Origin of the sequence: Phytopseudomonas daroniae (assembly GCF_004327285.1) — a bacterium.
Taxonomy (GTDB): Bacteria; Pseudomonadota; Gammaproteobacteria; order Pseudomonadales; family Pseudomonadaceae; genus Aquipseudomonas; species Aquipseudomonas daroniae.
This window is the reverse complement of the sequence record NZ_QJUI01000029.1, coordinates 1-41,150: the sequence shown is the minus strand read 5'-3', so window position 1 is coordinate 41,150 and position 41,150 is coordinate 1. Positions and strand designations below refer to the sequence as shown.

General features: G+C 62.5%; 39 protein-coding genes. 24 read left to right on the top strand and 15 right to left on the bottom strand.

The window, feature by feature from the left end; genetic code table 11:
• From DNK06_RS22995 to DNK06_RS22975, 5 genes are all read left to right on the top strand, one after another.
• On the top strand, positions 1-3,142 hold a 3,142-nt coding region (locus DNK06_RS22995; RefSeq protein WP_131182286.1), incomplete at its 5' end, for a cellulose biosynthesis protein BcsC.
• Positions 3,143-3,163: 21 nt separating this feature from the next.
• Positions 3,164-3,823: an SGNH/GDSL hydrolase family protein gene (locus DNK06_RS22990; RefSeq protein ID WP_131182285.1), complete on the top strand. Its 660-nt coding sequence runs from the start codon at positions 3,164-3,166 to the stop codon at positions 3,821-3,823.
• Complete coding sequence (locus tag DNK06_RS22985; RefSeq protein ID WP_131182284.1) at positions 3,820-4,497, top strand: alginate O-acetyltransferase AlgF; 678 nt, start codon at positions 3,820-3,822, stop codon at positions 4,495-4,497. Before DNK06_RS22990 ends, DNK06_RS22985 begins: the two co-directional genes overlap by 4 nt.
• 10 nt (positions 4,498-4,507) lie before the next feature.
• On the top strand, positions 4,508-5,923 hold the full coding sequence (locus DNK06_RS22980; RefSeq protein ID WP_131182283.1) for an MBOAT family O-acyltransferase: 1,416 nt from the start codon (positions 4,508-4,510) through the stop codon (positions 5,921-5,923).
• Positions 5,924-5,935: 12 nt separating this feature from the next.
• Positions 5,936-7,087 carry an alginate O-acetyltransferase AlgX-related protein gene (locus DNK06_RS22975; protein ID WP_207390024.1) on the top strand — a complete coding sequence of 384 codons (1,152 nt, stop codon included), beginning with the start codon at positions 5,936-5,938 and terminating at the stop codon, positions 7,085-7,087.
• 13 nt (positions 7,088-7,100) lie between these two features.
• Here the strand turns inward: DNK06_RS22975 and DNK06_RS22970 are convergent, their stop codons facing one another.
• The 3 genes from DNK06_RS22970 to DNK06_RS22960 form a co-directional block, all read right to left on the bottom strand.
• A complete protein-coding gene (locus tag DNK06_RS22970; protein ID WP_131182282.1) occupies positions 7,101-8,204 on the bottom strand; it encodes an enoyl-CoA hydratase/isomerase family protein in 1,104 nt (367 codons plus the stop codon).
• 82 nt (positions 8,205-8,286) lie between these two features.
• Positions 8,287-9,105 (bottom strand): enoyl-CoA hydratase, encoded by an 819-nt coding sequence (locus DNK06_RS22965; RefSeq protein WP_131182281.1) that lies wholly within the window; start codon positions 9,103-9,105, stop codon positions 8,287-8,289.
• Positions 9,106-9,131: 26 nt separating this feature from the next.
• Complete coding sequence (locus tag DNK06_RS22960; protein ID WP_131182280.1) at positions 9,132-10,379, bottom strand: ABC transporter substrate-binding protein; 1,248 nt, start codon at positions 10,377-10,379, stop codon at positions 9,132-9,134.
• A gap of 194 nt (positions 10,380-10,573) precedes the next feature.
• Here DNK06_RS22960 and ung point away from each other — a divergent pair, with 194 nt between their 5' ends.
• On the top strand, positions 10,574-11,266 hold the full coding sequence (ung, locus tag DNK06_RS22955; RefSeq protein WP_131182279.1) for a uracil-DNA glycosylase: 693 nt from the start codon (positions 10,574-10,576) through the stop codon (positions 11,264-11,266).
• 2 nt (positions 11,267-11,268) lie between these two features.
• Here the strand turns inward: ung and DNK06_RS22950 are convergent, their stop codons facing one another.
• Positions 11,269-12,123 carry a DUF6279 family lipoprotein gene (locus DNK06_RS22950; RefSeq protein WP_131182278.1) on the bottom strand — a complete coding sequence of 285 codons (855 nt, stop codon included), beginning with the start codon at positions 12,121-12,123 and terminating at the stop codon, positions 11,269-11,271.
• A gap of 461 nt (positions 12,124-12,584) precedes the next feature.
• Here DNK06_RS22950 and DNK06_RS22945 point away from each other — a divergent pair, with 461 nt between their 5' ends.
• Both DNK06_RS22945 and DNK06_RS22940 read left to right on the top strand, forming a co-directional pair.
• Positions 12,585-12,851, top strand: a complete 267-nt coding sequence (locus DNK06_RS22945; RefSeq protein WP_131182277.1) for a DUF4212 domain-containing protein — start codon at positions 12,585-12,587, stop codon at positions 12,849-12,851.
• Between the two features lie 10 nt (positions 12,852-12,861).
• Positions 12,862-14,628, top strand: coding sequence for a sodium:solute symporter family protein (locus DNK06_RS22940; protein WP_131182276.1), 1,767 nt, complete (start codon positions 12,862-12,864; stop codon positions 14,626-14,628).
• 325 nt (positions 14,629-14,953) lie between these two features.
• Here DNK06_RS22940 and DNK06_RS22935 read toward each other — a convergent pair whose 3' ends face one another.
• From DNK06_RS22935 to DNK06_RS22915, 5 genes are all read right to left on the bottom strand, one after another.
• The gene (locus DNK06_RS22935) at positions 14,954-16,009 is read right to left on the bottom strand and encodes an AbrB family transcriptional regulator (protein ID WP_131182275.1); all 1,056 of its coding nucleotides are present in this window, start codon (positions 16,007-16,009) and stop codon (positions 14,954-14,956) included.
• Positions 16,002-17,516, bottom strand: a complete 1,515-nt coding sequence (locus DNK06_RS22930) for a tripartite tricarboxylate transporter permease (RefSeq protein WP_131182274.1) — start codon at positions 17,514-17,516, stop codon at positions 16,002-16,004. The genes DNK06_RS22935 and DNK06_RS22930 overlap by 8 nt, the downstream gene beginning before the upstream one ends.
• Before the next feature lie 3 nt (positions 17,517-17,519).
• Positions 17,520-17,975 (bottom strand): tripartite tricarboxylate transporter TctB family protein, encoded by a 456-nt coding sequence (locus tag DNK06_RS22925; protein ID WP_131182273.1) that lies wholly within the window; start codon positions 17,973-17,975, stop codon positions 17,520-17,522.
• A gap of 87 nt (positions 17,976-18,062) precedes the next feature.
• Entirely contained in the window at positions 18,063-19,043 is a 981-nt protein-coding gene (locus DNK06_RS22920) for a Bug family tripartite tricarboxylate transporter substrate binding protein (RefSeq protein ID WP_131182272.1), read from the bottom strand.
• A 45-nt stretch (positions 19,044-19,088) separates the two neighbouring features.
• Positions 19,089-20,378, bottom strand: coding sequence for an OprD family porin (locus tag DNK06_RS22915; protein ID WP_131182271.1), 1,290 nt, complete (start codon positions 20,376-20,378; stop codon positions 19,089-19,091).
• 289 nt (positions 20,379-20,667) lie between these two features.
• On the opposite strand from DNK06_RS22915, the gene DNK06_RS22910 reads away from it, so the two are divergent.
• Together DNK06_RS22910 and DNK06_RS22905 are read left to right on the top strand one after the other, a co-directional pair.
• Entirely contained in the window at positions 20,668-21,339 is a 672-nt protein-coding gene (locus DNK06_RS22910; protein WP_131182270.1) for a response regulator, read from the top strand.
• A complete protein-coding gene (locus DNK06_RS22905; protein WP_131182269.1) occupies positions 21,332-22,723 on the top strand; it encodes a sensor histidine kinase in 1,392 nt (463 codons plus the stop codon). The genes DNK06_RS22910 and DNK06_RS22905 overlap by 8 nt, the downstream gene beginning before the upstream one ends.
• An 83-nt stretch (positions 22,724-22,806) precedes the next feature.
• Here DNK06_RS22905 and DNK06_RS22900 read toward each other — a convergent pair whose 3' ends face one another.
• A complete protein-coding gene (locus DNK06_RS22900) occupies positions 22,807-23,643 on the bottom strand; it encodes an HDOD domain-containing protein (RefSeq protein WP_131182268.1) in 837 nt (278 codons plus the stop codon).
• A 47-nt stretch (positions 23,644-23,690) separates the two neighbouring features.
• Entirely contained in the window at positions 23,691-24,632 is a 942-nt protein-coding gene (gene ygfZ / locus DNK06_RS22895) for a CAF17-like 4Fe-4S cluster assembly/insertion protein YgfZ (RefSeq protein WP_131182267.1), read from the bottom strand.
• A gap of 172 nt (positions 24,633-24,804) precedes the next feature.
• Between ygfZ and DNK06_RS22890 the strand changes: the two genes are divergently transcribed.
• Positions 24,805-25,059, top strand: coding sequence for an FAD assembly factor SdhE (locus DNK06_RS22890; protein ID WP_131182266.1), 255 nt, complete (start codon positions 24,805-24,807; stop codon positions 25,057-25,059).
• Positions 25,043-25,495 carry a protein YgfX gene (locus DNK06_RS22885; RefSeq protein ID WP_131182265.1) on the top strand — a complete coding sequence of 151 codons (453 nt, stop codon included), beginning with the start codon at positions 25,043-25,045 and terminating at the stop codon, positions 25,493-25,495. The genes DNK06_RS22890 and DNK06_RS22885 overlap by 17 nt, the downstream gene beginning before the upstream one ends.
• Here the strand turns inward: DNK06_RS22885 and nadB are convergent.
• Positions 25,464-27,080 (bottom strand): L-aspartate oxidase, encoded by a 1,617-nt coding sequence (nadB, locus tag DNK06_RS22880; RefSeq protein ID WP_131182264.1) that lies wholly within the window; start codon positions 27,078-27,080, stop codon positions 25,464-25,466. The genes DNK06_RS22885 and nadB overlap by 32 nt on opposite strands.
• Before the next feature lie 537 nt (positions 27,081-27,617).
• Between nadB and rpoE the strand changes: the two genes are divergently transcribed.
• The 11 genes from rpoE to pdxJ all read left to right on the top strand — a co-directional run bounded on the left by rpoE (position 27,618) and on the right by pdxJ (position 37,807).
• Entirely contained in the window at positions 27,618-28,199 is a 582-nt protein-coding gene (rpoE, locus tag DNK06_RS22875) for an RNA polymerase sigma factor RpoE/AlgU (protein WP_013792331.1), read from the top strand.
• Between the two features lie 31 nt (positions 28,200-28,230).
• The gene (locus DNK06_RS22870; RefSeq protein WP_131182263.1) at positions 28,231-28,824 is read left to right on the top strand and encodes a sigma-E factor negative regulatory protein; all 594 of its coding nucleotides are present in this window, start codon (positions 28,231-28,233) and stop codon (positions 28,822-28,824) included.
• Between the two features lie 11 nt (positions 28,825-28,835).
• Positions 28,836-29,789 (top strand): MucB/RseB C-terminal domain-containing protein, encoded by a 954-nt coding sequence (locus tag DNK06_RS22865; RefSeq protein ID WP_131182262.1) that lies wholly within the window; start codon positions 28,836-28,838, stop codon positions 29,787-29,789.
• A 107-nt stretch (positions 29,790-29,896) separates the two neighbouring features.
• A complete protein-coding gene (locus DNK06_RS22860; protein WP_131182261.1) occupies positions 29,897-31,336 on the top strand; it encodes a DegQ family serine endoprotease in 1,440 nt (479 codons plus the stop codon).
• Between the two features lie 257 nt (positions 31,337-31,593).
• Complete coding sequence (gene lepA / locus DNK06_RS22855) at positions 31,594-33,393, top strand: translation elongation factor 4 (RefSeq protein ID WP_131182260.1); 1,800 nt, start codon at positions 31,594-31,596, stop codon at positions 33,391-33,393.
• Positions 33,394-33,398: 5 nt separating this feature from the next.
• Entirely contained in the window at positions 33,399-34,253 is an 855-nt protein-coding gene (lepB, locus tag DNK06_RS22850; protein WP_131182259.1) for a signal peptidase I, read from the top strand.
• A gap of 107 nt (positions 34,254-34,360) precedes the next feature.
• Positions 34,361-34,738 (top strand): DUF4845 domain-containing protein, encoded by a 378-nt coding sequence (locus DNK06_RS22845; protein WP_131182258.1) that lies wholly within the window; start codon positions 34,361-34,363, stop codon positions 34,736-34,738.
• Positions 34,735-35,424, top strand: coding sequence for a ribonuclease III (gene rnc, locus DNK06_RS22840; RefSeq protein ID WP_042555037.1), 690 nt, complete (start codon positions 34,735-34,737; stop codon positions 35,422-35,424). The genes DNK06_RS22845 and rnc overlap by 4 nt, the downstream gene beginning before the upstream one ends.
• A complete protein-coding gene (era, locus tag DNK06_RS22835) occupies positions 35,417-36,319 on the top strand; it encodes a GTPase Era (protein ID WP_131182257.1) in 903 nt (300 codons plus the stop codon). The genes rnc and era overlap by 8 nt, the downstream gene beginning before the upstream one ends.
• Before the next feature lie 50 nt (positions 36,320-36,369).
• Positions 36,370-37,068 (top strand): DNA repair protein RecO, encoded by a 699-nt coding sequence (gene recO, locus DNK06_RS22830; protein WP_131182256.1) that lies wholly within the window; start codon positions 36,370-36,372, stop codon positions 37,066-37,068.
• Positions 37,061-37,807 (top strand): pyridoxine 5'-phosphate synthase, encoded by a 747-nt coding sequence (gene pdxJ, locus DNK06_RS22825; RefSeq protein ID WP_131182255.1) that lies wholly within the window; start codon positions 37,061-37,063, stop codon positions 37,805-37,807. Before recO ends, pdxJ begins: the two co-directional genes overlap by 8 nt.
• Here the strand turns inward: pdxJ and DNK06_RS22820 are convergent.
• On the bottom strand, positions 37,804-38,694 hold the full coding sequence (locus DNK06_RS22820; RefSeq protein WP_131182254.1) for a LysR substrate-binding domain-containing protein: 891 nt from the start codon (positions 38,692-38,694) through the stop codon (positions 37,804-37,806). The two genes, pdxJ and DNK06_RS22820, sit on opposite strands and share 4 nt — an antisense overlap.
• Before the next feature lie 139 nt (positions 38,695-38,833).
• Here DNK06_RS22820 and DNK06_RS22815 point away from each other — a divergent pair, with 139 nt between their 5' ends.
• Positions 38,834-39,106: a hypothetical protein gene (locus DNK06_RS22815; RefSeq protein WP_131182253.1), complete on the top strand. Its 273-nt coding sequence runs from the start codon at positions 38,834-38,836 to the stop codon at positions 39,104-39,106.
• A gap of 74 nt (positions 39,107-39,180) precedes the next feature.
• On the opposite strand, the gene cmoB is transcribed toward DNK06_RS22815, so the two are convergent.
• On the bottom strand, positions 39,181-40,149 hold the full coding sequence (gene cmoB, locus DNK06_RS22810; protein WP_131182252.1) for a tRNA 5-methoxyuridine(34)/uridine 5-oxyacetic acid(34) synthase CmoB: 969 nt from the start codon (positions 40,147-40,149) through the stop codon (positions 39,181-39,183).
• Positions 40,146-40,922: a carboxy-S-adenosyl-L-methionine synthase CmoA gene (cmoA, locus tag DNK06_RS22805; RefSeq protein ID WP_165493683.1), complete on the bottom strand. Its 777-nt coding sequence runs from the start codon at positions 40,920-40,922 to the stop codon at positions 40,146-40,148. The genes cmoB and cmoA overlap by 4 nt, the downstream gene beginning before the upstream one ends.
• Positions 40,923-41,150: the final 228 nt, after the last annotated feature.

The window sequence follows — 41,150 nt, the reverse complement described above, 5'->3', positions numbered from 1 at the left end:
GAGACAGGGCCTGGCGCGCGGGCTCAAGGCCCTGGAGCAGGGCGACCGGGAAACGGCCGATCGCGAATTGTCCGCGCGGCTCAAGAACAGCCCCAACGATGCCGACGCCCTCGGCGGGCTGGGCGTGCTGCGTCAGCAGCAGAACCGTCTCGAGGATGCCGAGGTACTGCTGACCAGGGCGACCCGGCAGCAGGGCGGGGCACAATGGCAGAGCGCGCTGGACGACGTGCGCTACTGGTCGCTCCTGCAGCGGGCTCGGGCCAGCCAGGCCAAGGGCGAGCCGGGCCTGGCACGTTCCCAGATCGAGCAGGCTGTGCGCCTCAAGCCCCGGGAAACCGCCGGGCAGGCGGCGCTGGCCGACCTGCAGGCCGGGCAAGGCCAGTTCGCCGAGGCCGAAGCCGGTTACCGTCGCCTGCTGGCGCAGAGCCCGAACGACCCGGATGCGCGCCGTGGCCTGATCTCGGTATTGACCCAGGCCGGCAAGAACGACGAGGCGTTGCGCCTGATCGAGGCCCTACCCAAGGCGGAGCAGGCCGGGATCGGCGACCTCGGGCGCCTGCGCGCCGAGCAGGCGATGCAACGCGCCAGGCTGGCGGAACAGCGGGGTGACACCGTTGGCCAGCGCGCAGCCCTGGAAGAGGCGCTGCGCAATGAACCCAACAACGCCTGGACCCGCTTCGCCCTGGCCCGCCTCTATGTCGGCATGGGCTCGGTACAGGAAGCGCGCAGCCTGGTCGACAGCCTGCTGGTGTCGCAACCGGATGACCCGGACGCGCTCTATACCAGCGCCTTGCTCTCGGTCGAACTCGGCGAATGGCCGCAGGCCCAGGCGACGCTGGCGCGTATTCCCGCTGCCGCCCGCACCAGCGAAGTGAACCGGCTGGTCGGGGACGTCGATTTCCACCTGCAGTTGCAGCAGATCAACGACCTGGCGAAAAGCGGTAGCCGCCAGGACGCCCGGGTGTTCCTGGCGCGCACCGAAGCACTCGCCGAGGGCCGGCCGGAGCGCCTGTCCGTCCTGGCTTCCGCCTACGCCGATGCCGGCGACCCGGTACGCGCCACCGCCATGCTGCGCGACCTGCTGGCGCGCAGCCCGCGTCCCGAGCCCGGCCTGACCCTGCGCTATGCCGGCATCCTCCTGCAGACCGAGCAGGACGTGGAGGCCAGCGCCATCCTGCGCGACCTGCAGGGACAGCCCCTGAACCCGGCCGAGCGCAAGCAGTACGACGACCTGCTGTTCCTCTACCGGGTACGCCAGGCCGAGCACTTGCGCGAGCGTGGCGATCTGGTCGCGGCCTACGACACCCTGGCGCCGGCCCTGGCCCAGCGGCCCCAGGACGGCCAGGCCGTATCGGCCCTGGCGCGCATGTATGCGGCCAGCGGCAACCCGGGCAAGGCGCTGGAACTCTACAAGCCACTGCTGCAGCGCGAACCGGACAATGCGCAGTTGCAGATCGGCGCCGCCGACATGGCGGCCCAGGTGCGCGACGGCGCTTTCGCCGAACGCGCCCTGGAGCGCGCGCTGCGCCTGGCGCCCGGCGATCCGGACGTGCTCACCACGGCGGCGCGGATCTACCAGAACCAGGGCAAGAGCGGCAAGGCCGCCGAACTGCTGCGCAAGGTGGTCGCCCAGGAGCAGCGTCAGCAGTCGGCGGCATTCGCCGCCTCGGCGCCGGCTTCCGGCGTGGCGGACAATCCCTTTGTCGGCCTGGCGGGCCAGGGCGCTCGAAGCGCCGGCGTGGCGGCTGCCGCCATTCCGGCCCCGGTGCCGGCCCGAGCGGCGGGCCAGCCGCTGGCGAGCGCCGCCGCGGGTCAGGCCTGGGGTATTGCGGATGCGCTGAACCCGGACGTACCCGGCGGCACGCCGCAGGGCGCCCCGACCTGGCAGAGTGCCCCGGCCCCGGGCATGGCGGCCAATCCCTTCGCCGCCGAGCCGGCCGCTGCCGATCCCCGCGCCGGGATGAGCGTCGCCGCGCGGGCGCTCGACGATATTCTGCAAGAGCGCAGCGCCTATGTGGTTCAGGGCGTGAGCGTGCGCAGCAACGATAGCGAGTCGGGCCTGAGCAGGCTGACCGATATCCAGGCCCCCTTCGAGGTCAATTTCCCCGTGGGCGACAATCGCCTCGCCGTGCGCGTCACCCCGGTGAGTCTCAACGCCGGCAGTATCGGCAATGAAGCCGCCCAGCGCTTCGGCGGTGGTCCCGCCGCGTCGGCGGCCAACCCGGGCGCCTCGCCGGGCTCGCAAAAGGATTCCGGGGTCGGCCTGGCCCTGGCCTTCGAAGATCCGTCCGCAGGCCTCAAGGCCGACCTGGGCACGACACCGCAGGGCTTCCTCTACAGCACCCTGGCCGGCGGTGTCAGCCTGAAGCGGCCAGTCGCCTCGAACGGCGACCTGCACTGGAGCGCCAACATTTCGCGGCGCCCGGTCACCGACAGCCTGCTGTCCTTCGCCGGTGCCCGCGATGCGCGCACCGGTCAGAGCTGGGGCGGGGTGACCGCCAATGGTGGGCGAGCCGAGCTGAGCTACGACGACAGCGAGGCGGGCGTGTATGTCTATGGCGCCTGGCACCGGCTGCTCGGCAATCATGTCGAGTCCAACAGCCGGGGCGAGTTCGGCAGCGGCATCTACTGGTATCTGCAGAACGAGACCGACCAGCAGTTGACCGCCGGCCTGAGCATGACCGGCATCACCTACGACAAGAGCCTCGGCCACTACACCTATGGCCATGGCGGTTATTTCAGCCCGCAGACGTTCTTCGCCCTGGGCGTGCCGGTGTCCTGGTCGCAACGTTTCGACAAGCTGAGCTATCAGCTCAAGGGCTCGGTGGGCGTGCAGTTCATCGATCAGGACGAGGCCGACTACTTCCCTGGCGATGCCAGCTTGCAAGCCGCGGCATCCAGCGTGCTGGGCAGGCCCGCCACCTACGGCGGGGAGAGCAAGACCGGGCTCGGCTACAGCCTGTATGGCGCGGCCGAATACCAGTTCGGCCCCAATTTCTTCATGGGCGGGCACCTGGCCCTGGATAACGCCCAGGACTATCGCCAATGGAACAGCGGCATGTACCTGCGCTACATGTTCGAAGAAATGTCCCGGCCACAGATCATGCCGGTCAACCCCTACCGCTCACCCTATTCGAATTGACCCTAGCCAAGGAGTAGTCCCATGTCTTCCTCCGTCCTTGCCGGCCTGACCCTGCTCGTGCTTGGCGAAAGCCATATGAGCCTCGAGAACCACCTGACCGAGCCGCTGAACGCCGCGCTGGTCGCGAAAGGCGCGAGCGTGCATTCCATCGGCGCCTGCGGCGCCAGCGCGGGCGACTGGCTGGTGGCCAAGAAGCTGGATTGTGGCGCCGAGCTCAAGGGCACCGGCAAGCTGCTGATCAAGGGCCGCGAGGCCAGCACCACGCCGATCAAGCAACTGATCGCCCAGGAGAAGCCCGATGTGGTGGTGCTGATCATCGGCGACACCATGGCCTCCTACGACAAGCCGGCGTTTCCCAAGGCCTGGGCCTGGCAGAACGTGACCGGCCTGACCAAGGCGATCGGCGAGACCGGCACCCCGTGCGTCTGGGTCGGCCCGGCCTGGGGCAAGGAAGGCGGCATGTACAAGAAGAACGATGCGCGTACCCAGCTCATGTCGAACTTCCTCGCCGCCAACGTGGCGCCGTGCAGCTATATCGACTCGCTGACCCTTTCCAAGCCTGGCCAGTGGGTCACCACCGATGGCCAGCACTTCACCGTCGCCGGCTACAAGGCCTGGGGCGCGGCCATCGCCGAGGCCATGAGCAAGCTGCCGGCCGAGAGCCTGGGAGCCAAGCGATGAAGGGCGGGCTTCTGGCAGTGGGGGCGTTGGCCTGGGCCATCGCCCAGGCGGGGCATGCCGCCGGGATCCCGCTGTACCCGACCGGCCCCAGCGAGGACGCGGCCTTCCTGCGCTTCGTCAATGCCGGCGAGGGCGCGCTGGAACTGGCCGCCGCCGGTTCGGACGCGCGCCTGCGCCTGGAGGGCGACGAGCGCGTCTCGGATTTCCTGACCGTGCCCGCCGGGCGTGCGGTCAAGGGTTCCCTCAGCCGTGGCGGGCAGCGCCATGAGCTGGACGTGACCGTCGAGCCGGGCGAGTTCACCACGGTCGTGGGCCTGCCCGGCGCCGGCGCCGGCGCGGCCCTGGAGCTGGTGACCGTGCGCGAGCAGCCGGACGATTTCAACGCCCTCAAGGCTTCCCTGGCCTTCTACAGCCTGGACGCCCGTTGCGCCGACGCGGGCCTGCGGGTCGCCGGCCGTTCCGTGGAGATCTTCACGGCGGTCGCCGAGGGCACCCTGCAGCGCCGTTCGATCAACCCGGTGAACCTGTCCGTGCAACTGAGCTGCGCCGGGTCGCCGGCAGGCGAGGCGCTGGCGTTGGGCGAGCTGCGCGCGGGCGAACGATACAGCGTCTTCCTGGTGCCCTCGCCGGAAGGCCCGCGCCTGTTCCAGGCGAAGGACAGCCTGGCCAACTGACGGGAACCCCATGGTCTTCGCCTCCCTTGAGTTCCTCACGCTGTTCCTGCCCGCGTTCATGCTGGTCTATGCGTTGGCCAGGCCAGGGGCGCGCAACCACGTCCTGCTGGTCGGCAGCTGGTTCTTCTATGGCTGGCTGAGCCCGACCTTCCTGTTGCTGCACGTGCTGCTGACCGTGCTCGGCTGGCTCGGCGGCCTGCTGGTCGAGCGCACCCGCGCCGAGTCGCGCCAGCGCATCCGCCTGCTGGCCGCACTGATCACCGTCAACGTACTGGTGCTGTGCTGGTACAAGTACGCCAACATCCTCGCCGCGACCTACAACGAGCTGATCACCGCCTACGGTGCGCTGCCGCTCGAGTGGCAGAAGGTGGCGCTGCCGGCGGGGCTGTCGTTCATCGTCCTGCAGGTCATCTCCTACCTGGTGGACGTGCACCGCAAAGTGGTGCCGGTTGAGCGCAGCTTCGCCCACTTCGCCACCTACCTGGCGATGTTCGGCCACTCCATCGCCGGCCCGATCATCCGCTACGACTGGGTGCGCCAGGAGCTGCAGAAGCGCTACTTCAATTGGCTGAATTTCGCCCTCGGTTCGCGCCGCTTCATGATCGGCCTGAGCATGAAGGTGCTGGTGGCCGACAGCCTGTCGCCGCTGGTGAGCGTGGCGTTCGCCGAGGATCGGCCGTCCTTCATCGATGCCTGGATCGGCTGCCTGGCCTACTCGATGCAACTGTTCTTCGACTTCGCCGGCTACAGCGCCATGGCCATCGGCCTCGGCCTGATGCTGGGTTTCCACTTTCCGGAGAACTTCAACCGGCCGTACTGGGCACGCAACATCCAGGATTTCTGGCGGCGCTGGCACATCTCGCTGTCGAGCTGGCTGCGCGACTACCTGTACATCGGCCTGGGCGGCAATCGGCGCGGGGCCTGGAAGACCTACCGCAACCTGTTCCTGATCATGGCCATCGGTGGCCTGTGGCACGGCGGCGATAGCTGGAACTACGTGCTCTGGGGCGCCGCCCACGGGATCGCGCTGTGCATCGATCGTGCCTGGGGGCGGGCGGGGCTGCCGGACTTGCCGGCCTGGCTGGCGCACACCGTCACACTGCTGTTCGTGTTCCTGGCCTGGACGCTGTTCCGCGCGCCGGACTTCCATACGGCGCTGAACATGTATGCCGGCCAGTTCGGCCTGCATGACTTCGCCCTCGGCGATGCCCTGGCCGCGACCCTGCGCCCGGCCCACGGCATCGCCGCCGCGTTGGGCGTCGCGTGCCTGCTGCTGCCGCTGTACCAGCGGCGTGCCGAGGCGCGTTTCGCCGAGGTGTGGCTGTTCCGCGCCATCGGTGCGCTGTGGCCGGTGCTGGGTTTCCTGCTGTCGTTCGCCCTGATCGCCAGCCGGGAAACCGTGCCCTTCCTGTACTTCCAGTTCTAAGGGGCCGTCGCCATGTCGAAGCAACAAGATGCGTCCCTCGCCCCGCTACCGCCAAGCGCCATGACGATCCGCCTGAGCCCGCTGGCCGGATGCGTGATGTCGGTCTTCCTGGCGACCGGCCTGGCATTCTGCCTGTGGGCGCTGTTGGTCAGCGGCAAGGTCGAGCTGTTGCCGGAGACGCTCGGCTGGGACGATATCCGTACGGGCGAGATCACCCATCATATCGCCCGGGAACTGAGCAGCGTGCCGTTCGCCAAGCGTGCCGCCGATCTGGAGCGTGCCGCCAGTTGGCTAACCATCGGCGATACCGGCGCGCGGGTGCGTCAGGGCTGCCCCGGCTGGCTGTTCCTGGCCGACGAGCTGAAGCTGCACCCGCATGCCGAGGCGAATGCCCAGGCGCGGGCGCAGAAGGTCAAGGCCGTGCACGACTGGCTGGCCGGACGCGGCATCCGTCTGCTGGTGCTGCTGGTGCCGGACAAGAGCCGGATCGCCGAGGAGCGTCTCTGCGCGATCAGCCGTTCGGCGCAACTGGCCGAGCGGGCCAGGCAATGGCAGGCGCGCATGGGGGACGCCGGTGTGCCGATGCTGAACCTGGCCGAGGTCCTGCAGCCGCTGGGCAGCGCCGCGTTCCTGCGCACCGACACCCACTGGAGCGAGCTGGGGGCCGAGGCCGCTGCGCGCTCGGTCGCCGCCGCCATCGTCGCCAGCGGCGTGACGCCGACCCCGCACAAGGCCTGGCAGCGCAGCCAGGAGCCGGCCCGTGTCCGTCCCGGCGATCTGGTGCGCCTGGCCGGTCTGGACTGGCTGCCGGAGCGTCTGCAACCGGCGCCGGAAGCGGTTTCCGCGTCGATCTTCAGCGCCGATGAAGCGCAGGACGCGATGAGTGAGGACGATCTGTTCGGCGACAGCCAGTTGCCCAATATCGCCTTGATCGGCACCTCGTTCTCGCGCAACTCCAACTTCGTGCCCTTCCTCGAACAGGCGCTGGGCACCAGCCTCGGCAATTTCGCCAGGGATGGCGGCGAGTTTTCCGCTGCCGCCAGGGCGTATTTCGCCAGCGCGGCGTTCGGCCAGACCCCGCCACAACTGCTGGTCTGGGAAATCCCCGAGCGTGATCTGCAAACGCCGTATCAGGACGATATCGTTCTGCCCGCCGGGCCGTAGCGGTTGTTCTGGCTCACAGGTCCTGCAACGGATGTTCGCCGTCCCAGGTGGCGCTGAAGTGCGCCTCGATCACCGCCGGCGGAATGGTCGCGACATCGGGCCAGTGCCAGCGCGGCGCCTGATCCTTGTCGATCAGGCGGGCGCGCACGCCTTCGGGGAACTCCGGGTGGCGGCAGCAGTTGAGGCTCATCGCGTATTCCATGCGCAATACCTCGGCCAGGGACAGGTGACGGGCACGCTGGATCTGCTCCCAGACCAGGTGGGCGCTGAGCGGGCAGCCATTGGCCAGGGTGCTGGCGGCACGGGCGAGCAGGGCGTCCTCATCGGCCCGTAGTGCGGTCAGCGCCTGCCACGCCGCGGGCAGGTCGGCGACATCCAGCAACTCATCGATACGGGCCCGTCGCGGCAGCCACTGGGCCTCTGGCAACGCGCCGCGGGCATCCCGTTCCAGCGCCCGCAGCAGGCTGTTCAGTTGCCGCTGTGGCTGCTCCTGCCAGTTGAGCTGCTCCAGCCCCTGCAGGAGCGCCTGTTGCTGGTCGTCGCGCAGGAAGCGGTCGGCCAGGCCGAGACCCAGGGCATCGTGGGCATTGATCTGGGCCGCCGTGAGGCCGAGAAACAGGCCGAGGCGGCCGGGCAGGCGGGCGAGGAACCAGCTGCCGCCCACATCCGGGTACAGACCGATATTGATTTCCGGCATGCCCAGCCGGCTGGAGGGCGTGACGATACGTACGCCGGCGCCTTGCAGCAGGCCCATGCCGCCCCCCAGTACATGCCCGTGGCCCCAGCACAGCAGGGGTTTCGGGTAACGGTGGAGGCGGTAGTCGAGACGGTATTCGTCGGCGAAGAAGCGTCGCGCCAGTGGCGGCACTTCGCCGGGGTGTTCGCGGCACTGGCGAACCAGCTGCACCACGTCGCCACCGGCGCAGAAGGCTTTGCTGCCGTTGCCGCGCAACAGGACGCAGGCGATGCTCGGCTCGTCGGCCCACCTGCGCAACTGGGCGTCCAGGGCCTCGATCATCGGCAGACTGAGGGCGTTGAGGCTCTGCGGCGCATCCAGGCTGGCGATGGCGATACGATAACCCTGCTGGCCCGGGCGCTCTTCGAATCGTAGGTTCATGTTCATATCCATCATGGGGCGGCGCCCACGCACGCGATCCGCCTGGCCGGCGCCATCCACGTTGCGGGGCGTGGCTTCCCGGTTATTTGTTACGCCACTGGGGAGTCCGTTTTTCCAGGAAGGCGTTGACTCCCTCGCGGGTGTCGTCGGCGTCGAACAGGTCGACGAAGCGCTCGCGCTCGGCGACCAGCCAGCTATTGGGCTGGCGTTCGCGGGCACCCTGGATCAAGGGCTTGATGCTGCGCACGGCCACCGGGCTCTGCCCGGCGACTTTCGCCGCCAGCAGCAGGGCATGACCGCGTGCCTCGCCTTCGTCGACAACCTGTTCAACCAGGCCGATACGCAGCGCGGTTTCGGCGTCGACTCGCTCGCCGCAGAGGATCATGCGCTTGGCCCAGCCTTCGCCCACCAGCCAGGGGAGGTTCTGGGTGCCGCCCGCGCAGGGCAGCAGGCCGACGCTGGCTTCTGGCAGTGCCATCCGCGCCTGACGCTCGGCGATACGAATGTCGCAGGCCAGGGCGCATTCCAGGCCGCCGCCCATGGCGTAGCCATTGATCGCGGCAATCGACACACCGCGAAAGTCGCGAAGCCGTTCGAAGGCTTCGCCGAAGCGGCTGGCCATTTCCCGAGCGCGGGCCTTGTCGCCGTCGGCGAACAGTTTCAGATCCGCACCGGCGGAAAAGAACTTGCCGCCCTGGCCAGTGATCACCAGCGCATAGATATCGTCATCGCGATCCAGATGCTCGATCAGCTGTTTGAGGCCGATCAGTGATTCGCGATCCCAGGTATTGGCGGGCGGGTTGTTGATCGTCAGCAGGGCCGTGTGGCCGTGCTTTTCCACGGTTAGCTTGTGGGTCAGGTCGAAGATACCGGGTTTGTAGGGTTCGATTGCCGTACTCATGGAGCGTCCTCTGCAGTGCCTACTACTTACTGTAGCGTCAATGGTTGACCGGCGTTGCGCCGCTCGGTCTGCCAGGTGGCCAGAGCGGGTAGGCCGGTTTCGCCGTCCAGACGTTCGACGATTTCGAAGTAATCCTGCTTGAGTGGATCTTTAAGTACCTCGGCGCGGGCTTTCACTTTCACCGCGTACACCGTTTGCACATTCTGGTGATCGAAGGCACGCCATTGCTGGCGATCCTTGAGCAGCACATAGCTGTGGTTTTCCAGCGCTCGAATCAGTGCTTCGCTGTTCAGGCTGTTTGCGCGTTTGGCTGCCTCTGCCCATTGCTGGACGATGCTGTAAGCCGATGCCGCCGAACTGGACGGATACATGGAGTAGCGTTCGCTGAACGCCTTGACGAAAGCTTTGCCGCGCTCCGAGTTTTCCAACTCCGGTACGCGCCATGTCCAGGGCTCGGTGCCGACGACGCCTTCCATCAAGCCTGGACCGGCCTGTTCGACGATGCTCTGCGTGAGGTTGGGGGCGATGATCTGCATGCGTGACGTGAGGCCGAGATCCTTGGCGATACGCATCGCTCGCACCAGATCCTCTCCAAACAGCACCAGGGCCAGCACTTCGGCATTGCTGGCGGCCGCCTGGGTCAATACGGTCTGGTAGTCGGCCAGGTTGGCGCCGGGGAAGGGCACCTTGAGGGAGGGATGTTGGGCCGGATCCTGCGTATTGGTCGTCTGCCGCAGGGAGCTTTCAGTGGTGTGGCCCCAGGTGTAGTCGGATGTGATGTAGAAGTAGCGTTTGTCCGGCAACTGCTTGTTCAGATACTGACCGAGCACCTGCGCGCTCATCCATGCATTGTTGCACTCTCGGAACATATAGCGATGACCGTCTTTACCGGTGGTGTCGTTGGAGTAGGTGAGCGTGCCGAAGTAGAGTAATCCATGCTGCGCTGCCCGCTTGCTGGAGGCGATGGCCACTGCACTGGATGCGCCGCCGAAAAGCATCGCGGCCCCTTCCTTGGCCAGTTTGTCGACGTTGCGTTCGGCCTTTTCGGGACGTGACGCGTCGTCCAGACTGGACAGGCGCAGACTTCGCCCCAGTACGCCACCCTGAGCGTTCAACTCGTCGATGGCCAGCAGGGCGCCACGCATCTGCGCCAGGCCTTCCTCTTTATAGCTTCCGGTGCGCGGATAGTTGAGGCCCAGCGTGATGGGGTCGGCAGCCTGTGCATAGGCATTGACTCCGATGCACAGGGCCAGGAAGGCGAGCAGTCGTCTCATGATGCGTTCCTTGTTTTTATTATGGTCTTCGCCGCTACGTTTTACGCTGTTCTCCATTGCGCGTGTGATTCGCTTTTAGTCTAAGACATGGCGGCGAGCAATCATTTTTACATGTGTGCTTTGGCTGGCCCGCCTTGACTTGATCTGTGCGCTTCTCTAGCGTGCCGGTTCCATTGGTCTACCCGGGAGCAGGCATGTCCGCCGCAGATAAGGTCAAGCTGGAAGCCGGCTGGAAACAGGCGCTTCACGAGGAATTCGATAAGCCCTACATGAAGGCGCTGGGGGATTTCCTGCGTCAGGAGAAGGCTGCGGGCAAGGAGGTCTATCCGCCCGGCCCGCTGATTTTCAATGCCCTCAATTCCACGCCCCTGGATCAGGTCAAGGTGGTGATCATCGGCCAGGATCCCTACCACGGCCCCGGCCAGGCGCACGGCCTGTGCTTCTCGGTACAGCCAGGGGTGGCGACGCCACCATCGCTGGTGAACATCTATAAAGAACTCAAGCGCGACCTCAACATCGACATACCCAACCACGGCTATCTGCAATCCTGGGCCGAGCAAGGTGTGCTGTTACTCAACACCTCGCTGACGGTGGAGCGCGCCAGCGCCGGCTCCCACGCGGCCAAAGGCTGGCAGCCGTTCACCGATCGGATCATTTCGGTAGTGAGTGAGCAGCGGCCGCGACTGGTCTTCTTGCTGTGGGGGGCGCATGCACAGAGCAAGGAGCGCCTGATCGATACAGGCAAGCACCTGGTGTTGCGCTCGCCGCATCCGTCGCCGCTGTCAGCGCACCGGGGCTTTATCGGTAACGGTCATTTCAGCCGTACCAACAAATTCCTCGAGCAGCACGGCCTGGCACCCATCGACTGGAGATTGCCCCCCGCCTAAGGCTAACCGGTGCAGATCTGACCGGCCAGATCGGTTTGTATGGACGCGAAGCGTTTGCCTGCTTGAGCCCGCTGTTTGTCATCGGCCGCTGCCAGCAGGTCACTGAATAGCGCGGCCAGGGCCTGGCGGGATTCCTGATAGGCCTGGGTTGCCCGCTCATCGTGGGCACCGCGGCGGTTTTCCAGCACCTGGGTCATGCGCTCAGGGAAGTCTGCATCACCGCGTGCATCCAGCACCGCGCGAAATTCGCTCTGCCAGCGTGTGCGATTCTCCAGCCACTGGCGGTTCTGGTCGCGACGCTCGCTGGCCCACTCGGCAATCCGCGCGCGTTGTGCGTCATTCAATTGGCCGAACCAGGGGCGCAGGCGTTTTTCCAGGCGTTCGGCGCGCTCGCTGATCTGGGTCTCCAGGGGCGGCTCGAGAAACTCCTGGCGGTCTTCGAGGTTGTCTTTTTCCATGCGTGCGTAGAGACGCTCGACCTGCTCGGGGCGTAGGGCGCCGAGCAATGAAACCGCGGTGGGGTTGGTCTGTTGCACGATACTGTGGAACGCCTGCTCGGCTTCGACCATCTGCGCTTCGAGTTGCCCCGCATCGGGTGCAGGCTCCTGCAGCAGATCCTGGGTATGCTGCAGCCAGTCCACGTAACGCGGCAGTTCGGCGCTGCAATGCCAGTCGAGGTGCGCTTGCAGCCGCGGTTTGAACCAGGCTTTCTGCTGCGAATCGAGATCCAGGTACTGATTCACCCGCCAGGGAATCACCCAATCGAGGTTGCGATAGGCCAGGCTGGTCTGGCTGCAGGCACTCACCAGCAGGCCGAACGACAGCAGCAGGGACAGGCTTTTCAGATAACCCAACATGTAGGAACGCCTCTTCGCGAGCACTCTGGGAAACGAGAGTACGTCAGCGATATGGACAGTGGGTGGCCTGACATATCTGCATAAAAAGGTTTTTCGCCGACAAGAACGCGCGCACAAGGGCTGCAGTGAGTTTTTCGGCTACAGGTCGATCATCACGCCAGGCCGCAGATTCAAGGTGCGCCCATGAACCGAGCGGATAGATTCCTGGCGGGCGAACGACGGCGTGAAAGAGCGCCTGGCTCCAGCCTCTGCAACGTGTAGCAAACCGCGTCAGGGTTGAATGCAGCTCCCTCACGCGCGAATGGCATGGCAATTACGCTGTGAATTACCTTGATCCATGACACATGGCATCGCAAGCCCATCAAGCGAAGCGCTTTACGACCAAAGTCTTACCTGCATAAAACTGCAGGCCTGCTAGTTTCATAGTGCCATAACAACAATAACAACCTTTGGAGGCTCCTATGGCTATGTCCAAGCAAGAGGCTGCCACGGCCTATTGGAAAGAAAACTTGCGGCTGATGCTCTGGCTGCTGGTGATCTGGTTCGCCGTGTCGTTCGGCTGCGGCGTGCTCTTCGTCAATCAGTTGAACACCATCAACGCGTTCGGTTTCCCCTTGGGATTCTGGTTCGCCCAGCAAGGCTCCATCTACGTGTTTGTGCTCGAGATCTTCTTCTATGTCTGGAAGATGAATCGTCTCGATCGCAAGTACAACGTACACGAAGAGTGAGGCCACGAGCATGAGTACTCAGTTTCTGATCTATTTGTTCGTTGGCGGTACTTTCGCACTCTATATCGGCATCGCTCTGTGGACGCGTGCCGGTTCAACCAGTGAATACTACGTCGCCAGCAAGGGCGTGCATCCGGTACTCAACGGCATGGCCACCGGCGCGGACTGGATGTCTGCGGCATCCTTCATCTCAATGGCGGGGATCATCGCGTTTGCCGGCTATGACGGTTCGGTATACCTGATGGGCTGGACTGGCGGCTATGTGCTGTTGGCCATGTGTCTGGCACCGTATCTGCGCAAGTTCGGCAAGTTCACCGTTCCGGAGTTCATTGGCACGCGCTACTACTCGCAGACTGCGCGCATGGTGGCGGTGATCTGCGTCATTTTCATCTCGTTCACTTATGTAGCCGGGCAGATGCGCGGCGTTGGTATCGTGTTCTCGCGCTACCTGGAAGTGAACATCGAAACCGGCGTGGTCATCGGCATGGCCATCGTTTTCTTCTACTCTGTGCTGGGCGGCATGAAGGGCATCACCTATACCCAGGTGGCGCAATACTGCGTGATGATCTTCGCGTATATGGTTCCGGCGATCTTCATTTCGATAATGATCACGGGGAATCCGATTCCGCAGCTAGGCTTCGGTAGCGAGGTCACCGGAACGGGGCAGAGCGTTCTCGAACGGCTCAATGGCCTTGGCGCCGAGCTGGGTTTCACGCCCTACACCGATGGCAGCAAGTCCACCACTGACGTGTTCTTCATCACCATGGCACTGATGGTGGGTACTGCGGGTCTGCCGCACGTCATCGTGCGCTTCTTCACCACTCCGACGGTCAAGGATGCGCGCAAGTCGGCGGGCTACGCACTACTGTTCATCGCCATCCTCTACACCACCGCGCCAGCGGTCGCGGCATTTGCCCGCACCAACCTGCTGACCAGCGTACCCAATACCAGCTATGAAGAAGTACCGGGCTGGTTCAAAACTTGGGAAAACGCCGGGCTCATCGGCTGGCTGGACAAGAACAATGATGGCGTTATCCAGTATGGCCCGGGCGCTGCGTTCGCAGGCGCGCCGAGCTACTCTGCCGAGCGTGGCGACGTAGGCCAGCGTGTAGTGACCAACGCGCCAACCGCCGCTAGCAACGAGCTGTATGTCGACAACGACATCATGGTGCTGGCCAACCCGGAAATCGCCGACCTGCCGGGCTGGGTGATCGCGCTGATCGCCGCGGGCGGTCTGGCTGCAGCGCTGTCCACGGCTGCCGGTCTGTTGCTGGTGATTTCCACCTCGATCTCCCATGACCTGCTCAAGAGCAATCTGATGCCTGGCATCAGCGAGAAGAAGGAGCTGCTCGCCGCACGTATCGCTGCAGGTGCTGCCGTGGTGATTGCCGGCTTGTTCGGCATCTACCCGCCGGGTTTCGTGGCGCAGGTGGTCGCGTTCGCCTTCGGTTTGGCCGCCGCATCGTTCTTCCCGGCCATCGTGATGGGGATCTTCTACAAGCGTATGAACAAGGAAGGCGCGATTGCCGGGATGGTGGTCGGTCTGGCCTTCACCTTTTCGTATATCGTCTACTTCAAGTTCATCAATCCGACGGCAACCGCCGACGACTGGTGGTTCGGCATCTCGCCGGAAGGCATCGGTACTCTGGGGATGATCTTCAACTTCATCATCGCGTTCGTGGTTTCGCGCATGACTGCACCGCCGCCGGAGCACATCCAGCACCTGGTGGAAGACATCCGTGTACCGCGTGGTGCGGGGGGGGCAATAGATCACTGAGGTATCCACAGAAACGAAAAAACGCCGGAGATCTCCGGCGTTTTTTATGCTGATTGAGCGCACGGCCAACGTTGATCGCCTCTGATAAACGTGATGTGGTCAAACGGAGCTTGGGATGCACAATGAAATTTGCTGGCCGGTAGGCCGCGAGATCAAGAAGCTGCCAGTATCAAGCGTAAATCGAGGCGTTCATTCACTCGATATGAAAGCGCGGGTTGATGGATATCGACGCGATATCGAATGGTTCCGCAACCCAAGGATGCGTCATGGTGTGATTTGGCAAGACCAGGAGTTAAAAGCCCGGCGATTCACCGGGCTCTGTTGTTCAGGGAATCGGTGATTGCCGCATCCATAAACGGTACAGCGGTTCGGCCAGAAACATCACCATGAACAGCCGCAAGGCCTGCAGTGCTGTGACCAGAGCCACCGAGAGATGCAGTGCCTCGGCGGTCAGGCACAGTTCGGTGATACCACCGGGCATCATGCCGAGCATCAGCGACACCGACCCGATACCGGCCAGCCAGCCGAGCGCGAAACCGAGCAGGACGGTACCCACCATGGCCAGCAGGGTGAACAGCAGCACGCGAGCCAGGAAACCGGGGGCGCTACGAAAGAACGCCCGATCGAAGTGGCAGCCCAGGGCGCAGCCGATCAGCCATTGGCCGACTTGGCCGAGCCACGCCGGTGTGGCGATATTCAGATCGAAAGTCACACTGGCTGCAGCGCACAGCGTTAGCGGGCCGAGCATCCACGGATTGGGTTGGCCGAGGCGGCGCCAGAGCACGGCCAGCAGGGCACCGGCGGGGAGCAGAGTCGCCAGCCAGAACCAGTCCACCGTTACCGCGGGTGGCGGTTCCATGGCGGGCAAGCCCCAGGTGAACAGTGCCGGAATCAGCAGGATCACCATCAACAGGCGCATGCTATGGGCGGCGGCGATACGTGCAGGTTGCGCGCCGTGGCGCAGCGACAGATTGACCATCTCGCTGGCGCCACCCGGCATGCTGGCGAAGAAGGCCGTGGCACGGTCGACACCCGAGCGGCGCAGTCCGGCGATACCAATGACGCTGAGGGCCAGGGTGGCGAGCACGCCGACGACGATGATCGCCAGGTTGCCCAGCACCTGTTCCAGCACCTCGCTGGTGAAGTGCAGGCCGATGCCCGCCGCGATCAGCCATTGGCCGACTTGCCGCCCGCCGGGCATTTCCCGGCTGAGTACGCCACAACAACGCAGGGCAATGACGGCCAGCAGCGAACCGATGACCCACGGCAAAGGCCAGCCTATGAGGCTGGCCAGGTAACCACCGAGTGCGCCAACCAGTGGCGTGGGCCACCAGTTGCGCAGGTGTTTCGGGTTGTCGCGAGGGGCGATGCTATCAGGCATTGGCCGCTTCGGCCTTGCGCTGGCTGCGTTTACGCCAGGTGCGGTAGATGGGCAGGATGATCATGGCCACGATCAATGCCCACACGGCCCAGGTGATCGGGCTGGCGAACAGGATGCCCAGCTCGCCGTTGGAGATCGACAGGGCGCGCCGCAGATTCTGCTCCATCAAGCCGCCGAGGATGAAGCCCAGCAGGATCGCCGATAGCGGGAAGTCCATCTTGCGCAGGATGTAGCCGGCAACGCCGATACCGATCATCAGGAACAGGTCGAACGCGGTGGCGTGCACGGCGTAGACGCCGATCGAGGTGATGATGGCGATGGCCGGCACCAGGGCCCAGTACGGTACGGCGAGGATCTTGGTGAAGATCTTGATCATCGGCACGTTCATCACGATCAGCATGATGTTGGCGACGAACAGCGAGGCGATCAGGCCCCAGACGATATCCGGCTGGTCGCGGAACAGCAGCGGGCCAGGGGTGATGTTGTACAGCGTCAGGGCGCCGAGCATCACCGCGGTGGTGCCGGAACCGGGCACGCCGAGGGTCAGCATCGGCACCATGGAACCACAGGCTGAGGCGCTGTTGGCGGTTTCCGGAGCGGCCAGGCCACGCAGGTCACCTTCACCGAATTTGTTGTCCTTGGTAGCCAGGCGTTTTTCGCTCATGTACGCCACGGCGCTGGCCAGGGTTGCACCGGCGCCCGGCAGGATGCCCAGGAAGAAGCCGACCGCGCCGCTGCGCAGGTTGGTGGCCAGTACCGACAGGCCTTCCTTGAGGTTGAACAGCATGCGGCCCTTGGCTTCGATGGCCTTCTGGCCATGGTGGGTGCGCTCGAGCAGCACCAGGATTTCGCTGACCGAGAACAGGCCGAGCACCAGCACCACGAACTGGATACCGTCGGCCAGGCCCAGGCTGCCGAAGGTGAAGCGGTACACGCCACTGTTGGAGTCGATGCCGACACAGGACAGGAACAAGCCGATACAGGCGGCAATCGCGGTCTTCATCGGTTTGTTGCCGGCCATGCCAGCGAGGCAGACGATGGCGAACACCATCAGCACGAAGTACTCGGCGGGGCCGAAGGCGACCGCCCATTTGGCCAGCAGCGGGGCGAAGATCACCACGCCGCAGGTGGCCATCAGGCCACCGACGAAGGAGCTCCAGGCGGAGATCGACAGCGCTACGCCCGCCTTGCCCTGACGCGCCAGCGGGTAGCCGTCGAGGGTGGTCATCACGGCCGAGGCCTCGCCTGGGATGTTCAGCAGGATCGAGGAGATACGGCCGCCGTATTCGCAGCCCAGGTATACGGCAGCGAGCAGGATCAGTGCGGTTTCCGGTGGCAGACCGAGGGCGAAGGCGATGGGAATCAGCAGTGCCACGCCGTTGATCGGGCCCAGGCCCGGGAGCAGGCCGACGATGGTGCCGATCAGGGTGCCGCACAGGGCGGTGAACAGGTTGTAGGGACTGAGGGCGACGCCGAAGCCCTGACCCAGGTAGCTAAAGGTATCCACGGATCAGATCTCCAGAGAGGACAGGATGCCGAGCGGCAGGGGTACGTCGAGGATTTTGTCGAACAGCAGGTACAGACCGACCGCCAGCGCCACACCGGAAATCACGCTGGCTTTCCAGGTGCCTTCATACAGGCGGGCCATGGCGATACCGAAGATCAGGCTGGCCGGCACGAAGCCCAGCGGCTCGAACAGCGCGGCGTAGAGGGTGAATATCGCCACGCAACTGACCACCTTGCGGATCACGTGCCTGTCCAGTGGCGGCTCATCGCTGTGCGACGTGTTGCTGGCCGGCTTGACCAGCAGGTAGACGGCGCCCAGCCCCATGAGGATCAGCAGCAACAGCGGGTAGGCGCGCGGGCCGACCGGCTCGTAGGAGAAGGGCGCGTGATAGCCCCAGGCAACGATGCTCAGACCGGCACAGGCCAGCAGCAGCACCATGCCGAAAATGCGTTGAGACATGAGGAAATCCTCGTTTGACCATGGCAAAAGCATCCCCTGGGCAGTGCCCAGGGGATGATAAGAGTCGTGTGTGGTTGGAACCGGGTGTTACTGGATCAGGCCGAACTCCTTGGCCAGTTCCTTGTACTGAGCAACTTGCTTCTTCACGTAGCCATCCAGTTCGTCGCCGGTCATGGCGAACGGATACAGCTCGCGCTGCTCACGCAGCTTGGCGAAGTCTTCGGAAGCCAGCAGTTGGTCGAAGGAGTTCTTCCACCAGGTGTAGGCTTCGTCGCTGACTTTCGGGCCGAGGTAGAAACCACGGATTACCGGCCAGACCACATCAAAGCCCTGCTCTTTGGCAGTCGGGATGCTGGCCACTACGTCGCCCGGCAGGCGTTCTTCGGAGAACACCGCGAGGATGCGCATGTCGCCGCTTTCGATATGGGGAACCGAGTCGGCGATGTCGGTACTGGCGACCTGGATATGGCCACCGAGCAGTGCGGTGGCCAGTTCGCCGCCACCTTCCATCGCCACGTAGCGCAGCTCACGCGGATCGATACCGGCAGCGCGGGCGATCAGTGCGGTCTGCATCCAGTCCTGGCTGCCGACGGTACCGCCGGAACCGATGACGACTTTGCCCGGATTTTCCTTGAGCGCCTTGACCAGGTCATCCAGGGTTTTGTACGGAGAGTCGTTGCGTACCGCCAGGGCACCGTAGCTGGTGCCGATACCGGCCAGCCACTTCACCGCGTTCTCGTCGAAACGGCCGAACTTGCCCTGGGCCAGGTTGAGCAGCGAACCGCTGGAGAAGGCCGTGATGGTGCCCGCATCGGCAGGGCGCTGAGCGACCACTGCGTTGTAGGCGACCGCGCCGACGCCACCCGGCATGTAGGTCACCCGCATGGGCGACTTCAGCAGTTTGCTCTCTACCAGGGCGCTCTGCGCCAGTTTGCAGGTCAGGTCGAAACCGCCACCGGGCGCTGCCGGGGCGATGCATTCAGGGCGGCGCGGCTCGTCCGCCAGCGCCTGACCGGCCACCAGCAGGCAGGAGGCGGTCAGCAGGATGGTACGCATGGATGTTTTCATCGGGTTTTCTCCGTTGGAGTCTTTATTGTTTGACCAGCTCTGCACTTACCAGATGGACAGTGCATAGCTAACGATCAGGCGAACCTCATCAGCATCGCGCATGCGCGAATCATTGGCCGGTCGGTCGAGGCTGGAGCGGTAGCTGGCATGACGCAGGCGTACGCCGACATCCTTCAAGGCACCGCTCTGCACCACATACTTCAATTCGATGTTGCGTTCCCATTCCTTGGCGTCGCCACTCACACCCGTCAGCTCGGCATTGTCGCCGCGGATGTAGCGCGTCATGAAGCTCAGACCGGGAACGCCGAGCGCCTTGAAGTCGTAGTCGTAACGAGCCTGCCAGGAGCGTTCCCCGGCTTCGGCGAAGTCGTTGATCTGCACGAAGTTGACCAGGAACGGGTCGCTGCCATCGATGTAGGGATAAGCCGTGTCGCCGCTCATGAGCTGGTAGGCGACGGTGAACTTGTGGCCGCTCTGAGCGTAGCTGACGCTGCCGTTCCAGGCGCGGTTATCGACCTTGCCGCCTTTGGCGGAGCCATGGTCATCGCTGATCGCCACGCGCAGATCGGCACTCAGCTTGCCAGGGCCGACCGGCAGGCTGCCGAGCAGGCCGAAGAAGTGCTGGCGATACACGTCGTCGAGTTGGGCGAAGTGGTAACGACCGGTGAGGTTGTCGTTGATCTTGTAGTCGAAGCCGGCCATGTCGAAATGATCGGCGCTGGCAGTACCGTCGAAACGACGGTTCTTGTTGTTCAGCGCCAGGTCTTCGGCGTTGGTCGAATCACGGTCGATGGCTTTCTTCAGACGCCCGGCGGTGATGTCCAGACCGTCGATTTCGCCGGACGTGAGCAGGCCGCCCTCGAAAACCTGCGGCAGGATGCGGCCGTCATTGGGCTTGAGAGTCGGCAGTTCGGGAATCAGGGTGCCGACACGCAGTTCGGTCTTGGAGATGCGCGCCTTGGCGGTCACGCCGAGTTTCGAGTATTCGTCGGCGGCACGGCCATCGTCATGGGTCGGTAACAGCCCACTGCCGGTGCGATCCGGGCTGGAGTCGAGCTTGATGCCGAGCATGCCGATGGCGTCCACGCCGAAACCGACGGTGCCTTCGGTAAAGCCCGATTGCAGATTGAGGATGAAACCTTGCGCCCATTCATCACGCTTGGACTGCTGAGGCCCTTCGCGGAAATCCCGGTTGAAATAGATATTGCGGGTTTCCAGGCTGGCGGAGCTGTCTTCGAAGAAGGCGGCCTGGGCGATTGGGGCGAGCAGGGTGGTCGGCAGTGCGAGGCTGAGCAGACTCAAGGATGAGATAGCCTGGCGCGGGGCAGTCGGCATGCGTGGTACTCCATTGTTATTTTTGTCACGACTGCACACCACTGTGCAGATCGTTCTATGGGCGGATCGAGCCACCTGGTGGTGATCCTAGAAGTACAACCTTTCACCAACCTTTCAGCGGTGAAAGTTATTGCGTATACCCTGCCAGGGTCTGTTCCCGTTTCATCGGCGCGGCCGTGAGTGAAACGGGAACAGACCCTAACGCACGCCGTAACTGCCAAGTTGTCGCGCGAGCGGTAAACTCCCGCCACACATGGCGGTCAAGTCATGATTCGGTGTGGAGGTTGCAGTGCGAATTCTGCTGGTCGAGGATCATCCGCAATTGGCGGCGAGCGTTACCCAGGTGCTCAAGAGTGCCGGTTGGACCGTGGATGTTCTGCATGATGGCGTGGCTGCGGATCTGGCGCTGAGCAGCGAGGAATACGCTTTGGCGATCCTCGATGTGGGGCTGCCGCGCATGGACGGTTTCGAGGTTCTGGCGCGTCTGCGTGCGCGAGGCAAAACCGTGCCGGTGCTGATGCTCACCGCTCGCGGCGAGGTCAAGGATCGGGTGCACGGGCTCAACCTGGGGGCCGATGATTACCTGGCCAAGCCGTTCGAACTGAGCGAGCTGGAGGCGCGGGTCAAGGCTTTGCTGCGGCGCAGCATGCTCGGTGGAGAACAGCAGTTGCGCTGTGGCGATCTGGTCTATGACCTGGATACCCGGCGCTTCACCCTGCTGGAAGAAAGCCTCAACCTGACGTCCCGCGAACAGGCGGTGCTCGAGGCGATGATCGCCCGACCGGGGCGGGTCATGAGCAAAGAGCAACTGGCCTCTCAGGTATTCGGTCTGGATGAGGACGCGAGCGCCGACTCCATCGAGATCTACGTCCATCGCCTGCGCAAGAAACTCGAAGGCGGTTCGGTGCGCATCGTCACCTTCCGCGGTCTCGGTTATCTGCTGGAAGCCACGGGTGGATAGGCCGGGTAGTCTGCGTGGTCGACTGATCCGGCGGCTGGCCGTGTTGTTCACGGTGATTCTGCTGGTCAGCAGCCTGACGGCTTACTGGAGTGCCCGGCATGCCGCTGACACGGCCTATGACCGTACCTTGCTGGCTTCCGCCCGGGCGATTTCCGATGGTCTCTATGCCGTGGAAGGCATGTTGAGCGCCAACGTGCCCTATATCGCCCTCGATACCTTCGCCTATGACAGCGCCGGGCGTATCTACTACCAGGTACTGGGCCCCAAAGGTGAGCTGGTATCGGGGTATGAAGATCTGCCGGCCGCGCCGCCGGACACCCCACGAACCAATGATTATCCGGCCTTGGCCAAGTTCTATGACGGTGTATACCGCGGCCAGGGTATACGTGTGGTCAGCTTTCTGCAGCCGGTCAGCGAGCCAGGGTACAGCGGTGTGGCAGAGATTCGCGTGGCGGAAACCCTGGGCGCCCGCGAGCGCATGACCCGCGATCTGCTGTTCGGCACGTTCTGGCGCATGGGTTTGCTGTCGATGAGTGCGCTGCTGCTGGTCTGGTTAGCGGTGAGTGCCGGCTTGCGTCCGCTGGAGAGCCTGCGGCGCACGGTAGCGGCGCGTAGTAGCGACGATCTGCGCCCGCTGCCCGACGGCGATATGCCTCGAGAGCTGCGGCCGTTGGTCAATGCGCTGAATCAGTTCAATGACCGCCTGCGCGGGCTGTTCGAACGCCAGTCACAGTTCATCGCCGACGCCTCCCACGAGTTGCGTACGCCATTGGCCGCTCTAAAAGCGCGGGTCGAGCTTGGTCTGCGTGATCGGCAGCCGGAAGTCTGGCATGCGACGCTGGAGGACGCGGCGCTGAATGCCGATCGCCTCACTCACCTGGCTAACCAGTTGCTGTCATTGGCGCGTATCGAAAGCGGTGCCCGTGCGATCGCCGAGGGCGGTGCGCTGCGCCTGGATCTCAGTCAGTTGGCCCGTGAACTGGGCATGGCGCTGGCGCCTCTGGCCCACTCACGCGGTGTCGCCCTGGCATTGGAAGCCGAGCAGCCTGTGTGGATTCGCGGCGAGCCGACCCTGCTCAACGAGTTGTTGTGTAACCTGGTCGACAATGCCATGGCCTACACCGAGGCAGGCGGCAATGTGGTCTTGCGGGTGCTGGAACCGGGAATATTGGAGGTCGAGGATGACGGCCCGGGAATTCCCGAAGCGGATCGAGAACGGGTCTTCGAGCGTTTCTATCGGCGTCAGGTTCAGGGGCTGGGCGCAGGGTTGGGGTTGGCCATCGTCGGCGAGATCTGCCGTGCGCACCGCGCCGCCATCAGCCTGCATCAGGCCAACCCTCAGGGCTTGCTGGTTCGCGTGGCGTTCCACGGTGAACCGGACTAGAAGAGCCTGAATGTCTCTGCGCGCAGAAGTGTTAGCAAGCCCTCGCCCAGAGCCGGGGCGAGAAGAACCTCACCCCGTGGCAATCACTGCAGCATGCTCATCGCGGCATCCATGGCGGCGGACAGGTCTTCGTCCGCGTGTATGTCCGTGTCCGGTTTGAGACCGAGCTTGGCGAACGCCGGTACCTGACTCCAGTCGAGTTGCGTGTAGGGGTGCGGCGTACCGAGGTAGCTCTGCAGCGTGGCCACCTGGACGATATCGACGTAATCGACCTTGGCGCTGTCGCGACTGAAGTTCAGGTGCTGGCTGGGCACGCAGGCGATCATTTCCGGGAACTCCCAGGTACGCAGGATCTTGTCGCCGATGATCGGGTGAATCTGCTCGATTACGTGGTTGAGGCTGATCGAGTCGGTCAGCAACTCGTTGTGCTCTTCTGCGTAGGTGAGAATCGGCAGCACACCGATCTGATGCACCAGCCCGGCGAGGGTCGCCTGATCCGGCATCAGGCGGGTGTAGTGGCGGCTCAGCACGTGGCAGATGCCGGCGATCTCGGTGCTCTTGTTCCATACTTCGCGCATCTTGCGGTCGACCACATCGGTGGTGGCCTGGAACATCTGCTCCATGGCCAGACCAGTGGCCAGGTTGCAGGTGTAATTGATGCCGAGACGGCCGATCGCCATCTGCAGATCGGTGATTTCCCGGTTGGTGCGCAGCAGCGGGCTGTTCACCACCTTGATGATGCGGGCGGTGAGCGCTGCGTCATTGCCGATGACCTTGCTCAGTTCCGGGATGCCGATGTTCGGATCTTCCGCCGCCTCGCGAACTTTCAGGGCGACCTCGGGCAGGGTCGGCAGAACCAGTTCATCGTTGTCGATAGCCCTGATCAGATCCAGCTGGACTTTCTCGGCGAGTTTGCTCATGAAATTCTCGTTGATGGCGTTGTGGTGGCGGACGGAGGCAGTGTACGTCAGCGTTGGATTTCGCGGTTGCTATCCAGCGTGTACGGTAGCTCGAGCAGGTCGAGCGGCAGGCCTTCCAGCGTACCGAGGTGGATATGCCCATCGTTCGCGGCGTCTTCCTGCAGTACGGCCAGCAGTTCCACGCCACCGGCGCTGGACGCGGCCAGCACCACCTCACCAACGGCGCTACGGTGTACCGGCGAGAACAGCTCGGTACCCGCTTGAGGAAGTTGATCGGCGGCGCAGCTCAACCGATACAGTCGGCGCTTGAGCTTGCCCAGGTACTGCATGCGGGCGACGATTTCCTGCCCGGTGTAGCAACCCTTCTTGAAGCTCACACCGCCGACGGCCTGCAGGTTGATCATCTGTGGGATGAATAGCTCACGGGTTGCGCCGGTGACCTGGCCGATGCCGGCGCGAATCTGCGCCAGTAGCCAGTCGTTGAGCGTTGCCTGAGGCAGTTGCTCGCTCAGTTGCAAGCGTATGCCTTCGGCCTGCTCGGCCGGTGCCCACAGCTCGGCACGCCCGTCGCTCAGGCGGATGGCGAGCAGGTTCTCGGTCGTGGCGACGCTGTCAGCTTCTGCGGCGAGTTCCAGGCCGAGCGCCTGCAGCGCTGCTTCGCCGCCGCTCAGGCCGTAACGAACCCAGGCCTCGCTTTCGTCGCCGAGCTTGGCTTTGGAGAACACCACGTATTTCTGCAGGTCGGCCAGTTGCGGCTCCAGCAGTTGCCTATCCATGGCCAGCAGGAAGCCTTCGGCCACGCTGACGATGCGGAAGCTGGAGAGCATGCGCCCCTTCGGCGTGCAGCGTGCGCCCAGGCTCGAACCACTGGCGCCCAGGTAGTTGATGTTGCAGGTGATCTGGCCCTGCAGGAATTTCCCGGCATCGGGGCCGCGCACGGCGAGAATGCCTTCATGGGTGAGTGGGCAGAAGAAAGCGCTATCGGCCATGGTCGAGAGAATCGCAGGCAGAGAATGAGGTTGCCATGATAAGAGCAGCGGCGAGCCTCAAGCTACAGGCAAAAGCGCATGAGGGCACTAGGATATCGGTAATGTCTGGCCCTGACGCTGATGTGGCGTTCCGCTGTTGTTATACTGCCGGCCTTTTTCCAGGAGCAACCCCATGGTCGATGCCACTGAACTCAATCGCCTTTTCTGGCATAGCCGGCGCGGCATGCTGGAACTGGACGTGTTGCTGGTGCCCTTCGTGCGGGAGGTGTACGCGACCCTGAATGAAGAAGATCGCGGCCGCTATCGCAAGCTGCTCGAGTGCGAGGATCAGGACATGTTCGGCTGGTTCATGCAGCGTGGCGAGCCCGAAGATGCGGATTTGCGCTACATCGTTCGCATGATTCTGGATCGTGTCCAGCCCAAATAAGCGCTTCGAATGTCACTGGCAGCCGTCGCGACGGTTGCTGGAGGTTTATCTTTGCGCCCTGGCGCTGGCGTTGTTCACGCTGCTGTTGGTGGATATTCCGGTCTGGGCGCGGATTGCGGGTTTGCTGATAGGCGCTGCCCATGCTGCGTGGGTGCTGCCTCGGCACGTGCTGCTGAGTAGCCCTGGCGCTTTCCGAAGTCTGCGTCATGATGACGAGGGGTGGCAGGCGCGGCGTGAAGAGGGTGACTGGCTGCCTATCACCCTGTTGCCCGATAGCATCGCGCTGCCGTGGCTGGTCATCGTACGGTTCCGCCTGCCTGGCCAGTATCCTGTACGCAGCCTGTGTATCCCGGCTGATGGCATGCCCCGCGACATGCATCGGCGATTGCGTGTCCGCTTGAAGTTCAGTCGTCAGCGTTGGCGGGTCGCAGAATAGTGTCCCGGGCTTCGGTCAGCAGCTCCGGGTAATCCAGCGTGTAATGCAGGCCCCGCGATTCCTTGCGCTCCATGGCCGAAAGAATCATCAGTTCGGCTACCTGTGCGAGGTTGCGCAGCTCGATCAGATCGCGACTGACCTTGTAATTGCTATAAAACTCGTCGATTTCGTCGAGCAGCAGGCGCACACGATGTTGCGCACGCTGCAGGCGCTTGGTGGTGCGCACGATGCCGACGTAGTCCCACATGAAGCGCCGCAGTTCGTCCCAGTTGTGGGCGATGATCACGTCTTCATCCGAATCGGTGACCTGGCTGGCGTCCCAGGACGGCAGGTCGGCAGGCATTTGCACCTGGTTCAGATTGGCAACGATGTCGGCGGCCGCTGATCGCGCATAGACGAAGCATTCGAGCAGGGAGTTGCTGGCCATGCGGTTGGCGCCGTGCAGCCCGGTGAAGCTGGTTTCGCCGATGGCATAAAGGCCGGGCACATCACTACGCCCGGCCTGATCGACGAGCACGCCGCCGCAGGTGTAGTGCGCCGCAGGTACTACGGGTATCGGTTGCCGGGTGATATCGATGCCGAATTCCAGGCAGCGTTGATAAACGGTGGGGAAGTGGTTTTTGACGAAGTCCGCCGGCTTGTGGCTGATATCCAGATAGACACAGTCGACACCCAGGCGCTTCATTTCATGGTCTATGGCGCGGGCGACGATATCCCGCGGTGCCAGCTCCTCGCGTGGGTCGAAGCGTGGCATGAAGCGTTCGCCGTTGGGCAGGCGCAGCAGGGCGCCTTCGCCACGCAGCGCCTCGGTGACCAGAAAACTCTTGGCCTGAGGATGATACAGGCAGGTCGGATGGAACTGGTTGAACTCCAGATTGCCGACCCGGCAGCCGGCGCGCCAGGCCATGGCGATGCCGTCACCGCAAGCGCCATCCGGGTTGCTGGTATAGAGGTAGACTTTGGCCGCGCCACCCGTGGCGAGAATGACGAAGCGTGCGTGATGGGTGTCCACCTCGCCGCTGCGCCGATCCAGCACATAGGCACCCAGACAGCGCAGCCCCTCGCGGCCGAGTTTGCGCTCGGTGATCAGATCCACTGCTACGCGTTGTTCGAGTAGTTCGACATTGCTGCGCTGACGCGTGCGTTCGAGCAGGGTGTTGAAGATCGCGGCACCGGTCGCATCGGCGGCGTGGATGATCCGCCGATGGCTATGACCGCCCTCGCGGGTCAGATGGAACTCGAAACCGCCATCCTCGCGATCATGTTCATCGTCGCGAGTGAAGGGCACCCCTTGGTCGATCAGCCACTGAATGGCTTCGCGGCTGTGTTCCACGGTGAAGCGCACGGCGTCTTCACGGCACAGGCCGCCGCCGGCATTCAGTGTGTCATCCACATGGGAATCGACGGTGTCGCTATCGTCCAGCACGGCCGCCACGCCACCCTGAGCCCAATAGGTCGAGCCATTGGCCAATTCACCTTTGCTCAGCACGGCAATGCTCAGGTGTTCGGGGAGCGTCAGGGCCAGGGTCAGGCCGGCGGCGCCGCTGCCGATGACCAGGACGTCGTGCTGGAAATGTTGGCTCATTATTCGAATATTCCGCTGAGTGGCGACCGGTAGGGTCTATTGACGCTTCAGCGCAAGTTGCAGGGGCAGCGCGGTCGTGCTGAAGCGTCAACAGACCCTAGTATATAGAGGGGGGCAACGGCACAATAGTCAGTCCGGTGGGTTGTCTCGAGCAGAAGGTGTATCGTGGGCGGCTGGCGATGTGCCTGCCCAGGGCTGTCCACCGCAAGTGGTGCTGGAGTTTCATATGCTCTGCTATAGCCAGGATGAACTTTCTTAGTAGTCAAGGTTCTATAGCGGAGTCGCCCCGGAGAGGGACTGTGTTTGGTGGGCCGGGCGAACGAAGGTCGCGTCAGCGGGATTCGTTTCGGCAAGTCAGGCGATCTAAGACTATTTGCGCAGCAGGGGCATGCCCTGGTGCGTCGTTTCGTGCAAAACCAAAAATGTTTTGCGGGAAGCTTGTTCGGAGGGGGAGAACTTTTGCACATGGCCCGAGTCTATTTTCGCAGACCGATCCTGGCAGACGCTGACCTCCTACGGGCTCAATGAGGAGTATTCATGCTAACCCAGGAAGAGGATCAGCAGCTGGTCGAGCGCGTTCAACGTGGCGACAAGCGAGCGTTTGATCTGTTGGTGCTGAAGTACCAGCACAAGATTCTCGGGTTGATCGTGCGATTCGTGCACGACACCCATGAAGCTCAGGATGTAGCCCAAGAAGCTTTCGTAAAAGCTTATCGGGCGCTGGGAAACTTTCGCGGTGACAGTGCGTTCTATACATGGCTGTATCGAATCGCCATCAACACGGCGAAGAATCATCTGGTGTCGCGCGGTCGGCGGCCACCGGATAACGATGTAAGCGCAGAGGATGCAGAGTTCTACGACGGCGATCATGCCCTCAAGGACATCGAGTCTCCCGAGCGTGCGCTACTGAGGGATGAAATCGAAGCCACCGTGCATCGGAGCATCCAACAGTTGCCAGAAGATTTGCGAACCGCGCTAACGTTACGTGAATTTGATGGTCTGAGTTACGAAGACATTGCGAGCGTCATGCAATGTCCTGTTGGCACCGTGCGTTCGCGAATCTTTCGGGCGCGTGAAGCCATCGACAAGTCCCTGCAACCGCTGTTGCAGGAAGCCTGAGACAGCGGCGACAGCCAAGAGAGGAACCGCTATGAGTCGTGAAGCCCTGCAGGAATCGCTGTCCGCGGTGATGGATAACGAAGCGGATGAACTTGAATTTCGGCGTGTGCTCAGTGCGAGCGACGATGCCGAATTGCGTGCTACCTGGTCGCGTTACCAGGTCGCTCGTGCCGTGATGCACAAGGATCTGCTGGTGCCGCGGCTGGACATCGCCGCAGCCGTTTCCGCTGCCCTGGAAAACGATGTCACGCCCGTGGCGCAGGAACAGAAAAAGGTCGTGCGTGGCCCTTGGCGTAGCCTGGGACGCGTAGCTGTTGCGGCTACCGTAACCGTTGCGGTGCTGGCCGGTGTGCGTTTCTACAATCAGGACGATGTTGCCGGAGCACAACTGGCTCAGCAGGATCAACCGTCCATTGCTCTGCCGCAAGCTCAGGGGCCGGCCATTCTGGCGGGTTTCAATACTTCGGACGAACAACCGAGTGTAGAAAACGTTTCCGCCGGAGGAGAAAGCTGGCATGAGCAGCGTCTCCCTGAGTACTTGCGTCAGCATGCTCAGCAGTCTGCTCCCGGTGCCGCAGAGAATGCGCTGCCGTTCGCCCGATCTGCGAGTGTAGAAGAGCGTTAAGAAGAACGCGCATGCGCTTCATTCCCGTTGTTTCGCTGGTGATCGGCAGCTTTTTGGCACTACCCGCCATGGCTGCCGACGCTCAGGACTGGTTGCAGAGGCTGAATAACGCCGAAAGCAGCCAAAGCTTCCAGGGCATTTTCGTTTACGAACGCAACGGCAACCTTTCCACCCACAGTATCTGGCGTCAGGTCGAGCCAGGTGGTGGCGTGCGCGAGCGGTTGCTGCGGCTCGATGGTGCGCCTCAGGAAGTGCTGCGGGTCAATGGGCGGGCTCAATGCGCCAGCGGCTCTTTGCCCGTTCAGTTGGTCGATGACCAGGCGTGGCCCAGCCATGCTTTGAATACCGAGCAATTAGGCGAGTGGTATGAGCTGCGAGTGACCGGCGAATCCCGCGTTGCGGGGCGTCCGGCTGTGGTTCTTGGTTTGCTACCGCGTGATCAGCATCGCTATGGTGTTGAACTGCATCTGGATCGAGAAACTGGCTTGCCGCTCAAATCGTTACTGGTTAACGATAAAGGCATGTTGCTCGAGCGTTTCCAGTTCACTCAACTGGATACCGCCAATATCCAGCCCGCTGCGGTACTGCAACCTTCTGCCGATTGCGCACCTGTGCGCGTCATCAAAGCCGAAAAGAAACAGCCGGAGCTCTGGCACTCCGATTGGCTGCCGCCTGGCTTCAATCTCAGTGCTGTGACTCAGCGACGTAGCCCCGCCTCCGCAGACACCGTCGATTGTCTGATCTACGATGACGGCCTGGCGCGTTTTTCCGTATTCCTCGAGCCCTTGCATGGTGTGGCGGTTGCCGATGCGCGCAGCCAGCTGGGGCCTACCGTGGCTGTTTCCCGACGCCTGACAACCGATGATGGAGATGTCATGGTTACGGTAGTGGGAGAGATTCCGTTGGGAACGGCGGAGCGTGTCGCCATGTCGATGCGCACCGACGATGTGCATGCAACGCCATAAGGATCGACGATAACGATCAAGGTCGATGGTGCCGCTGTATCGTCATGTTCTGTTTTACCGATGGCCCCGCAGGGGGCTCGTTTGTTCTGGATGGGGAAGAAACTGTAATGTCGATGCCTAGCCTGAAAACCTACGCTGCCGCGCTGTTCGCGGTGTTTATGATGGGGCAGTCCATTGTCGCGCATGCGCAATTGCCGGACTTCACGCCTTTGGTCGAAGCCGCTTCGCCTGCCGTGGTCAATATCAGTACCCGGCAGAAAGTACCCAATGCCGTCGCCAGCAATGGTGGTCTCGCCATTCCTGATCTCGAAGGCTTGCCGCCCATGTTTCGCGAGTTCTTCGAGCGCAACATTCCTCAACCGCCCCGCTCACCAGGTGGCGGTGGTCGTCAGCGTGAGGCTCAGTCGCTGGGTTCGGGGTTCATCATTTCCAAGGATGGCTACATCCTGACCAACAACCATGTGGTCGCCGATGCCGACGAGATCATCGTGCGTTTGTCCGACCGCAGCGAGCTGGAAGCCAAACTGATAGGCACCGATCCGCGCAGCGATGTAGCCCTGCTCAAGGTCGACGCTGACGATCTGCCCACCGTGAAACTGGGCAACTCCGACAACCTAAAGGTGGGTGAGTGGGTGTTGGCCATCGGTTCGCCCTTCGGCTTCGATCACTCGGTGACTGCCGGTATCGTCAGCGCCAAGGGCCGCAGCCTGCCTAATGAAAGTTATGTGCCGTTCATCCAGACCGATGTCGCGATCAACCCGGGTAACTCGGGCGGCCCGCTGTTTAACCTGGATGGCGAAGTGGTCGGCATCAACTCGCAGATATTCACCCGTTCCGGCGGTTTCATGGGGCTGTCCTTCGCCATTCCGATGAGCGTGGCGATGGATGTGGCCGATCAGTTGAAGGCCAGCGGCAAGGTCAGCCGTGGCTGGCTGGGTGTGGTCATCCAGGAAGTGAACAAGGATCTCGCCGAGTCCTTCGGTCTGGAGAAGCCGGCCGGTGCGCTGGTCGCCCAGGTGCTTGAAGACGGCCCGGCCGCCAAGGGCGGATTGCAGGTGGGTGACGTGATTCTCAGTCTGGACGGCAAGCCGATTATCATGTCCGCCGATCTGCCTCACCTTGTCGGTGTCTTGAAACCGGGTACCAAGGCCAATCTGGAGATCGTTCGCGAGGGCGCGCGCAAAAACCTGAGTCTGGCCGTTGGCACCATGCCCGCCGATGACGGCGACGAGGTCGCCGAAAGCGCTACGCCGGGCGTCGAGCGCAGCAGCAACCGTCTTGGCGTCAGTGTCGGCGAACTTACCAGTGAGCAGAAGAAGGCCCTGGATCTCAAAGGCGGTGTCGTTATCCGCGAAGTACAGGACGGCCCTGCTGCCCTGATCGGCCTGCGTCCTGGCGACGTGATCACGCACCTGAACAACCAGGCAATCGGTTCGGCGAAGAATTTCACCGAGGTCGCGCAGTCGCTGCCGAAAAACCGTTCCGTCTCCATGCGCGTGCTACGCCAGGGACGTGCCAGTTTCATCACCTTCAAACTGGCTGAATAACACCTGTCGTCGGCTGTGATAAAAGGGCGATGAGAGTCGCCCTTTTTTATGGCCGGTTATTTGCGACGCCGCCCATGGGGCTGTCGCTGGTAGGCGAGAAAGTTTTCTCGCGTTGATTTTTTGTTTCCGCGAGTGCTCAAGCAGGTAAATAGCCCGTTCAAGCGGTTGTCCCGACGTGACGTGGGGGTAACCACTCGGTTAAACTTCGCGGCTATTTTCGGCGGGCAGTCGCCTGCGGCCTTTTCGAGTGTTGTCCTGTGAGTGACCTGAGTCATATCCGCAATTTTTCCATCATTGCCCACATTGACCACGGCAAGTCGACGCTGGCTGACCGTTTCATTCAGATGTGCGGTGGTCTGACCGCGCGTGAGATGGAGGCCCAGGTTCTCGATTCCATGGATCTGGAGCGTGAGCGCGGCATCACCATCAAGGCCCACAGCGTCACCCTGTATTACAAGGCGCAGGACGGTATCACCTATCAGCTGAACTTCATCGACACGCCCGGCCACGTCGACTTCACCTATGAGGTGAGCCGCTCGCTGGCCGCCTGCGAGGGCGCGTTGCTGGTGGTCGATGCCGGTCAGGGCGTGGAGGCGCAATCGGTCGCCAACTGCTACACCGCCATCGAGCAGGGCCTGGAAGTCATGCCGGTGCTGAACAAGATGGATCTGCCCCAGGCCGATCCGGATCGGGTCAAGGACGAGATCGAGAAGATCATCGGCATCGACGCCACCGATGCCGTGGCCTGCAGCGCCAAGAGCGGCATGGGTGTCGATGAGGTGCTCGAGCGCCTGGTGCATACGATTCCGGCGCCGACTGGTGACATCGAGGCGCCGTTGCAAGCGCTGATCATCGATTCCTGGTTCGACAACTACCTGGGCGTCGTCTCGCTGGTGCGTGTACGTCACGGCCGGGTGAAGAAGGGCGACAAGATCCTGGTCAAGTCCACCGGCAAGGTGCATCTGGTCGACAGCGTTGGCGTGTTCAACCCGAAACACACCGCCACCGCCGACCTCAAGGCCGGTGAAGTGGGCTTTATCATCGCCAGCATCAAAGACATTCACGGCGCGCCGGTGGGGGATACCCTGACCTTGAACTCGACGCCAGACGTCGAAATGCTGCCCGGTTTCAAGCGTATCCAGCCGCAAGTGTATGCAGGCCTGTTTCCGGTCAGCTCCGACGATTTCGAAGATTTCCGCGATGCACTGCAGAAGCTGACCCTCAACGACTCGTCGCTGCAGTACCTGCCGGAAAGCTCCGATGCCCTGGGCTTCGGCTTCCGCTGCGGCTTCCTCGGTATGTTGCACATGGAGATCATTCAGGAGCGCCTGGAGCGCGAGTACGACCTGGATCTGATCACCACCGCGCCGAGCGTTATTTTCGAAGTCGTGCTCAAGAACGGTGAAACGATCTACGTCGATAACCCGTCCAAACTGCCGGATGTGTCCTCGGTCGAGGATTTCCGCGAGCCGATCGTGCAGGCCACCATCCTGGTGCCGCAGGAGCACCTGGGTAACGTCATCACCCTGTGCATCGAGAAGCGTGGCGTTCAGCGCGACATGCAGTTCCTCGGCACCCAGGTTCAGGTTCGCTACGATCTGCCCATGAACGAAGTGGTGCTCGATTTCTTCGACCGCCTGAAGTCCACCAGCCGTGGCTATGCCTCGCTGGATTACCATTTCGACCGTTATCAGTCGGCCAACCTGGTCAAGCTCGATGTATTGATCAACGGCGATAAGGTCGACGCGCTGGCGCTGATTGTGCATAAGGACAACGCTCACTACAAAGGGCGTCAGTTGACCGAGAAGATGAAAGAGCTGATCCCTCGGCAGATGTTCGACGTGGCGATCCAGGCCGCCATTGGCGGGCAGATCGTGGCGCGTACGACTGTCAAGGCATTGAGAAAGAACGTTCTGGCCAAGTGCTACGGCGGCGACGTAAGCCGTAAGCGCAAGCTGTTGGAAAAACAGAAGGCTGGTAAGAAGCGCATGAAGCAGGTAGGTAACGTGGAAATTCCACAGGAAGCCTTCCTTGCTGTACTCAAGTTGGATAGTTAAGGCCTATGTCATTTAATTTTCCGCTGTTGCTGGTCATCGCCGTCGCCGTGTGCGGCGCTCTGGCTCTGTTCGATCTGGTGTTCCTGGCGCCCCGGCGGCGTGCGGCGATCGCCAGCTATCAGGGCAAGGTCGAGCAAGCCGACGAGGCGGTGGTCGAGAAGCTGAACAAGGAGCCGTTGCTGGTCGAGTACGGCAAGTCGTTCTTTCCAGTGCTGGCCATCGTGCTGGTGTTGCGCTCCTTTCTGGTCGAACCCTTCCAGATCCCGTCCGGTTCGATGATCCCGACCCTCGAGGTTGGCGATTTCATCCTGGTCAACAAGTTCGCCTACGGTATTCGCCTGCCGGTACTGGACACCAAGGTGATCGAAGTGGGTGATCCGCAGCGTGGCGACGTCATGGTGTTTCGCTACCCCAGCGACCCAAACGTCAATTACATCAAGCGGGTTATCGGTCTGCCGGGTGACCATGTTCGCTACAGCAGCGACAAGCACCTGTTCGTCAATGGCGAGGCCGTGGCCGAGCAATTGATCGGCGAAGAGCCGGGCAGCCTGGGCAGCGCCACGCTGTACAGCGAGCGTCTGGGTGAAGTGGAGCACCGCATCCGCAAGGAAATGAACCGCTACCGCGCCGAGCCTGGCAAGGAATGGACGATTCCTGAAGGGCACTACTTCATGATGGGCGACAACCGCGACAACTCCAACGACAGCCGCTACTGGAACGACCCGAGCATTCCCAAGGATGTACTGGGCATGGTTCCGGATCGCAACATTGTCGGCAAGGCATTCGCCATCTGGATGAGTTGGCCGGATTCGAAGTTCAGCCACCTGCCGAACTTCTCCCGTGTCGGGCTCATTCACTGATCTGATGAATATTTGTGGCGCCGTTCAATACGGCGCCGCCAGCTATCTATAGTCTTCTCATGCGCCCGATGCGCATGACTGGAACTATTTGGATATTGGGGAAAAACATGAAATTCGCACGCTCGCAGCAAGGCTTGTCTATTGTGAGTTGGCTGGTGGTGCTTGCTGTGGTGGCGTTTCTCGCCAGCACCGCGTTCAAGGTGATTCCGCATTACCTCGACTATATGTCGATGGAAAAGATCATCACCTCGGTGGAAACCGACAAGTTGCAGGAAGTCAGAACCGTGGGCGATTTCTATTCCCACGTCAGCCGTGGCATGACGGTCAACAGCATCCGCGACCTGAACCTGAAGGAAGTCTTGAAGGTGACCATCGAGAACAATGAGTTTCTCGCCCACCTGAAGTATGAAAAACGTGAATCGCTGATCGAGAACCTCGATCTGGTGGTTAATTTCGATAAAGAATTCCGTGTGCGTATGCCGTGAGTGTTTCGTTGACCCGCCTCGAGCGCCAGCTCGGGCACAGTTTCAAGGATCAGGATCTGATGATCCTGGCGCTGACCCACCGTAGCTTCGCCGGGCGCAATAACGAGCGTCTGGAGTTTCTCGGTGATGCCATCCTCAATTTCGTTGCCGGTGAAGCGCTCTACGAGCGCTTTCCCCAGGCCCGTGAAGGGCAGCTGTCGAGGCTGCGTGCGCGTCTGGTGAAAGGCGAGACCCTGGCCATACTGGCCCGCGGTTTCGACCTGGGCGAGTACCTGCGTCTGGGTTCCGGCGAGCTGAAGAGTGGCGGTTTCCGTCGTGATTCGATCCTCGCCGATGCGCTGGAAGCCCTGATCGGCGCCATCTACCTGGATGCCGGCATGGACGTCGCCCGGGAGCGCGTGCTGGCCTGGTTGACCAACGAGCTGGACGGTCTGACCCTGGTCGATACCAACAAGGATCCCAAGACCCGTCTGCAGGAATTCCTGCAGTCACGTGCCTGCGAGCTGCCGCGTTACGAGGTGGTCGATATTCAGGGCGAGCCCCATTGCCGAACATTCGTGGTCGAGTGTCAGGTCAACTTACTCAATGATAAAACCCTGGGCCAAGGCGCCAGTCGCCGCATCGCCGAACAGGTAGCGGCGACGGCAGCGCTGATCGCTCTGGGTGTGGAGAACGGCAATGACTGATTCGCCTGTAACACGCTGTGGCTACGTCGCCATCGTCGGCCGGCCCAACGTGGGCAAGTCGACGTTGCTCAATCACATTCTCGGCCAGAAGCTGGCGATCACTTCGCGCAAGCCGCAGACCACCCGTCACAACATGCTCGGTATCAAGACCGAGGGTGACGTACAGGCCATCTACGTCGATACCCCCGGCCTGCACAAGAACAACGAGAAAGCGCTCAACCGTTACATGAACAAGAACGCTTCGTCGGCCCTCAAGGATGTCGACGTGGTGATCTTCGTGGTCGACCGTACCCGCTGGACCGACGAAGACCAGATGGTGCTCGAACGTGTTCAGTACGTGCAGGGGCCGGTGATCCTGGCGGTCAACAAGACTGATCGCCTGGACGACAAGGCCGATCTGATGCCGCACCTGAAGTGGCTGGCAGAGCAGTTGCCGAATGCCGAGATCGTGCCCGTGTCGGCGCAGCAGGGCCACAACCTCGATTCTCTGGAAAAACTGGTCGGTGAGCGTCTGCCGGAAGGTGTGCACTTCTTCCCGGAAGACCAGATCACCGACCGCTCCGGGCGCTTTTTCGCCGCCGAACTGGTGCGCGAGAAGATCATGCGTCAGCTGGGCGCCGAGCTGCCTTACCAGATCACCGTAGAAATCGAGGAGTTCAAGCGCGAAGGGCGGATCATGCATATCCACGCACTGATCCTGGTCGAGCGTGACGGGCAGAAGAAGATCATCATTGGCGAGAAGGGCGAGCGCATCAAGCGTATTGGTCAGGACGCGCGCAAGGACATGGAGTCGATGTTCGACACCAAGGTCATGCTCAACCTCTGGGTCAAGGTCAAAAGCGGTTGGTCCGACGACGAGCGCGCCCTGCGTTCTCTCGGTTACGACACTATCTGATACAGCCATCCCGCCGCCTCGCGGCTGGTACCGACAGCGGGTGATTCAGCATGCTTGCGCTCAGCCAGCCCGCCTATGTTCTGCACAGCCGCGCGTACCGTGAAAGCAGTGCGCTGGTCGATTTCCTCACACCCCAGGGGCGTTTGCGTGCCGTGTTGCGTGGCGCGCGGGGCAAGGCCGGTAGTCTGGGCCGCCCGTTCATTCCTCTCGAACTGGAAACCCGCGGGCGCGGTGAGCTGAAGAACGTGGGCCGGCTGGAAGCGGCCGGCATTCCCAATCTGCTCACGGGTGAGGCGCTGTTCAGTGGCCTTTACCTGAATGAATTGCTGATCCGTGTGCTGCCAGCGGAAGACCCTCATCCCGTCATTTTCGAGCAGTACGCCGTCACCGTACTGGCGCTGGCCCAGGGGCGAGCGCTGGAGCCGCTGTTGCGCGCCTTCGAGTGGCGCCTGCTCGACGAACTCGGCTATGGTTTTGCCCTCGACAGCGATGTGCAGGGTGACCCCGTGGTCGCCGCCGGGCTTTACCGGCTGCAGGCCGACAGTGGCCTGCTACCCATCGGCCATTGGCAGCCGGGCGCCTTTCTCGGCAGCGAGCTGCTGGCCATGGCCGAGGCGGACTGGACGGCACCGGGTGCGCTGGCAGCCGCCAAGCGTCTGATGCGCCAGGCGCTCGCTCCTCATCTGGGTGGCCGACCGCTGGTCAGCCGCGAATTGTTCATGACGCTCAAGGAGCCGATCCGTGACTGAAACCAATCGTGTTTTGCTGGGCGTGAATATCGACCACGTCGCCACCCTGCGTCAGGCGCGCGGTACGCGTTATCCCGACCCGGTGAAGGCGGCGCTGGACGCCGAGGAGGCGGGTGCCGATGGCATCACCGTGCACCTGCGCGAAGATCGTCGGCATATCCAGGAGCGCGATGTGCGCCTGCTCAAGGAAGTGCTGCAGACGCGTATGAACTTCGAGATGGGGGTGACCGACTTCATGCTCGATTTCGCCGAAGAAATTCGCCCTGAACACGTCTGCCTGGTACCGGAAACCCGTCAGGAACTGACCACTGAAGGTGGCCTGGACGTGGCAGGCCAGGAAGCGCGCATCGCCGCTGCGGTACAGCGCCTGGCTGCTATCGGCAGTGAAGTCTCGCTGTTCATCGACGCTGATCCGCGGCAGATCGAGGCGAGCAAACGTGTCGGTGCCCCGGCCATCGAACTGCACACCGGTCGTTATGCCGATGCTCATGACCCGCACGAGGCTGCCGCCGAGCTGCAGCGTATCCGCGAAGGTGTTGCCCTGGGCGTCTCGCTCGGGCTGATCGTCAACGCCGGCCATGGCCTGCATTACCACAACGTCGAGCCGGTGGCGGCGATCTCCGGCATCAACGAACTGAACATCGGTCACGCGTTGGTCAGCCACGCTCTGTTCGTTGGCTTCAAGGATGCAGTGCGGGAGATGAAGCAACTGATCCAGGACGCCGCCGCGCGCTGTTAGCGGCGTGTGCCGTAGGCCACTGCGACTTGTGCCGCCAGCGCGTCGGCGGCTGCGCCACGGTTGCTGCCGCGCAGCAACTTGATGTGATAGTCGCCCAGCGGCGGCAGCCCGTGCTCCTGCTGGTTGAGACGACGTAGCGGCGGCTTGACCAGGCTGGCAGGGAAAGCCGCGATGGCCAGATCGGCGAGCAGCGCCGCTTCCTGGCCGGCGCATTGCTCGCTGGAGTAGGCGATTCGGTAACTGCGCCCCATGCGATCGAGTCCGTCCATGGCTGCGCGTCGCCAGGCGCAGCCATGGCTTGCTACGGCCAGCGGCAGCGGGCTGCGTTTGATTGCCAGTCCGCCATCACGGCCTGCCCACACCAGCGCTTCGCTGCAGATGATTTCGCCACGGGAGTCGTCGGCATCACCGTTGCCGGTGTTGATCAGCGTGAGGTCGAGTTCCCCCTCATCCAGGCGTTCGATCAGCTCACGGCTGCGGCCTACCGATACGTCGACCTGAACTGCCGGATGGCTGAGGGCGAACTGCGACAGCAGCTCGGGGAGGGCACCCACGCCGATATCGAAGGCCGTGCCAAAGCGAACCGTGCCCGCCAGGTTCGGAACCAGAAAGTGCGATACGGCCTCTTCGTTGAGCTTGAGCAGGCGCCGGGCGTAGCCGAGCAGCATTTCACCATCCGAGGTGAGCCGCACGCGGCGACTCTCGCGCAGAAAAAGGGTGCGCCCCAGGGTTTCTTCCAAGCGTTTGATCTGTTGGCTGACGGCCGCGGTGGTGCGGAAAACCTGTGCGGCGGTACGGGTGAAACTGCCACTCTCGGCGATCCCGACAAAGGTCTTCAGCACGTCGCTTTCCAATAGTGGAAGGGAGGCGGGTAGCTCGGCGAGCATGGCTGTATTCATGGTGACGTTAATATTTTCTTAATTGGTTGTTAGGTATTACTCGTTTGTCTTAACGATAGGCGCAACTCAATCTGTCAGCAAGCCATCGCCGATAACCGGTGATCAAGGGTTGTTGAGGAGAGTTGTCATGACAGCGAACAAACAACATGTGGCAGGTTCTGAGCACGCGACTCAAGGGCAAGCACCGAGTATGACTCCGCCTGGGCTGCCGCAATGGCTGGGCGACTGGTATTTCGCCTGGAGCTGGCGCCGCAAGATGCGCCGCCTGCTCGCACTCGAAAACCTTGGTCAGGTGCGCTTGGGCAGCGCGCGTGAGCGAGTAAGCGCCGGAGCGCAGATGCCGCTCAGGGTGGTCGTTGCGCGGCAGGCCGAGTGGCGCCGCAAAAGTGACGGCGAATAAACACGACACTGTGATGCCGGGAGAAAGCTGCAGGCATGTAGCCTCAACCTTTGTTTGAGGCTTGCAGCTGCTCTTCAGGGCTTGCGCGCGACCAGCACCGCGCGGCGTGGTGCCGGTAGGCCTTCGATGGTGCGGCGATGATCCAGCGGGTCGAGAAATTCCGGTAGCGACTGGAAGCGCATCCACTCGGTGCTGCGTTGTTCCTCGATCGAGGTAATGCTGACGTCCACACAGCGCACGTCGACGAAGCCGGCACGGCGCAACCACAGTTCCAACGCCGGTACCGAGGGCAGGAACCACACGTTGCGCATCTGCGCGTAACGATCTTCGGGCACCAGCACCTGGTTGGCATCGCCTTCCACCACCAGAGTCTCCAATACCAGTTCGCCACCCTTGAGCAGGCAGTCCTTGAGTTCCAGCAGATGGTCGATGGGTGAGCGTCGGTGGTACAGCACGCCCATGGAAAACACGGTGTCGAAGCCTTGCAGTTTCGCGGGCAGTTCCTCGATACCGATGGGCAGGTGCCAGGCCGGCATGTCCGGCAGGTAGCGTTTCATGGCCAGGAACTGGCAGAGGAACAACCAGTTCGGATCGATGCCGACCACGCTTTCGGCGCCGTCGCCGAGCATCCGCCACATGTAGTAGCCATTGCCGCAACCGACATCGAGTACGCGCTTGCCGGCCAGATCCAGGTGCGGGGAAACCCGCTGCCATTTCCAGTCGGAACGCCATTCGGTGTCCACGTGTACACCGAACAGATGGAACGGGCCTTTGCGCCAGGGGATCAGACCACGCAGGGCACTATCCAGGGAGGCCTGTGCGGCCTCGTCACGAGGGCCGTCGAGCTTGAAGTCCTTGAGCAGATCGATCTGCTCGGCGTCCAGTGGCGGTAGCGCCTCGACAGCGTCATACCAGCGCTGCAGGTCGCCATGACCGATGGCCAGCTTGGCGTCGATCTGCCCTGGCAGGTCGGCGCTCCATTCCTGCAGCGGCGTCCCGGCGAGCTGTGCTTGCAGGGCGTCGAGATCCATGCGCCGCATCATGGCAGGGCCACCAGGGAGGTGAAGTTCAGGCACTGGAACCATGGCACCACCTTGCTGAAACCGGCGGCGAGCAGGCGTTCGCGGTGTTGTTCGAGGCTATCGGGCAGCATCACGTTTTCGATGGCGCTGCGTTTCTGGGCGATTTCCAGCTCGCTGTAACCGTTGGCGCGCTTGAAGGCGACATGCAAATCGGTGAGCAAGGCATGCTGTTGTTCGTCTTCGAAGCGCAGCTTCTCCGACAGAATCAGCGCACCACCAGGCAGCAGCGTGCGGTGAATACGGCTGAGCAGCTCCAGACGGTTCTCCGGCGCGATGAACTGCAGAGTGAAGTTCATCGCCACCAGGGAGGCGGGTTGCCAGTCCATGGCGAGAATGTCCGCTTCGATAACCTCGACCGGCAGCAATTCCTGAAACATGGCGTCCTGGGCGTGCAGATATTCGCGACAGCGTTCGACCATGGCGGCGGAATTGTCCACCGCGATGACCCTGCAACCCTCGATCTGTACGTGGCGACGCAGCGCCTGGGTGACGGCGCCCAGCGAACAGCCCAGGTCATAGAGCAGGCTGCCTGGTCGAGCGAACTGGCCGGCCAGCACGCCGATGTTCTCGACGATGGTCGGGTAACCGGGTACCGAGCGCTTGATCATGTCCGGGAACACCCGGGCCACGTCTTCGTTGAAGACGAAGTCCGGTACCTGATCCAGTGGCTGGGCGAAAAGTTGGTCGGGCTGTCTGTTCACGATCTGTCTGCGCGGAGCTGGAAAGGCGCGCATTTTAGCCAAGTCCGGCGATTAGCCAAACCTTGTCGGGTGTATTCGTGCGATCCCCGGCGTAGGAGCATGCTTGCGGGCGAGCCGGAGCCCCACTCCTGGACACAGACCCTAGGGCTTGTTGAGATACAGCTTTCCCTACCCCGCCTTCCTGTGGTGAAATTTTGGGTATGACTAGACTTGTACTCACCGACGCCCAATGGGCGAAGATGGAGCCACATTGCCTGGGCA

Bases quoted from the DNA above. Each gene is read 5' to 3' on its own strand.
- DNK06_RS22945 (WP_131182277.1), top strand. From the start codon at position 12,585: ATGGCTATGTCCAAGCAAGAGGCTGCCACGGCCTATTGGAAAGAAAAC.
- cmoA (WP_165493683.1), bottom strand. From the start codon at position 40,922: ATGCGCGCCTTTCCAGCTCCGCGCAGACAGATCGTGAACAGACAGCCC.
- DNK06_RS22845 (WP_131182258.1), top strand. From the start codon at position 34,361: ATGAAATTCGCACGCTCGCAGCAAGGCTTGTCTATTGTGAGTTGGCTG.
- DNK06_RS22865 (WP_131182262.1), top strand. From the start codon at position 28,836: ATGCGCTTCATTCCCGTTGTTTCGCTGGTGATCGGCAGCTTTTTGGCA.
- DNK06_RS22925 (WP_131182273.1), bottom strand. From the start codon at position 17,975: ATGTCTCAACGCATTTTCGGCATGGTGCTGCTGCTGGCCTGTGCCGGT.
- DNK06_RS22860 (WP_131182261.1), top strand. From the start codon at position 29,897: ATGTCGATGCCTAGCCTGAAAACCTACGCTGCCGCGCTGTTCGCGGTG.
- DNK06_RS22950 (WP_131182278.1), bottom strand. From the start codon at position 12,123: ATGTTGGGTTATCTGAAAAGCCTGTCCCTGCTGCTGTCGTTCGGCCTG.
- DNK06_RS22980 (WP_131182283.1), top strand. From the start codon at position 4,508: ATGGTCTTCGCCTCCCTTGAGTTCCTCACGCTGTTCCTGCCCGCGTTC.
- DNK06_RS22965 (WP_131182281.1), bottom strand. From the start codon at position 9,105: ATGAGTACGGCAATCGAACCCTACAAACCCGGTATCTTCGACCTGACC.
- DNK06_RS22920 (WP_131182272.1), bottom strand. From the start codon at position 19,043: ATGAAAACATCCATGCGTACCATCCTGCTGACCGCCTCCTGCCTGCTG.
- ygfZ (WP_131182267.1), bottom strand. From the start codon at position 24,632: ATGGCCGATAGCGCTTTCTTCTGCCCACTCACCCATGAAGGCATTCTC.
- DNK06_RS22935 (WP_131182275.1), bottom strand. From the start codon at position 16,009: ATGCCTGATAGCATCGCCCCTCGCGACAACCCGAAACACCTGCGCAAC.
- DNK06_RS22990 (WP_131182285.1), top strand. From the start codon at position 3,164: ATGTCTTCCTCCGTCCTTGCCGGCCTGACCCTGCTCGTGCTTGGCGAA.
- DNK06_RS22890 (WP_131182266.1), top strand. From the start codon at position 24,805: ATGGTCGATGCCACTGAACTCAATCGCCTTTTCTGGCATAGCCGGCGC.
- ung (WP_131182279.1), top strand. From the start codon at position 10,574: ATGTCCGCCGCAGATAAGGTCAAGCTGGAAGCCGGCTGGAAACAGGCG.
- DNK06_RS22970 (WP_131182282.1), bottom strand. From the start codon at position 8,204: ATGAACCTACGATTCGAAGAGCGCCCGGGCCAGCAGGGTTATCGTATC.
- DNK06_RS22940 (WP_131182276.1), top strand. From the start codon at position 12,862: ATGAGTACTCAGTTTCTGATCTATTTGTTCGTTGGCGGTACTTTCGCA.
- DNK06_RS22985 (WP_131182284.1), top strand. From the start codon at position 3,820: ATGAAGGGCGGGCTTCTGGCAGTGGGGGCGTTGGCCTGGGCCATCGCC.
- lepB (WP_131182259.1), top strand. From the start codon at position 33,399: ATGTCATTTAATTTTCCGCTGTTGCTGGTCATCGCCGTCGCCGTGTGC.
- DNK06_RS22900 (WP_131182268.1), bottom strand. From the start codon at position 23,643: ATGAGCAAACTCGCCGAGAAAGTCCAGCTGGATCTGATCAGGGCTATC.
- DNK06_RS22815 (WP_131182253.1), top strand. From the start codon at position 38,834: ATGACAGCGAACAAACAACATGTGGCAGGTTCTGAGCACGCGACTCAA.
- DNK06_RS22960 (WP_131182280.1), bottom strand. From the start codon at position 10,379: ATGAGACGACTGCTCGCCTTCCTGGCCCTGTGCATCGGAGTCAATGCC.
- DNK06_RS22870 (WP_131182263.1), top strand. From the start codon at position 28,231: ATGAGTCGTGAAGCCCTGCAGGAATCGCTGTCCGCGGTGATGGATAAC.
- cmoB (WP_131182252.1), bottom strand. From the start codon at position 40,149: ATGATGCGGCGCATGGATCTCGACGCCCTGCAAGCACAGCTCGCCGGG.
- DNK06_RS22820 (WP_131182254.1), bottom strand. From the start codon at position 38,694: ATGCTCGCCGAGCTACCCGCCTCCCTTCCACTATTGGAAAGCGACGTG.
- era (WP_131182257.1), top strand. From the start codon at position 35,417: ATGACTGATTCGCCTGTAACACGCTGTGGCTACGTCGCCATCGTCGGC.
- nadB (WP_131182264.1), bottom strand. From the start codon at position 27,080: ATGAGCCAACATTTCCAGCACGACGTCCTGGTCATCGGCAGCGGCGCC.
- rpoE (WP_013792331.1), top strand. From the start codon at position 27,618: ATGCTAACCCAGGAAGAGGATCAGCAGCTGGTCGAGCGCGTTCAACGT.
- recO (WP_131182256.1), top strand. From the start codon at position 36,370: ATGCTTGCGCTCAGCCAGCCCGCCTATGTTCTGCACAGCCGCGCGTAC.
- DNK06_RS22975 (WP_207390024.1), top strand. From the start codon at position 5,936: ATGTCGAAGCAACAAGATGCGTCCCTCGCCCCGCTACCGCCAAGCGCC.
- DNK06_RS22915 (WP_131182271.1), bottom strand. From the start codon at position 20,378: ATGCCGACTGCCCCGCGCCAGGCTATCTCATCCTTGAGTCTGCTCAGC.